This window comes from Amycolatopsis sp. NPDC003865 (genome assembly GCF_053605345.1).
Genome location: NZ_JBSGJA010000009.1, coordinates 1 through 56464 on the forward strand (window position 1 = coordinate 1; position 56464 = coordinate 56464).

General features: G+C 72.1%; 53 protein-coding genes (1 of these 53 cut by a window edge). 26 read left to right on the plus strand and 27 right to left on the minus strand.

The window, feature by feature from the left end; translation table 11 throughout:
• Positions 1-163: 163 nt before the first annotated feature.
• From ACWEVP_RS21615 to ACWEVP_RS21630, 4 genes are read right to left on the minus strand one after another with little or no spacing between them, the layout of a single operon-like run.
• Positions 164-1366, minus strand: coding sequence for an amidohydrolase family protein (locus ACWEVP_RS21615; protein ID WP_452064363.1), 1203 nt, complete (start codon positions 1364-1366; stop codon positions 164-166).
• Positions 1363-2778: a sodium:solute symporter family protein gene (locus ACWEVP_RS21620; protein ID WP_452064364.1), complete on the minus strand. Its 1416-nt coding sequence runs from the start codon at positions 2776-2778 to the stop codon at positions 1363-1365. Before ACWEVP_RS21620 ends, ACWEVP_RS21615 begins: the two co-directional genes overlap by 4 nt.
• Positions 2775-2972 (minus strand): hypothetical protein, encoded by a 198-nt coding sequence (locus tag ACWEVP_RS21625; RefSeq protein ID WP_436388260.1) that lies wholly within the window; start codon positions 2970-2972, stop codon positions 2775-2777. Before ACWEVP_RS21625 ends, ACWEVP_RS21620 begins: the two co-directional genes overlap by 4 nt.
• 5 nt (positions 2973-2977) lie before the next feature.
• Positions 2978-4171, minus strand: a complete 1194-nt coding sequence (locus ACWEVP_RS21630) for a M20 metallopeptidase family protein (RefSeq protein ID WP_452064365.1) — start codon at positions 4169-4171, stop codon at positions 2978-2980.
• 86 nt (positions 4172-4257) lie between these two features.
• On the opposite strand from ACWEVP_RS21630, the gene ACWEVP_RS21635 reads away from it, so the two are divergent.
• Positions 4258-5304 (plus strand): Lrp/AsnC family transcriptional regulator, encoded by a 1047-nt coding sequence (locus ACWEVP_RS21635; protein ID WP_452064366.1) that lies wholly within the window; start codon positions 4258-4260, stop codon positions 5302-5304.
• A gap of 533 nt (positions 5305-5837) precedes the next feature.
• On the opposite strand, the gene ACWEVP_RS21640 is transcribed toward ACWEVP_RS21635, so the two are convergent.
• The 4 genes from ACWEVP_RS21640 to ACWEVP_RS21655 all read right to left on the minus strand — a co-directional run bounded on the left by ACWEVP_RS21640 (position 5838) and on the right by ACWEVP_RS21655 (position 9940).
• Positions 5838-6764, minus strand: a complete 927-nt coding sequence (locus ACWEVP_RS21640) for an SCO0930 family lipoprotein (protein WP_452064367.1) — start codon at positions 6762-6764, stop codon at positions 5838-5840.
• A gap of 43 nt (positions 6765-6807) precedes the next feature.
• Positions 6808-8256 carry a DUF1996 domain-containing protein gene (locus ACWEVP_RS21645; protein WP_452064368.1) on the minus strand — a complete coding sequence of 483 codons (1449 nt, stop codon included), beginning with the start codon at positions 8254-8256 and terminating at the stop codon, positions 6808-6810.
• A 324-nt stretch (positions 8257-8580) separates the two neighbouring features.
• Positions 8581-9372, minus strand: coding sequence for a zf-HC2 domain-containing protein (locus ACWEVP_RS21650; RefSeq protein ID WP_452064369.1), 792 nt, complete (start codon positions 9370-9372; stop codon positions 8581-8583).
• 7 nt (positions 9373-9379) lie between these two features.
• A complete protein-coding gene (locus ACWEVP_RS21655) occupies positions 9380-9940 on the minus strand; it encodes a sigma-70 family RNA polymerase sigma factor (RefSeq protein WP_400880671.1) in 561 nt (186 codons plus the stop codon).
• Positions 9941-10204: 264 nt separating this feature from the next.
• Between ACWEVP_RS21655 and ACWEVP_RS21660 the strand changes: the two genes are divergently transcribed.
• The 5 genes from ACWEVP_RS21660 to ACWEVP_RS21680 are packed head-to-tail and all read left to right on the plus strand — an operon-like array spanning position 10205 to position 13811.
• Positions 10205-10768 carry a COG4315 family predicted lipoprotein gene (locus ACWEVP_RS21660; protein WP_452064370.1) on the plus strand — a complete coding sequence of 188 codons (564 nt, stop codon included), beginning with the start codon at positions 10205-10207 and terminating at the stop codon, positions 10766-10768.
• Positions 10752-11537, plus strand: a complete 786-nt coding sequence (locus ACWEVP_RS21665) for a DUF4142 domain-containing protein (protein WP_452064371.1) — start codon at positions 10752-10754, stop codon at positions 11535-11537. The genes ACWEVP_RS21660 and ACWEVP_RS21665 overlap by 17 nt, the downstream gene beginning before the upstream one ends.
• On the plus strand, positions 11530-12147 hold the full coding sequence (locus ACWEVP_RS21670) for a ferric reductase-like transmembrane domain-containing protein (protein WP_452064372.1): 618 nt from the start codon (positions 11530-11532) through the stop codon (positions 12145-12147). The genes ACWEVP_RS21665 and ACWEVP_RS21670 overlap by 8 nt, the downstream gene beginning before the upstream one ends.
• A gap of 1 nt (position 12148) precedes the next feature.
• Entirely contained in the window at positions 12149-12379 is a 231-nt protein-coding gene (locus ACWEVP_RS21675) for a ferredoxin (RefSeq protein WP_086865695.1), read from the plus strand.
• Complete coding sequence (locus ACWEVP_RS21680) at positions 12372-13811, plus strand: NAD(P)/FAD-dependent oxidoreductase (protein ID WP_452064373.1); 1440 nt, start codon at positions 12372-12374, stop codon at positions 13809-13811. The genes ACWEVP_RS21675 and ACWEVP_RS21680 overlap by 8 nt, the downstream gene beginning before the upstream one ends.
• A 465-nt stretch (positions 13812-14276) precedes the next feature.
• Here ACWEVP_RS21680 and ACWEVP_RS21685 read toward each other — a convergent pair whose 3' ends face one another.
• On the minus strand, positions 14277-15590 hold the full coding sequence (locus ACWEVP_RS21685; protein WP_452064682.1) for an MFS transporter: 1314 nt from the start codon (positions 15588-15590) through the stop codon (positions 14277-14279).
• A gap of 114 nt (positions 15591-15704) precedes the next feature.
• Here ACWEVP_RS21685 and ACWEVP_RS21690 point away from each other — a divergent pair, with 114 nt between their 5' ends.
• The 10 genes from ACWEVP_RS21690 to ACWEVP_RS21735 all read left to right on the plus strand — a co-directional run bounded on the left by ACWEVP_RS21690 (position 15705) and on the right by ACWEVP_RS21735 (position 24955).
• Positions 15705-16589, plus strand: coding sequence for a LysR family transcriptional regulator (locus ACWEVP_RS21690; protein WP_452064374.1), 885 nt, complete (start codon positions 15705-15707; stop codon positions 16587-16589).
• Between the two features lie 72 nt (positions 16590-16661).
• Complete coding sequence (locus tag ACWEVP_RS21695) at positions 16662-17105, plus strand: helix-turn-helix transcriptional regulator (RefSeq protein WP_452064375.1); 444 nt, start codon at positions 16662-16664, stop codon at positions 17103-17105.
• A gap of 10 nt (positions 17106-17115) precedes the next feature.
• Positions 17116-17526 carry a VOC family protein gene (locus ACWEVP_RS21700; protein WP_372668327.1) on the plus strand — a complete coding sequence of 137 codons (411 nt, stop codon included), beginning with the start codon at positions 17116-17118 and terminating at the stop codon, positions 17524-17526.
• A 47-nt stretch (positions 17527-17573) separates the two neighbouring features.
• Positions 17574-18767: an MFS transporter gene (locus ACWEVP_RS21705; RefSeq protein ID WP_452064376.1), complete on the plus strand. Its 1194-nt coding sequence runs from the start codon at positions 17574-17576 to the stop codon at positions 18765-18767.
• A complete protein-coding gene (locus ACWEVP_RS21710) occupies positions 18752-19000 on the plus strand; it encodes an AraC family transcriptional regulator (RefSeq protein WP_452064377.1) in 249 nt (82 codons plus the stop codon). Before ACWEVP_RS21705 ends, ACWEVP_RS21710 begins: the two co-directional genes overlap by 16 nt.
• Entirely contained in the window at positions 18997-21354 is a 2358-nt protein-coding gene (locus ACWEVP_RS21715) for an ATP-binding cassette domain-containing protein (RefSeq protein ID WP_452064378.1), read from the plus strand. The genes ACWEVP_RS21710 and ACWEVP_RS21715 overlap by 4 nt, the downstream gene beginning before the upstream one ends.
• 202 nt (positions 21355-21556) lie before the next feature.
• Positions 21557-22519 carry a pentapeptide repeat-containing protein gene (locus tag ACWEVP_RS21720; protein ID WP_452064379.1) on the plus strand — a complete coding sequence of 321 codons (963 nt, stop codon included), beginning with the start codon at positions 21557-21559 and terminating at the stop codon, positions 22517-22519.
• Positions 22520-22616: 97 nt separating this feature from the next.
• Positions 22617-23633: a fatty acid desaturase family protein gene (locus ACWEVP_RS21725; protein WP_452064380.1), complete on the plus strand. Its 1017-nt coding sequence runs from the start codon at positions 22617-22619 to the stop codon at positions 23631-23633.
• A gap of 9 nt (positions 23634-23642) precedes the next feature.
• A complete protein-coding gene (locus ACWEVP_RS21730; RefSeq protein ID WP_452064381.1) occupies positions 23643-24704 on the plus strand; it encodes an MBL fold metallo-hydrolase in 1062 nt (353 codons plus the stop codon).
• Entirely contained in the window at positions 24701-24955 is a 255-nt protein-coding gene (locus ACWEVP_RS21735) for a Smr/MutS family protein (RefSeq protein ID WP_086675002.1), read from the plus strand. Before ACWEVP_RS21730 ends, ACWEVP_RS21735 begins: the two co-directional genes overlap by 4 nt.
• Here the strand turns inward: ACWEVP_RS21735 and ACWEVP_RS21740 are convergent, their stop codons facing one another.
• From ACWEVP_RS21740 to ACWEVP_RS21775, 8 genes are all read right to left on the minus strand, one after another.
• Positions 24956-27730, minus strand: coding sequence for a transcriptional regulator (locus ACWEVP_RS21740; RefSeq protein ID WP_452064382.1), 2775 nt, complete (start codon positions 27728-27730; stop codon positions 24956-24958).
• 58 nt (positions 27731-27788) lie between these two features.
• The gene (locus ACWEVP_RS21745; protein WP_452064383.1) at positions 27789-28388 is read right to left on the minus strand and encodes an Rv1733c family protein; all 600 of its coding nucleotides are present in this window, start codon (positions 28386-28388) and stop codon (positions 27789-27791) included.
• Between the two features lie 119 nt (positions 28389-28507).
• Positions 28508-29575 (minus strand): hypothetical protein, encoded by a 1068-nt coding sequence (locus ACWEVP_RS21750; RefSeq protein WP_452064384.1) that lies wholly within the window; start codon positions 29573-29575, stop codon positions 28508-28510.
• Positions 29576-29633: 58 nt separating this feature from the next.
• Positions 29634-30173, minus strand: coding sequence for a 3-hydroxy-9,10-secoandrosta-1,3,5(10)-triene-9,17-dione monooxygenase reductase subunit (hsaB, locus tag ACWEVP_RS21755; RefSeq protein WP_452064385.1), 540 nt, complete (start codon positions 30171-30173; stop codon positions 29634-29636).
• On the minus strand, positions 30170-31081 hold the full coding sequence (gene hsaC, locus ACWEVP_RS21760; RefSeq protein ID WP_452064386.1) for an iron-dependent extradiol dioxygenase HsaC: 912 nt from the start codon (positions 31079-31081) through the stop codon (positions 30170-30172). The genes hsaB and hsaC overlap by 4 nt, the downstream gene beginning before the upstream one ends.
• A complete protein-coding gene (hsaD, locus tag ACWEVP_RS21765; RefSeq protein ID WP_452064387.1) occupies positions 31081-31926 on the minus strand; it encodes a 4,5:9,10-diseco-3-hydroxy-5,9,17-trioxoandrosta-1(10),2-diene-4-oate hydrolase in 846 nt (281 codons plus the stop codon). The genes hsaC and hsaD overlap by 1 nt, the downstream gene beginning before the upstream one ends.
• A complete protein-coding gene (gene hsaA, locus ACWEVP_RS21770; RefSeq protein ID WP_452064388.1) occupies positions 31926-33089 on the minus strand; it encodes a 3-hydroxy-9,10-secoandrosta-1,3,5(10)-triene-9,17-dione monooxygenase oxygenase subunit in 1164 nt (387 codons plus the stop codon). The genes hsaD and hsaA overlap by 1 nt, the downstream gene beginning before the upstream one ends.
• A gap of 34 nt (positions 33090-33123) precedes the next feature.
• Positions 33124-34722: an FAD-binding protein gene (locus ACWEVP_RS21775; protein WP_452064389.1), complete on the minus strand. Its 1599-nt coding sequence runs from the start codon at positions 34720-34722 to the stop codon at positions 33124-33126.
• A gap of 100 nt (positions 34723-34822) precedes the next feature.
• On the opposite strand from ACWEVP_RS21775, the gene kstD reads away from it, so the two are divergent.
• The 6 genes from kstD to ACWEVP_RS21805 are packed head-to-tail and all read left to right on the plus strand — an operon-like array spanning position 34823 to position 40243.
• Complete coding sequence (gene kstD / locus ACWEVP_RS21780) at positions 34823-36487, plus strand: 3-oxosteroid 1-dehydrogenase (RefSeq protein ID WP_452064390.1); 1665 nt, start codon at positions 34823-34825, stop codon at positions 36485-36487.
• On the plus strand, positions 36484-37620 hold the full coding sequence (locus ACWEVP_RS21785) for a Rieske 2Fe-2S domain-containing protein (RefSeq protein ID WP_452064391.1): 1137 nt from the start codon (positions 36484-36486) through the stop codon (positions 37618-37620). The genes kstD and ACWEVP_RS21785 overlap by 4 nt, the downstream gene beginning before the upstream one ends.
• Positions 37617-37874: a hypothetical protein gene (locus ACWEVP_RS21790; protein WP_452064392.1), complete on the plus strand. Its 258-nt coding sequence runs from the start codon at positions 37617-37619 to the stop codon at positions 37872-37874. Before ACWEVP_RS21785 ends, ACWEVP_RS21790 begins: the two co-directional genes overlap by 4 nt.
• Positions 37867-38895: a 2Fe-2S iron-sulfur cluster-binding protein gene (locus ACWEVP_RS21795; RefSeq protein ID WP_452064393.1), complete on the plus strand. Its 1029-nt coding sequence runs from the start codon at positions 37867-37869 to the stop codon at positions 38893-38895. The genes ACWEVP_RS21790 and ACWEVP_RS21795 overlap by 8 nt, the downstream gene beginning before the upstream one ends.
• A gap of 9 nt (positions 38896-38904) precedes the next feature.
• Positions 38905-39753, plus strand: coding sequence for a MaoC/PaaZ C-terminal domain-containing protein (locus ACWEVP_RS21800; protein ID WP_452064394.1), 849 nt, complete (start codon positions 38905-38907; stop codon positions 39751-39753).
• Positions 39754-39787: 34 nt separating this feature from the next.
• Complete coding sequence (locus tag ACWEVP_RS21805; protein WP_452064395.1) at positions 39788-40243, plus strand: riboflavin kinase; 456 nt, start codon at positions 39788-39790, stop codon at positions 40241-40243.
• 50 nt (positions 40244-40293) lie between these two features.
• Here the strand turns inward: ACWEVP_RS21805 and ACWEVP_RS21810 are convergent, their stop codons facing one another.
• The 6 genes from ACWEVP_RS21810 to ACWEVP_RS21835 all read right to left on the minus strand — a co-directional run bounded on the left by ACWEVP_RS21810 (position 40294) and on the right by ACWEVP_RS21835 (position 45788).
• Positions 40294-41034: a DUF5134 domain-containing protein gene (locus ACWEVP_RS21810; protein WP_452064396.1), complete on the minus strand. Its 741-nt coding sequence runs from the start codon at positions 41032-41034 to the stop codon at positions 40294-40296.
• An 88-nt stretch (positions 41035-41122) separates the two neighbouring features.
• The gene (locus ACWEVP_RS21815) at positions 41123-42292 is read right to left on the minus strand and encodes a lipid-transfer protein (RefSeq protein ID WP_452064397.1); all 1170 of its coding nucleotides are present in this window, start codon (positions 42290-42292) and stop codon (positions 41123-41125) included.
• A complete protein-coding gene (locus ACWEVP_RS21820) occupies positions 42289-42675 on the minus strand; it encodes a MaoC family dehydratase (RefSeq protein ID WP_452064398.1) in 387 nt (128 codons plus the stop codon). Before ACWEVP_RS21820 ends, ACWEVP_RS21815 begins: the two co-directional genes overlap by 4 nt.
• Positions 42672-43583 (minus strand): bifunctional MaoC family dehydratase N-terminal/OB-fold nucleic acid binding domain-containing protein, encoded by a 912-nt coding sequence (locus tag ACWEVP_RS21825; RefSeq protein WP_452064399.1) that lies wholly within the window; start codon positions 43581-43583, stop codon positions 42672-42674. Before ACWEVP_RS21825 ends, ACWEVP_RS21820 begins: the two co-directional genes overlap by 4 nt.
• Positions 43580-44734: an acyl-CoA dehydrogenase family protein gene (locus ACWEVP_RS21830; RefSeq protein ID WP_452064400.1), complete on the minus strand. Its 1155-nt coding sequence runs from the start codon at positions 44732-44734 to the stop codon at positions 43580-43582. The genes ACWEVP_RS21825 and ACWEVP_RS21830 overlap by 4 nt, the downstream gene beginning before the upstream one ends.
• A gap of 4 nt (positions 44735-44738) precedes the next feature.
• A complete protein-coding gene (locus ACWEVP_RS21835) occupies positions 44739-45788 on the minus strand; it encodes an acyl-CoA dehydrogenase family protein (RefSeq protein WP_452064401.1) in 1050 nt (349 codons plus the stop codon).
• Between the two features lie 90 nt (positions 45789-45878).
• Here ACWEVP_RS21835 and ACWEVP_RS21840 point away from each other — a divergent pair, with 90 nt between their 5' ends.
• Positions 45879-46733 carry an alpha/beta fold hydrolase gene (locus ACWEVP_RS21840; RefSeq protein WP_452064402.1) on the plus strand — a complete coding sequence of 285 codons (855 nt, stop codon included), beginning with the start codon at positions 45879-45881 and terminating at the stop codon, positions 46731-46733.
• Positions 46734-46747: 14 nt separating this feature from the next.
• The gene (locus ACWEVP_RS21845; protein ID WP_452064403.1) at positions 46748-47245 is read left to right on the plus strand and encodes a nitroreductase family deazaflavin-dependent oxidoreductase; all 498 of its coding nucleotides are present in this window, start codon (positions 46748-46750) and stop codon (positions 47243-47245) included.
• On the opposite strand, the gene ACWEVP_RS21850 is transcribed toward ACWEVP_RS21845, so the two are convergent.
• Entirely contained in the window at positions 47229-48614 is a 1386-nt protein-coding gene (locus ACWEVP_RS21850; RefSeq protein ID WP_452064404.1) for a WS/DGAT/MGAT family O-acyltransferase, read from the minus strand. The two genes, ACWEVP_RS21845 and ACWEVP_RS21850, sit on opposite strands and share 17 nt — an antisense overlap.
• 65 nt (positions 48615-48679) lie before the next feature.
• Here ACWEVP_RS21850 and ACWEVP_RS21855 point away from each other — a divergent pair, with 65 nt between their 5' ends.
• Positions 48680-49915, plus strand: coding sequence for an alpha/beta hydrolase (locus ACWEVP_RS21855; protein WP_452064405.1), 1236 nt, complete (start codon positions 48680-48682; stop codon positions 49913-49915).
• A 25-nt stretch (positions 49916-49940) separates the two neighbouring features.
• Here ACWEVP_RS21855 and ACWEVP_RS21860 read toward each other — a convergent pair whose 3' ends face one another.
• The 3 genes from ACWEVP_RS21860 to ACWEVP_RS21870 all read right to left on the minus strand — a co-directional run bounded on the left by ACWEVP_RS21860 (position 49941) and on the right by ACWEVP_RS21870 (position 56053).
• The gene (locus ACWEVP_RS21860; RefSeq protein ID WP_452064406.1) at positions 49941-51101 is read right to left on the minus strand and encodes an SWIM zinc finger family protein; all 1161 of its coding nucleotides are present in this window, start codon (positions 51099-51101) and stop codon (positions 49941-49943) included.
• Complete coding sequence (locus ACWEVP_RS21865; protein WP_452064407.1) at positions 51101-53929, minus strand: DEAD/DEAH box helicase; 2829 nt, start codon at positions 53927-53929, stop codon at positions 51101-51103. Before ACWEVP_RS21865 ends, ACWEVP_RS21860 begins: the two co-directional genes overlap by 1 nt.
• 78 nt (positions 53930-54007) lie before the next feature.
• Positions 54008-56053 (minus strand): acyl-CoA dehydrogenase family protein, encoded by a 2046-nt coding sequence (locus ACWEVP_RS21870; RefSeq protein ID WP_452064408.1) that lies wholly within the window; start codon positions 56051-56053, stop codon positions 54008-54010.
• A gap of 146 nt (positions 56054-56199) precedes the next feature.
• Here ACWEVP_RS21870 and kstR point away from each other — a divergent pair, with 146 nt between their 5' ends.
• Positions 56200-56464: the 5' end (the start) of a cholesterol catabolism transcriptional regulator KstR gene (gene kstR, locus ACWEVP_RS21875; protein ID WP_091389771.1), read on the plus strand. The gene runs 356 nt beyond the window's last position; only the first 265 of its 621 coding nucleotides appear in the window; the start codon lies at positions 56200-56202; its stop codon lies off the right edge, out of view.

Below are 56464 nucleotides of genomic sequence, written 5' to 3' on the forward strand. Positions count from 1 at the left end.
TGCCGGTCGGGGTGAGGGGTGCGTTAGCGTGGGTCACGAGGGCCTCCGTTGCTCGGCGTAGATGTCGCAATCCACACCGAACCCGGAGGCCCTCCTTCACGCCAAGATCATCCGATCACGTGTCGCCACGATCGCAACCTCCCCGGACAGAACAGCTAGCGCGTCAGACCACCCGGACCCCGTCCTTCCAGACCTCCCGGATGTTCGAAGCCAGGCCCGGGAAGTCGTACGGGTCCCCGGACACGACGACCAGATCCGCCCGCAGCCCCGGCTCCAGCCGCCCCAGTTCGCCGTCCAGGCCCATCAGCCGCGCCGCCGAGGACGTCGTCGCCTCCAAGACGTCGCCCGGCGTCATCCCGCACGCCGCCATCAACGCCAGTTCTTCCAGGTTCGTCCCGTGCGGGCCCACCCCGCTGTCGGTCCCCATCGCGATCCGGACCCCCGCCGCGTACGCGCGCCGGACCGAATCCCGGTGCACCTCCACGACCTCACGCGCCTTCGCCACGACCGCGGCGGGCAGATCCACGCCCGCGTCCGCCGCGCGGACCACGTTCACCGGGGCGATCAGCGTCGGGACCAGCCACGTCCCGTGGCCCAGCATCAGCTCGATCGCCTCGTCGTCCAGGTAGATGCCGTGCTCGATCGAGCGCACCCCGGCCCGGACCGCGTTCTTGATCCCCGCCGCGCCCTGGGCGTGGGCCATCACCGGGCGGCCCTGCGCCGCCGCCTCGGCGACCAGGACTTCCAGCTCTTCCGGCGTGTACTGCGAGTGCCGCGGGTCGTCGCGCGGGGACAGCACCCCGCCCGTCGTGCACACCTTCAGCACGTCCGCGCCGGCGCGCAGCAGCGTCCTGGCCACCCGGCGCATTTCGTCGGGGCCGTCGGCCGTCGCGTCCGGGCGCCCGGGGTGCGGCACCAGCAGCGGGACACAGATGCTCGAGGGGTTCCAGCTGTCGCCGTGGCCGCCGGTCTGGCTGATCAGCCCGATCGAGATCTGCAGCCGCGGCCCCGGGATCAGCCCGTCGTCCACCGCCTGCTTGATGCCCAGGTCCGCGCCCGAGGCGTCGCGCACCGTCGTGATGCCCAGGCCGAGCGTCGCCCAGAGGTTCCGCGCGGCTTCGTAGAACTGGTAGGAGAACGGCTTCTGCACGCGCGACAGCAGCCCGATGTCCGACACCGTGACGTGCACGTGGCAGTCGAAGAGCCCCGGCAGCAGCACCGCGCCCGAACAGTCGACGCCCTCGTCGCCGTCGAGGTCCGTGCCGACGTCCACGATCCGGCCGTGCTCGACCACGACGTCGGCCGGCGCCGGGTCCGCGCCCGTGCCGTCGAACACCGAGCCGCCGGTGAAAACCGTGCGCGTCACGCCGCCTCCACGAGTGCAGTCTTCCGCGGCGCCACCACCGCGGCCAGGGCGAGCACGACGACGTTGACGCCGAGGCCGATCAGGCCGACGTTGACCGTGCCCGCGAAGTGGGTGTCCACAAAGGTCAGCCAGATGACGACGAGCTCGCCCGCGATCAGCCCGGCGAACACCGGCCCCTTGCCGACCGGCACCCGCCGCAGGAAACCCAGCAGGTTGGCCGGGGCCAGCTGGACCGACCCCGAGTAGGTGAGCAACAGCAGGTTGGCGAGCAGGTCGGGCCGGAAGATGCCGAGCACGAGGGCAAGAGTACTCGCGAGCACAACCGTGCCGTGGTTGATCCAGAACTGCTTACGGCCACTCGAGACGCGGGCTATGTTGCGCGCCACCAGCGACGAGATGCCGATCAGGATCCCGGCCGCCGGGACCATCGCGGTGGCCGTCGCGGCGACCACGATGATGCCGGTCACCCAGGTCGGCAACGCGTCTTTCGACAGCGTCAGCAATACGCCGTTCGGGTCACTCCCCTTGGGCACCACGATGATCGCGGCGAACCCCACGATCATCGGCAGCAGCAGGCACAGCTCGTAGACCGGCATCCAGGTGTAGTTGCGCCGCAGCACCTTCGGGTCACGCGCGGACATCAGCGCCGGCCAGGAGTGCGGCAGCGTCATCAGCCCGACGCCGATCGCGCTGACCAGCATGCTCGTCACGAACCAGACGTGGTCGTTAGCTCCACTGTGGACGATCAGCTTCTCGGGGTGCAGCTGCTCGATCTTGTGGAACACTCCCCCGATCCCGCCGGCGAAGTGCGTCGGCACGGCGATGATCAGCACCACCAGCGCGACCAGCATGATGCCGTCCTTGAAGTAGGACGTCGCCGCGACGCCGCGCAGCCCGGCCCACAGCACGAACGCGACCACCAGCACGCTGCCGGTGACCATGCTCAGCGTGCCGGACGCGCTGTCGCCGGTGACCAGCCGGACGATCAGGCCCAGCCCGGTGATCTGCAGCTGCAGGTAAGGGAGCACGAAGATCACGCCGAGCACCGCCGACAGCGTCCCGAGCGCCCGGCTGGCGTAGCGGTCCTCGAGGAAGTCGCCCTGGGTGAGGTAGCCGCGCTCCTTGCCCATCGTCCAGAGCCGCTTCGCGAGGAAGAACAGCACGACGTAGGCGATCGGCACGTACGGCAGCGCGTACATCGCCGCGACGCCGCCGGAGAACGCGAGACCGGCCATGCCGAGGAAGGTGAAGGTGGTGAACACCTCGCCCGCCTGCAGGAACCACATGGTGAGCGCGCCGAAGCGGCGGCCGCCGACGGTCCACTCGGCCAGGTCGGCGACGGGCTTGCGGCGGCCGAGGAAGCCGAGGACGCCGATCAGGACGATGCCCGCGAGGGTGAAGGCGAGGATCACGACTCGTCCTCCCGTCCGCGCATCAGGCGTTCGGACAGCAGCAGCGCCGGGGTGAACATGAGGCACCAGAACGCGCCCCAGACGATCATCCGCGGCAGCCCGAGCCACAGCCCGGTGGTGTTGACGAACGGCAGGAACGGCATCAGGACCAGCGCGACGACCGGGAGCACCGGGGGCCAGTGGTAGCTGCGCACCCGCGTCACCCCGCCAGGAGCCCGAGCCGGCGGACCGCGAGCTCGGCCAGCAGCGCGGCGCCGTCGCCGAGGACGCTGTCGTCGAAGCGGGCCCGCGGCGAATGGTTGTCCGGCGCGGTTTCCGGATCCGCCGGGCAGGCGCCGAGGAACAGGTACGCGCCGGGAACGCGTTCGAGCACGCGGGAAAAGTCCTCCGAGCCGGTGATCGGATCGGCCATCTCGGTGAACCGCTCTTCCCCGAAGACGTCGCGGATCGTGTCGGCGACGAAGTCGTACGCCGCGGCGTCGTTGACCGTCGCCGGGTACTCCGGCTCGTAGGTGACTTCGATGTCGAGGCCGTGGGCCTGGGCGATGCCGCGGCAGACCTGGACGGCGCGCTCCCCCACCCGCGCGGCGACCTCCGGCGAGAACGACCGCAGCGTCGCCTCGAACCTCGCGTCGTCCGGGATGATGTTGCGCCGGGTGCCGGCGTGGAACTGGCCGACCGTGATCACGACCGGGTCGAAGACGTCGAAGGTGCGCGTCACCATCGTCTGCAGGGCGGTCACCATCTCACAGGCCGCGGGGATCGGGTCGCGGGCGTCGTGCGGCGACGAGCCGTGGCCGCCGTCGCCGAGGACGCGGACCTCGAGCGCCCCCGAGGCCGCCATGAGCGTGCCGGGCCGGGCGGCGAACTGGCCTTTCGCGTAGCTGGCGGCCGAGACGTGCAGGCCGTACGCGGCGTCGACGTGCTTGCCGGACGCCGTCAGGACGCCCTCCTCGATCATGCGGCCGGCGCCGTCCCAGCCTTCTTCGCCGGGCTGGAACATGAACACGACGTCGCCGGCGAGGTCCTCGCGGCGGGCGGCGAGCAGGCGGGCCGCGCCGACCAGTCCCGCGGTGTGCAGGTCGTGGCCGCAGGCGTGCATGGCGCCGTCCAGGGTCGAGCTGAACTCTTCGCCACTGTTTTCGGTCACCGGCAACGCGTCCATGTCGCCGCGCAGCAGGACGGTCCCGCCCGGTTTGCCGCCGCGGAGGACTCCCGTGATCGACGAGAGGTTCTTGCCGAGGCCGAGTTCGAGTGGCAGGCCGTCCAGGGCGGCGAGTACCCGCTCCTGGGTGCGCGGGAGGTGCAGGCCGATTTCGGGGATGCGGTGCAGGTCGCGGCGCAGGGCGACCAGGTCGGCGAGCAGGTCGGCGGCGTCGGAGCGCAGGGTCATCCGCAGATCATGCAAGTGTCGAGCACAATGGCCGCAGAAATTCCCCGAAACCACCACTGCGAGAACCGATGAGCGAAGAATCCGCCATGTTGACCGAGCAAGATCTCAAACTGGTCGACGCGCTGCAGGCGGCGCCGCGGGCGTCGTGGTCGACCCTCGGCCGCGCGCTCGGGCTGAGCGCGGTGACCGCCGCCCGGCACTGGGACAGCCTGGTCGAGCGCGGCGACGCGTGGCTCACGGCGTACGTGGGCGGCGAGCTGAGCGCGCGGCTGGCGCTGGCGTTCGTCGAGATCGACTGCGTGCCGGGCACCGTGCCGGCCGTGGCGGACGCACTGGCCGCGGACCCGCACGTCGTCACGGTCGAGTACGTGGCCGGTCCGTGCGACCTGCTGGCCCACGTCGTCGCGCCGACCCTGCGCGAGCTGGGCGCGCACGTGCTGGACCGGGTGGCGGCGGTGCCCGGGGTCGCGCGGGTGCGGACGGTGCTGTCGCCGCGGATGTTCACCGAGGGCAGCCGGTGGCGGGTGCGGGCGATTTCACCGGGGCAACGGGAGGCGCTGTCGGCGAAGCCGGCGAAGAACCGCGCGCCGCTGCGGTTCGACGACGCCGACCGCGCGCTGGTCCTGGCGCTGGGGGTGGACGCGCGGGCGTCGGCGGCTTCCCTGGCGGCCGAACTCGGGGTGGGGGCGACGACGGTCCGGCGCCGGCTCGACGCGTTGCTGGCCCGGGGCGCGATCCGCGTCCGGTGCGAGATCGCGCGGTCGGTGTCGCCGGCGCCGGTCACGGTGACGCTGTGGCTGCGGGTGCCGCCGGACAAGCTGGAGACGACCGCGCGCTCGCTGGCGATGCTGCCGGAGGTCCGGATGTGCGCGGCGCTGACCGGGGCGGCGAACCTGATGCTGGTGGTGTGGCTGCCTTCGCAGCACGACACCCTGGCGCTGGAGGCGGTGCTGGCGGCGAAGCTGCCGTGGCTGGAGGTGGTCGCCCGGGCGGTGACGCTGCGAAGCGTCAAGCTGATGGGGCGCCTGCTCGACGCGGCGGGGCGTGGGGTGGGCCGGGTGCCGCTGGACTTCTGGGCCGCGGTCCCCGTGCCGGAGCACGGGGACCGCAGCGTGGGCCGGTCCGGGGGATGAGGGGGGTGAGGTGGAGGGAAGCATCCACCGGACCGGGGTTCTGGGGGCCGGCTTCGAGTGCCGGGCTCCGAGGGCCGCGCTGCGCTCGAGTCCGGTGCCGCCGGGAGCGCCGAGGCTTGTCCCGGGCCCGGTGGCCGGAAAGTCCGGAGCGGATCTCGCGCGATCGGCGGCGGGCTTCACGTGCCCGCGGGCGAAACTCTGGTGACCGGCAGCCGGCTCGAAGGGAGGAGTTCCGGCGCGGTGGACTCGGGGGGTGAGGTGGAGGGAAGAACGTCCACCGGCCGGAACTCGCGGGCGGGAACAGCTCCCGCCTTCTTCCTCCTTCGCTGATCCGGCGCACCGGATCGGTGGGGGGTGAGGAATCCCGGCCCGGGGGGACTTGGGGGGGTGAGGTGGAGGGAAGTGTCCACCCGGGCCGGGGCTCGGGGCGCGGGACGGGGGTCCCGCGGTTCTTTCGGGTGGTGCGACCGGCCCGGCGGACCGGGGGGTGAGGTGGAGGGAAGTGTCCGCCGGGCCGGGGTTCGTGGGGCGAGTCAGTACCCGCCGGTCGCGGCGGCCGTCGAGATCGCCGCTTCCGGACGGCGCGACGGGTCCACCTTGCAGCCGTTGGGTTCCACGGCGTACCAGGTGTTCCCGGCGCCGTGACCGGTCGCCTCGCCGGGCGCGCCGTCCTTGGCGTAGGTGTAGACCGGCCAGCCGCCGACCGTGACCTGCTTGCGCCCGTCGGCTCGGGTGAGCTCGCCGACCAGGCCTTCGTCGATCGCCGGGGAGACGGTGATGCGGCCGTCCACCAGCAGCGGTGGCCACGTCTTCGCGCACGCGCCGTCGCAAGTGGACTGTCCGGCACCCCGGTCGTCCCTGGTGAACAAGTAGAGCGTGCGGCCGGCCTGGTCGGTCAGGACCGGGCCGAGACCGGCGATCTCGGTGGCGCCGAGGGTGGTCGCCGCGCCTGCCTTCTCCCCCGCCGGCGTGATCGCCGCCCAGTCCGCGCCGGCGTTGCGGCCGAGCGCCACCCCGGCGCCGGTATCCTTGGCGTAGGTGTACACGGGCCAGCCGGCGACGGTCACCTGCTTCCGCCCGTCGGGCCGGGTGACCACGCCGACGAGCTGCGCGTCCACGCCGGGCGCCGGCTCCGGGGAGTCCGAAAGCAGCGGTGGCCACTTCTGCGCGCAGGCGTCGACGCAGGCGACCCGGGAGGGGTTCGCGGAGTCCTTGGCGTAGCGGTAAAGCGTGTGGCCTTCGGCGTCGGCCAGTACCGTGCCGAGACCCTCCACTGTGGACGTGACCAGCCGGTCTCCGCCACTTCCGGAGGCGACCTGAACCGTGCTCGCCGAGAGCTGCTGCCGCGCGGCCGGCTGGACGGCACCGGTCGTGGCGTACGGGTTGGTCCCGCAGGCCGCGACCAGCGCGAGACCGGCGACGGCGGCCACGGCGGCGGCACTCGGACGAGCACGGTTCATCGGACGTTCTCCCTCCTGGTGTGGAGTGACCGGACGGGTGGAGCTACTCCGCGCAGGCCTTGCCGGAGTTGATGCAGTTGACCAGCCGGCCCATGATCCTGCGGTTCATCACGTTCGCGAAGTCGTCGTGGTCGGACCGCGGGTTGTGCTTCTCCTGGGCGAAGGCGTCCACTTTGTACTGACCCTTCTGCTGGACGTCCTGCGGGATGTCGTACACCAGCGTCACCTGCAGCTGCGGCACGTTCTTGAAGCCCTGCGGGCACTTGCCCTGCTGGTTCGCGAACACGATGTGCGTGCGGTGGTTGGCGCTGTCGGTGTTCTTGCCGTCCCAGCAGTTCGGGAAGGCGTGGATGCGCTCGACCTTGCTGCCGGCCGGGCAGATCGGGTAAAGGTCGGTCAGCCGGTCTTCGAACCCGGTGCAGGTCCAGCTGGGCCGGGCGTTGGCCGGGCCGTTGGTGCTCTGCTTGGCGTCACCGTAGAGGATCTTCAGGCCGAGCGGCATCGCGACGACGTTCTGCGCGCCACCGCCGATGAACTTCAGCGTCGCGGACTCGGGTTCGACGATCTCGCCGTCGTTGTCGCCGACTTCTTCGTTCGCACCCTGCGGTCCGCCGAGCTCTTCGGCCGGCGGTGCGGCGGCGGAGCTGCTCTGGTTCTGGCCGCCGTTGTTCTTCCCACCGCGACGGCGGTCCTGGCTCTGCTGCTGGTCCTGCTGGTTCTGCCCGTCCTGCTGCTGGGCGTTCTGGTCCTGCCCGTCCTGCTGCTGGGCGTTCTGGTCACCGCCGCGGCCCGCGCCGCCGCCGGTGTTGCGCCGCTTCTGCTGCTGACCGTCCTGGTTCTGCTGGTCCTGCGCGTTCTGGTCCTGGCCGTCCTGCGCGTCCTGGTTCTCCGCGTCCTGCTGGCCCTGCCCGGCGTCTTGCGCGTCCTGGGCGTCCTGGGCGCTCTGGTCCTGCTGGACGTCGCCGGTCTTGCCCTGCTGCTTCTGCTGGGCCTGCTTGTTCTCGTTCTCGTTGGCCGCGTCGTCTTCGCGGTCGATGCGGATCACCGGCCAGAAGTACGCCGACTTGTCACCGTTCTTGCAGGTGGTGCCACCGGCGAGGAGGCTCTTGAGGCTCGAATCGGCGTCGGTGGTCACGTTGCCGACGTAGTCGTGCAGGTGCTGAGCACCGTTCTTGATCCCCGGCTGCGCGATGAAGTTGTCGGGGTTGTGGTGCGCGCCGTCGGCGTTCGTTCCACAGTCGACGGTGAAGGAGCCCTTCGCGCCCTTCTTCTGCAAGGCCGCGTTGACGTTGTTGCCGGCGGGAACCTTGTTGATGTCGATGAAGAACGACGGGTCCGCGGGGTCCGCGCTGGCCTCGCCCGTGCGGCCCGCGGTGACCGCGACGGCGAGTGCGCCGACGGCGATCGCCAGGCCGATCGCACCCATCGCGATCTTGGTTCGGCGGGCGACGCGATGCTTGCCCGTCACGGGGGACCGAGAATTCCGGGCCATAGACTAGTTCACCTCGTTCGTTATTCCGGGCACGCCGAACACCGCGGTGGCCCGGGCAAGAACTCCGTTGGTTTGAGGTCGAGATCGCTCGGAACCCGGGGGATGCTTGCGGTTCCGGCTGTCGGGATGCATCGGGGGATGCATTGGGGGATACGGACGCCGGCGCGGTGAGGTTCAAAAGCGACCAGCCCGTTATCTGTTCGTTATCAAGCGAAACGCAACCGGGAACCATTGACCCAGGTCAAAGCGGTGCACGGGAAAAAAAGAAGGTGGTGAACCGCGGCGCGCACTCGGCCGTGGTTCAGACCAGAAGGAGAAAAAGAGTCAGCGCTGCACGACGACGAGCACCGTGCCGTCGTCCCCGCGGACCTCGAAGCGGCTGATCTGCTCGACCGCGAGCGAGGTGGATCCCTGCAGCCGCAACGGGTCCGGCGAGCCCGGGATGCCGAACCCCTTGGGCGGCACCGACCAGCCGGACACGACGCGGTCGTCGCCGGTCGTCGAGATGGCGACCAGCTGGCACTTGAGCGGTCCGACGATGCCGCGCAGCTCGAGGTCGACGCGGCTGCCCCACTCCACCGGCGACACCGTGACGACGGCGCTCACGGCCGACCCGCCGCTGCCGCGGCCGTAGGTCTGGCCGCCGCCGGGCTGGCTCGGCCCGCCGGTGGACGGTGGCGGCACGGACGTCGCCAGGACGCTCGTCGCGGGCGGGACCTGCTTGCTGGTGGGCGCGGCCAGGGATGCGGGCGGGACGGCGTCGGCCGGGCGCACCGCGAGGGTCACCAGCGGACCCGCGATCACCGCGGCCGCGGCCGCGGCGCCGGCCAGGATGCCGATCCGCTTGCGGCGGCGGCGCTTGACGGCGGCCTCTTCCATCAGGCCGCGCAGGACGCGGGGCCCGGGGGCGAGGGTGCGCGGGCCGGGCGCCGGCATCGGCGGCTCCGGCCAGCTGCGCTTGACCATGTCGAGGACGTCCGGCAGCTGGTAGAGCTCGATCAGGTCGAGCTGGCAGTGCGGGCAGTTCATCAGATGGGCTTCGAACTGGGTGCTCTCGGCCTCGCTGAGGACGCCGAGCACGTACGCGGCGACGTCGGTGTGTGCGGACCCGGCCACCCTCAGTTCACCCCCGCTCCCGCAGAGCCCGGCGCAGGGCGCGGACGGCGTGGTGGATGCGGGACTTGATGGTGCCCGGGGGCACGCCGAGGGTCGCCGCGACCTCGTTCACGGTGCGATCGCGCAGGTAGGTCTGCTGGATGGCTTCCCGCTGCTCGGGGGAAAGGCCCTGCAGCGCCTCGTAGACGATCATCGCGGCGAGCGTCCGGTCCGACTCGTCGGACACCGCGATCGCGTCGGATTCGATCTCTTCGAGCTCCTGGGGCCGGACACTGCGGCTGCGCCACCCGTCGATGACGGTGCGCCGGGCGACGGTGAACAACCACGCGCGCAGCATCTCCGGCTGGCGGTCGAGCTTGTCCGCGTTCCGCCACGCCTTGATCAGGGTCTCCTGCACGACGTCCTCGGCCCACTGCCGGTCGTGGCCGGTCAGGCGCAGCGCGAACGCCATGAGGGACCCGCCGAACTCCTGGTAGAGCGCCTTCGCCAAGTCATCGGAGGCGTCGTTGGGCTCGACAACGACTTCCTGATCTTGAACGGGTCTCAGCGCTCGGGTGTGCCGTCCCACGCGGGACATCCTGGTGGTCCGAAGGGCGTACGTCCAGTACCAAACGGTCCCGAAACTTTTTTGAACCGTTTCCGGACCGTGTCCGTATCCCCTACCGAAGACCCCGACAAGGCGTTGTCCCCCGCAACGCTCCGCATCCACTCCGGACCGAATGTCCACTGTGGATCCTTCGCGCGCATTTTCGCCTCACCCCAGGCTACTGCGCGTAGTCATGCCCTCGGAGGAGCAGTGATACGCATTCCCCGTACGGTGGTCCCCGCCGCCGTGTGCCTCACCGCACTCGCCCTGCTCACCGCCTGTACCGCCGGCGCGGCCACCACCTCGGGCGGCTACGCCGCCGGTGGCGGCGCCGGGATGCAGATGCCCGGTATGCAGCAGCAGGCCCCGATGACGATCGCGATGCCGCAACCGATCACGGCCAACCCGAACGATCCGATGAAGAGCCAGCTCAGGGCCGCGAAGACGTTCGACCTCGGCCTCATGCTCGTCGACGGGACCGGGTACACGATCTACCGCTACGACCGCGACACCACGAACCCGCCCCGCTCGAACTGCAACGACGCGTGCGCGACCAAGTGGATCCCGGTCAAGGCCGGCGGTCCCGCGCCGATCGACGTCGACGACTCGCTGATCGGCCGGATCGACCGCGACGACGGCACCCAGCAGGCCACGCTCGCCGGCTGGCCGCTCTACCACTTCGTCGGCGACAGCGAACCGGCCGACACGTCCGGCCAGGGCGCCGACGAGGCCTGGTACCCGATCGCGCCGAACGGCACCAAGATCACGCTGACCCAGGACCAGTGGAGGCAAAATGCTTTCGGCATCTGAGCTCGTGGGGCTGGAGTCCCCCGCCGAGCGCTCCCGCCCGCTGGTCCGGATCCTGTTCGTGCTGGTCGCGGTGCTGACGCTGCTCGCGTCGGTGTCCCCCGCCTCGATCGCCCAGACCACCGCCGTCTCCCCCGAAGACGCGGTGCTGCTGACCAAGGTCCGCCAGGCGGGCCTGTGGGAGATGCCCTCGGGCATGATGGCGATGCAGAAGGGCAGCCCGAAGGTCCAGGCGGTCGGGTTCGCGATCATGATGGACCACGGCCGGCTCGACGTCGCCACGCGCGCGCTGTCGCAGAAGCTGAACTCGCCGGTCCCCGACCAGCCCTCGGCCGAGCAGATGGGCTGGCTGGCCGAAGAGATGGCCGCCCCCGCCGGGGCGTCGTTCGACAGCGTCTTCGCCAACCGCCTGCGCGCGGCGCACGGCCAGGTCTTCGCGATCCTGGCGCAGCTGCGCGCCGGCACCCGCAATGACGACGTCCGGGCGTTCGCGACCGTCGGCAACCAGGCCGTCATGCGGCACATGACGATGCTCGAGAGCACCGGCATGGTCGACTACACCGCCCTGCCCGCACCGGCCGTCTCCACCACGGCCGCGCCCGTCGGGCAGCCGCTCGGCCTCGACACGTCCCAGATCGCCGTGGTGGGAGCGCTGTTCCTCCTGGTCGGCGGCGGCCTGTTCTACGTGCTGCGCCAGATCAAGGGCAACCGCGGCCGGGCCAAGGCGACGCGCCGGCCGGCCACCGTCAGAACCGGGGGCAGCCATGGTTGAGACCTGGCACGACGCGACGATCTTCCTCACCCAGCAGTTCCAGCCGAAGACCGACCCGGCGGCCCGCGGTCTCGCGGCCTTCGCCGCCCGGGCGTCCTACGCGGCGATGATGCTGACGCTCACCTGGGGGGTGCTCACCGCCACCGGCTGGGTGCGCTCGGTCACCGGCCGCAAGGCACTGCGCAGCTCCCACATGGTGCTGGCCACCGGCACGCTGATCTTCGGCGGCATCCACGCGCTGGGCTTCTTCTACCTGACGGTCCAGCCGTACAGCCTGCAGTACCTGTTCCTCCCCTTCCTGTCGGGCCAGGAGACCCGGCACAGCATCGGCATCGTCGGCTTCGAGGTCATGCTCGCCATCGCGCTCACCGCCGGCCTGCAGCGGTTCACCTCCTACCGCCGCTGGCTGTGGCTGCACCGCTGCGCGTACCCGGCGGTCGCGCTCACCGCGCTGCACGCGTGGTTCGGCTCGATCGCCAACGGCCACCTCGCGGTCGTCTGGCTGGGTGGCATCACGCTGCTCGTCCCGGCGGTCACGGTGTCGCTGCTGCGGTTCATGCCCGCGCGGACCCTGGAACGCATCGGACTCGTGGAAGAGCAGGTGGCCTGAGATGCCTTTCCGTCTGCCCGGTAGCGGGCCCCGGATCAGCGTCGACAACGACCGGTGCGAGCTCTACGGCATCTGCGCCATGGAGGCGCCGGACGTGTTCGACCTCGGCCAGGACGGCCGCCTGCGCTTCCACACGCGGCTGCTGGACGAAACCACCATGGAACAGGCGAAGATGGCCGCTCGCTGCTGCCCGATGCAGGCGGTCGTGATGAGAGGGGACCTCGATGGCTGACGGCGACCGGATCGTCATCGTCGGCGCGGGCGTCGCCGGGCTGCGTGCCGCGGAACGCCTGCGGGAACAGAACTTCGACGGCGAGATCGTCCTGATCGGCGACGAAGCGCGGCGGCCCTACCACCGCCCGATGGTCTCCAAGGCACTCGTGATGGGGACCGAACGGCCCAGCGACGTGGGCCTTTCGCACTACCTGCCCGACCTCGACGTGCACTGGCGCCTCGGCGCGCGCGTGACGCACCTGGACACCACCGAGCGGGTCGTGCACCTGCCCGGCGGCGAATCCCTCTGGTACGACGGCCTGATCGCCGCGACCGGCGTCTACCCGCGGCACCTGCCCGGGGCGCCGCGGCACGACCCGCGCGTGCGGATCCTGCGCACGGTCGAGGATTCGATGGCCGTGCGGCGCTGCCTCAACGCCAGCAAGAAGCCGGCCGTCGTGATCGGCGCCGGCCTGATCGGCAACGAGTTCGCCGCGAGCATGCGGCACATCGGCCGGGACGTCACCCTGGTCGGCCACGCGAAGGCGCCGCTGCACCGCTTCGGCGACCGCGTCTCCAGCGGCATCGTCGAGGCGCACCACGAGCACCGCGCGAAGCTGGCGATGAAGAGCGAAGTGCGGCACTGGATCAGCACGAAGGACACCGTCGGGCTGCACCTGACGAACAACCAGCTGCTGGTCGCCAGCGTCGTCGTGCTCGCCATCGGCAGCGTCCCGTCGGTCGACTGGATGCGCGGCTCCGGCCTCGACATCAGCGACGGCGTGCTCTGCGACGCGAAGCTGTTCGCCGAGGGCGCCTCCGACGTCGTCATCGCCGGCGACATCGCGCGCTGGCCGAACCTGCGCTTCGACGAGACCCCGCGGCGGGTCGAGCACTGGATCAACGCCGTCGAGTCGGCCCGGCACGCGGCGGACAACCTGCTGATGGGCCAGTCGAGCGCGAAGCCGTTCACCCCGCTCCCCCGCGCGTGGTCGACGCTGTACGACACGCGGCTGCAGATGTGCGGGATGCCGTCGCTGGCCGAGGACACCGTGTCACTGGCCGACGGCATCACCGGCTTCATCCGCGACGGGCGGCTCGTCGGCATCTCCGCGTGGGACAAGCCGCGCGCGATGCTCGACTGGATGGCCGAGCTCGACCGCCGGCTGCCCGCGCCCGACTACGTGCCGGAGCCGGAGCCCGCTCCCGCCCCGGAGGTCGCGGAGGTCCCCACGGTCGAACCGGCGGTCGCCGCGCTGGCGGCCGACGTCCCGACGGAGTTCGACAGCGGCTTCGACCACCAGGCTTTCGAGCGCGAGTTCGAAAGCGAGTTCGCCAACGACATTCCCACGACGGCGTTCCCCGCGCTGGCGGCCCCGCCCACCACGGCGTTCGCCGCGCAGCCCGGGGCCGCGGCGCCGCCGACCATGGCCATCCCGATGGGGAGGTAGAGAAAAGCCGGGACGTGGCTGCGCGCGGCGGCCATCGTCCCCTCGCCGGTCACCACGCCCCCTCCGCGGCTGGGCGGTGTGGTGACCGGCCCCCACTGTGACACCCGAGGCTCCGCCTCGGGCCGGGGCTCCGCCACCCGGAGCCCCCGAAAGGAAGCCGTCCCCCTGCCCGCCTCGCGTCTGTAGTGGACAGAGCGCCCGGCGGGCCAGGAGAGGGCCATCCCGAGGGAACCCGACGCCCCCGGGGTGGCCTTCTTCCGGCGCACCGGGCGGGGGCCCGGGGTCGAGCGCCGCGGCGGTCCGCCGCCACGGCGTGCACGTCCGTACCGGCCCTTCCCGGGGGAAGGGTATGCCGCCGGGAAAGGCCGGTACGGGCGAAAGTCGGGTTCGGGGTTGCACCGGCGAAGGCCGTCTCGAGGGAAACGGGAGCCCTCGAGGCGGCCTTCACCTCGTCCGCCGCCGGGACTACGCCACGACCAGCGCGCCGAGCACCAGGACCGCCGCGCCGGCCACGCGCAGCCCGGTGTCCGCGCCCGCGACGAACGCCGTGACGGCGTCGGATCCGCGGCTCGTCGCGGACATGACCGTGCCGATGACGGCGACGCCGAGCGCGCTGCCGAACTCGCGGGTGGTGGCCTGCAGCCCGGTGCCGACGCCGGCCTGCTCGGGCGGCAGCGAACCGGTGATGACGCCCGACAGCGTCGGCAAGGCGAGCGTCACGCCGATGCCGGTCACCACCAGCCACGCCGCGTAGACCGCGTACGGCGTTTGAGCGTCGCTTGTGGACAGTCCGAGCAGGCCGCCGCCGACGAACGCGAAGGCGAGCGCGACCGTGGCGTCCAGGCCGATCCGCCGGGTCAGCCCGCCGGTGTGGCGGCCGCCGAGGATGATCGGAACGGTCAGCGGGACGATGCCGAGCCCGGTGCCCAGCACGCTGAACCCCTTGGCGTACTGCAGGAACGACGCGTTGACGTAGAACAGCGCGAACATGCCGAAGAACACCGTCGTCAGGCCGAGGCAGGCACTGCGCAGGCCCGGGATCCGGAACAGCCGCGGGTCCAGCAGCGGGTGCCCGGCCTTCAGTTCACGGAGCGTCCAGGCCGTGAACAGCACGGCGGCACCGCCGAACCCGGTCACGACGACCGCGCTCCCCCACCCCGCCTCCGGCCCCTGGACGATCCCCACGAGCAGGGCCACCGAGGCGCCGACGAGCAGCAGCGCGGCGACGGGGTCGAGCCGGCGGTCGTGGCGCGACGACACCGGGGCGACCCGCGCCACCAGCGCGGCTCCGGCCAGCGCGATCGGCACGGCGGCGGCGAACAGCCAGCGCCACGACCCGGACGTCAGGACCAGCCCGCCGCCGACGTTGCCGAGGACGCCGCCGATGCCGGTCATCGACGCCCAGGTGGCGACGGTCGCGGCCTTCTTCTCCGGCGGCACGGCGTGCAGGAGGACGGCGAGCGAGTTGGGCAGCACCGCGGCGGCCCCGACGCCGGTGAGCGCGCGGCCGGCGAGCAGGACGACGGCGTCCGGGGCCAGCGCCGACAGCAGCGCGCCGGCGGCGAACAGCCCGAGCCCGGCCAGCAGCACGCCCTTGCGGCCGTAGCGGTCGCCCGCGGCGCCGCCGGGGATGACCAGGCAGGCGAACACGATGACGTAGGTGTCGACGATCCAGACCAGCGTGGCCGCCGACGGGTGCAGCCCGCTCGCGGCGAGCATCGGGACGGCGAGGTTGACCGCCGCGACCATGCCGACGACGAGGGCGACGCAGGCGCACATCAGCGTCAGCAGGCCGCCGGTTCGTTGCTTGAGGTGCATGGGACCGACGGTAGAAATCGGGGGCCGTGTCGTGCCACGCAACTTCGGCAAAGGTGGTTTGCGTACGCTGCAACCATGGCGGACCAGCTGGACCTGAACCTGCTGCGGGTGTTCGACGCCCTGCTGCGGGAAGGGAGCGTGACGGCGGCGGCCGAGCGCCTCCACCTGTCCATCCCGGCGGCGAGCCGCGCGCTGGGCCGGCTGCGGCGGGCGATGGGCGACCCGATCCTGGTGCGCGCCGGGCGCGGGATGGCGCCGACACCGTTCGCGCTCCGCACGGCACCACGGGTGCGGTCGCTGCTGGAGGAGGCGGCGTCCCTGGTCAACGTGGACTTCTCGGTCGCCGGTCTCGAGCGCACGTTCACGATCCGCATCAACGACGGCGTGGCGGCGACCCTGGCGACGGCGGCGGTCGAGGCCACGGCGGCGGCCGCCCCGGGCGTCACGCTGCGGTTCGTCGCGGAGGGCACCGAAAGCACGGAGGCGCTGCGCGACGGCTCGATCGACCTCGACATCGGCGCGGGCGAGGTCCCGGCACCGGACATCAGGACGGCGGTGCTGTACCGCGAGCGGCTGGTCGGCATCGTCCGCGCGGACAGCCCGCTGGGCCGCCGTCCCACACTGGCGCAGCTGTGCCGCCACCCGCACGTGTCGGCCTCCCGCCGCGGCCGGGCCCGCGGGCCACTGGACGAGGTCTTGGCGGCGGCGGGCCTGCAGCGGCACGTGGCGGCGGTGGTCCCGACGTCGGCGCTGGCGTTGCTGCTGGTGGCGTCGAGCGCGCACGTCGGGCTGGTCCCGGAGCGCCTGGCCGAGCAGCACGGCCCGGCGCTGGGACTGCGCCGGTTCCCGATCCCGGCGGAGCTGCCGGAGGTGGAGGTGGGCCTGTTCTGGCACGCCCGCCTCGACGCGGACCCGGCCCAGCGCTGGCTGCGCGACACGCTCCGCGACGCGCTCCGCTGACCCCAGCGCCCCAATGGGGGCGCTCTTGCCGAAGCGTGCCGCGGTGGCCGTCCGGTGTGGCACGATCGGTCCGTGAGCAGCACGTCCCCCGCCGAGCAGTACCTGCGCGACCTCGCGCTGCTGCGCCGCGTCAAGGACCGGATCGACCGGGAGTACGCCCAGCCGCTCGACGTCGAGGCGCTCGCCAAGGGCGCCGGCATGTCCGCCGGGCACCTCAGCCGCCAGTTCCGGAAAGCCTACGGAGAGTCACCGTATTCGTACCTCATGACGCGGCGGATCGAACGCGCGATGGCGCTGCTGCGCAAGGGCGAGCTGAGCGTCACCGAAGTCTGCTTCACCGTCGGCTTCTCGTCGCTGGGCACCTTCAGCACCCGGTTCGCCGAGCTGGTCGGCGTGCCGCCGAGCGTCTACCGCGAAGAGCAGGCCGCGGCCACCGTCGGCATGCCGCCGTGCGTGGCCAAACAGGTCACCAGACCGATCAGGAATCGAGAAGCGCGGCCCTCGGCGGCCACCTAGGGTGACGACCATGGACGTCACCATTCACTCGAGCTTCCTCCCGCACACCGACCCGGAAGCCTCCCTCGCCTTCTACCGCGACCTGCTCGGCTTCGAGGTCCGGATGAACGTCAAGTACGGCGACCTGGCGTGGATCACCGTGGGTCCGCCGAACCAGCCCGACACCGCGATCGTGCTGGCGCCGGCGACCGCGACGCCCGGCCTCACCGACGACGAGCGCCGCACCATCAACGAAATGATGGCCAAGGGCACCTACGCCGGCATCAACCTCGCCACCAAGGACCTCGACGCCCTCTTCGCGAAGCTCGAAGCGGGCAACGCCGAGGTCGTCCAGGAGCCGGTCGAGCAGCCCTATGGCGTCCGCGACTGCTCCTTCCGCGACCCCGCCGGGAACCTCCTGCGCATCCAGGAACTCCGCTGACCGAGGTCGCGGCCCGCTCCTACCGCCAGGTCCTCGCCGACCGGCGCGTGGCCGGGCTGCTGCTGGGGGACCTGCTGGCAGGAGTCGGCACCGGCATGATCATCGTCGCGATGCCCGTGCAGACGCTGTCCCTACACGGGAGCGTCCCGAAGGCGATCGCGATCGGGCTGGTGGAGGCCGCGCCGTTCGTGCTGTCGACCGTCCTCGCGCTGGCCATCGGGCTGGGGCGGGTGCGCGTCCCGCCGCGCGCCCTGCTGGTCGCCGACTGCGTGCTGCGGTCGCTCACCTTCGCCGCGCTCGGCGTCCTGGCCGTCACCGGGCGGCTCACGCTGCCCGTCCTGATCATCGGCCTGCTCTTCGGCGCGACGGGCAAGCTGGCCGGGTCGAGCAGCCGCCGCCTCCTGGCGACGTCGGCGGCGGGCGAAGCCGGGCGGTTCTCCGTCAACGGCCTGCTCGGCCTGAACACCACGTTCGCGCTCTACATCGCCGGGCCGGTGCTGGGCGGGCTGGTCGTGGCGACGGCGGGCGCGGGGTACGCGCTCTTCTTCGACGCGGCCGGCGCGCTGGTCCTGCTGGCGGCCACCCTCCTCTTCGTCCCTCGCGCGGGCGGGGACCGGGACGCCCTGCGCGAGCCGAAGACGTCCGGCTGGCGGATCCTGCGGCGCCGCCCGGTGGCCGCGCGGCTGCTGGTCGTCGAGTTCTTCTTCAACTTCCTCTACATGCCCATCGAGGTGGCGCTCCCGCTGTACGTGAGCGGGACGCTGCACGCCGGCGCGTCCGGCCTGGGGTTGCTGTGGGGCGCGCTCGGGGTCGGCGCGTTCCTCGGTGCCGCGCTGGTCAACCAGCTGCGGAACCTGCCGCAGCGGCCGCTGCTGGTCGCGATCATCGGCCTGTGGGCGCTGTGCCCGATCGGGCTCGCGGTCACCGGCGACCTCACGCTCGCGCTGGTCGTCTTCGGCCTGGGCGGCCTGGTGTACGCGCCGTTCACGCCGGTCGCCTACAGCTTCCTGCAGTCCGGGCTGGCCCCGGGCGAACAACAACAAGTCGTCACGCTGTGGACGACCGGCGCCACCGTGGCCGCGCCCCTGGGCCTGGCCCTCGGCGGCCCGCTCATCGAACTGGCCGGCAACACCGGCGGGCTCGTGCTGTCCGGCGTGCTGACCCTGCTGCTGCTCCCGATCGCGGCCCGGGCGGTGCTCGACCGCACGTCGAAAGGGGAACCGACATGTGTCTCGGCCTGACCGCCGCCGCGCGCGAGCACTTCCGCGAACTGGTGCTGCTGCGCCGCGTCCGCGACCGCATCGGCCGCGAAGCGGCCTTCGACCTCGAAGCGCTCGCCCGCGACACCGGCCTGACCACCGCGCAGTTCGTCGACCGGTTCCGGCGGGCCTACGGCGCGACCCCGCACGACTACCAGCGGTCCGCTCACGCCGTCCGCACCCTCACCTCCGAACGAGCGCTGGAGACCCGATGACCAAGCACGTCGCCGACAGCCACGACCTGATCCGCGTCCACGGCGCGCGCGTGAACAACCTCAAGGACGTCCACGTCGAACTGCCGAAAAGACGGCTGACGGTGTTCACCGGGGTTTCCGGCTCCGGCAAGAGCTCGCTGGTGTTCGCCACGATCGCCGCGGAGTCGCAGCGGCTGATCAACGAGACCTACAGCACGTTCGTGCAGGGGTTCATGCCGACGCTGGCCCGGCCCGACGTCGACGTCCTCGACGGGATCACCACCGCGATCATCGTCGACCAGGAGCGGATGGGCGCCAACCCGCACTCGACGGTCGGCACGGCCACGGACGCGAACGCGATGCTGCGCATCCTCTTCAGCAGGCTCGGGCAGCCGCACATCGGTTCGCCGCAGGCGTTTTCGTTCAACGTCGCCTCGATCAGCGGCGCGGGCGCGGTCACCATCGAGAAGGCCGGGCGGCAGATCAAGGAGCGGCGCAGCTTCAGCATCACCGGCGGCATGTGCCCGCGCTGCGAGGGCCGCGGCAAGGTCAACGACATCGACCTGACCGCCCTGTTCGACGAGAACAAGTCGCTCAACGAGGGCGCGATCACCATCCCCGGCTACAGCATGGAGGGCTGGTACGGCCGCATCTTCCGCGGCTCCGGCTTCTTCGACCCGGACAAGCCGATCAAGAAGTACACCAAGAAGCAGTTCAACGACCTGGTGTACAAGGAACCGACCAAGATCAAGGTCGAGGGCATCAACCTGACCTACTCGGGGCTGGTGCCGGCGATCCAGAAGTCCTTCCTGTCCAAGGACGTCGACTCGATGCAGCCGCACATCCGCGCGTTCGTCGAGCGGGCGGTGACGTTCCAGACCTGCCCGGACTGCGACGGCACGCGCCTGTCGCCCGAAGCCCGGTCGTCGAAGATCGACGGGATCAGCATCGCCGACGCGTGCGCGATGCAGATCAGCGACCTCGCCGCGTGGGTGGGGAAGCTGGCCGAGCCGTCGGTCGCGCCGCTGCTGGACGCGCTGAAGCACACGCTGGACTCGTTCGTCGAGATCGGCCTCGGCTACCTTTCCCTCGACCGTCCATCCGGGACGCTCTCGGGCGGGGAGGCCCAGCGCACCAAGATGATCCGGCACCTGGGCTCGTCGCTCACCGACGTCACCTACGTGTTCGACGAGCCGACGATCGGCCTGCACCCGCACGACATCCGGCGCATGAACGACCTGCTGCTGCAGCTGCGGGACAAGGGCAACACGGTGCTGGTCGTCGAGCACAAGCCGGAGGCGATCGCGATCGCCGACCACGTCGTCGACCTCGGGCCGCGCGCCGGCACCGAAGGCGGCGAAATCGTCTTCGAGGGCACGGTGGCCGGTCTGCGCAAGAGCAGGACGCTGACCGGGCGGCACCTCGACGACCGCGCGTCGCTGAAGTCGTCCGTCCGCTCGCCGTCGGGCTTCCTCGAGGTGCGCGGGGCTTCGACGCACAACCTGCAGGACGTCGACGTCGACATCCCGCTCGGCGTGCTGGTGGTGGTGACCGGGGTGGCGGGGTCGGGCAAGAGCTCGCTGATCCACGGCTCGGTGTCCGGCGGCGAGGGCGTGGTGACGGTGGACCAGACCGGGATCCGCGGTTCGCGCCGCAGCAACCCGGCGACGTACACCGGGTTGCTGGAGCCGATCCGCAAGGCGTTCGCCAAGGCCAACGGCGTCAAGCCGGCGCTGTTCAGCGCGAACTCCGAGGGCGCGTGCCCGAACTGCAACGGCGCCGGCGTGATCTACACCGACCTGGGGATCATGGCCGGCACGGCGACGCCGTGCGAGGTGTGCGAGGGCAAGCGGTTCAACGCGGAGGTCCTGGAGTACACCTTCGGCGGCCGCGACATCAGCGAGGTGCTGGGGATGTCGGTGGCTTCGGCGCTCACGTTCTTCTCGTCCGGTGACGCGGCAGTGCCGGCGGCGCACAAGATCCTGACGCACCTGTCCGACGTCGGCCTGGGCTACCTGACGCTCGGCCAGCCGCTCACGACGCTGTCGGGCGGCGAGCGGCAGCGGATCAAGCTGGCGACGCACATGGCGGAGAAGGGCGGGGTGTACGTCCTCGACGAGCCGACGGCGGGCCTGCACCTGGCCGACGTGGAGCAGCTGCTGGGCCTGCTGGACCGGCTGGTGGAGTCGGGCAAGTCGGTGATCGTGATCGAGCACCACCAGGCGGTGATGGCCCACGCGGACTGGATCATCGACCTGGGCCCGGGAGCGGGCCACGACGGCGGCCGGGTGGTGTTCGAGGGGACACCGGCCCAGCTGGTGAAGGCACGCAAGAAGACGCTGACCGGCGAGCACCTCGCGGAGTACGTCGGGTAGCGGATCGGGGTGCGCCGACGATGGGGTTCACGTGCTGACCTCGATGTGGCAGACGGTACGCCGCGGACTCCGGCCGCTGGCCGCGGCCCTCGTGGCGGCGCTCCTGGGCGTCGCCCTGCTGTCCGGGTGGGCGAACGGCGTCGACTGGCCCGCGTCGGGACGGTGGGTGGGAGCCCACCTCCCGGCGCTGGCGTTTTTCGCCGTGGCCTTCGCCTTCGCGGTCTTGGGCGCCGCCCGGATGGTGCGGACGGGCGGGTGGCGGGCGCGACCCCGCCCGATCGGGCTGAGCTGGTGGGTCGTCGTGCTGGCGGCCGCGATCGTCCTCATCGCCGTGACCGGCGCGACCGGATGGCTGCTCGCGGAGGCCGACCACGCCGTGGACCGCGGAGCCGCCCGGGTCGACGCTATCAAGACCGGCTTGGGCGTCGGCGCCGGAACGGCGGGCATCTTCGCGCTGCTCCTCGCGGTCCGGCGCCAGATCCACCAGGAGCACACGGCGGCGGACACGATCCTCGACGCCACCGAAAAGCGCGTCACGGAGCTCTACACCAAAGCGGCCGACCAGCTCGGTTCCGGCAACGCCGCCGTCCGGCTCGCGGGCCTGTACGCGCTCGCCAGGCTCGCCGACAACCACCCCGACCAGGACGAGACGGTGCTGAACGTGATCTGCGCCTACCTGCGGATGCCGCACGGCGGGCCCGCGCCGGACGAGGCCCCGGAAGCACCGGATCGGCGCGAAAGCGAACTCCAGGAGGCGCAGGTACGACTGACCGCACAACGCATCCTGGGCGATCACATCAACCTCCTGTTGCGCGGGAGGGGGAGGGTCTGGACCGGAATCGTCGACCTGACCGGCGCTCACGTACCCGGAATCGATCTCGACTTCGCAGACCTCAGTGCCGCGCGCTTGGACGGCGCCACCTTGACTCGCGCTTCCTTGGACCACGCCGATCTCGTCGGCGCGTCACTTGTCGAGGCTGACCTTTCCCACGCCGATCTCACCGGCGCCGATCTCGACGGCGCCGACTTGACGGATGCGAACCTCGCGCACGCGAACCTCGATCGTGCCAACCTCACCGACGCGAAACTCGCGCGCGCCGACTTCACGGGCGCCCGGCTCCCGGACGGGATGGAGTTCCGCGACGGCCGCATCGTGTGGATGTGACCCGCCCATACCAGAGTCCGCGGTAGGGCGGGCCCCCGCAAATTCCCTGGTGCCGTCCGGGTTCCGGGCGGGCCCCCTACCGCGAAGACTCGGGTGGGTGACCACCACAGAGATCAGCACCGGCAGCGACTTCGCCCGGCTGAGCCACCGCATCTCCGCCGCCGGCCTGATGGTGCGCCGGCCCGGCTACTACACCGTCCGGTTCGCCGTCGTCGGCGGGCTGTTCGCCGCCGGCTGGGTCGCCTTCGCGCTGCTCGGGAACTCGTGGTGGCAGCTGGCCGTCGCCGCGTTCCAGGCCGTCATGTTCGCGCAGATCGCCCTGCTCTCGCACGACCTCGCGCACAAGCAGGTCTTCCGCCGCCGGCGGCCCACCGAGATCGCCGGGATGCTCGCCGGCAACCTCGGCATCGGGATGAGCTACGGCTGGTGGATGGACAAGCACACCCGCCACCACGCCAACCCGAACCACGAGGAGCTCGACCCGGACGTCGATCCCGACATCCTCGTGTGGTCGAAGGACCAGGCCCGCAATGCGAGCGGCGTCGCCCGGTTCGTCGGGCGGTACCAGGCCTTCCTGTTCTTCCCGCTGCTGACGCTCGAAGGCCTGAACCTGCACTGGTCCGCGATCCGCGCGGTGCGCAAGCCGGGCCTGCGCCGCCGCGGCGTCGAAGCCGCGCTGCTCGCCGTGCACTTCACCGTCTACCTCACGGCGTTGTTCACCCTCCTCTCCCCCGGCCTGGCGTTGCTGTTCTTCGCCGTCCACCAGGGACTCTGGGGTGTCTACATGGGATCGATCTTCGCGCCCAACCACAAGGGCATGCCGACGCTGACCGGGCGCCCCGAGCTCGACTTCCTCCGCAAGCAGGTCCTCACCTCCCGCAACGTGCGCGGCGGCGTCGTCACCGACGTGGCCCTCGGCGGCCTCAACTACCAGATCGAGCACCACCTGTTCCCGAGCATGCCGTCGCCGCACCTGCGGCGGGCGCAGCCGATCGTCCAGGCCTACTGCGCCGAGCTGGGGATCCCCTACCTGCAGACGAGCCTCGTCGAGTCCTACCGGCAGGCCCTCACCCACCTGCATGAAGCTGGGGCACCTCTCAGGAACCGTTCGTAGACTCGGGGCATGAGGAAGACGATCGCGGCCCTGAAGGACTTGCCGGCGGCGTTCGGCGCGAAGGCCACCGGCGCGCGAGCCGAGCGGGTCCGCTCGTCGCCGCAGTTCGACGGCAAGGTGTTCCGCAACGCCGCGCCGCGGCTTCCGATGACCGCGGCGTCGATGCGGACGATCTTCCGGGAGATGTTCTTCGGCGAGCACCGCGAGCTGCGCAAACCCGCCGGGGCGGTGCCGCTGGTCGCGGCGGCGCCGGTCGAGGCGGCCGACGGCCTGCACCTGACCTGGTACGGCCACGCGTCGGCGCTGGTCGAGCTGGACGGCGCCCGCATCCTGCTCGACCCGGTGTGGAGCGACCGCGTGTCCCCCGCGGCGTTCGCCGGCCCCCGGCGGCTGCACGAGCCGCCGGTCCCGTTGTCGGGCGTCGGCCGGGTCGACGCGATCGTGATCTCGCACGACCACTACGACCACCTGGACCTGGCGACGGTCCGCGAGCTGGTGACGTCGTCGGAAGCGCCGTTCCTGGTCCCGCTCGGGGTGGGCGCGCACCTGGAACGCTGGCACGTCCCGGCCGGCCGGATCATCGAGCTCGACTGGCACGAAGAAGCGACGGTCGCGGGTGTCCGGTTCGTGGCGACCCCGGCCCAGCACTTCTCCGGCCGCGGCATCACCAACGACGACACGCTGTGGACGTCGTGGGCGCTGCTGGGCCCGGAGCACCGCGTGTTCTACAGCGGTGACACCGGCTATTTCGACGGGTTCGCCGCGACCGGCGAAGCGCACGGCCCGTTCGACGCGGCCCTGATCCAGATCGGCGCCTACGCCCCGCACTGGCCGGACATCCACATGACGCCGGAGGAAGGCGTCGCGGCGGGGATCGACGTCCGGACGAAGCTGCTGGTCCCGGTCCACTGGGCGACGTTCCAGCTGGCGATGCACCCGTGGGGCGAGCCGGCGGACCGCGTGTGGCGCGAGGCGAAGGCGGCGGACCTGCCGCTGGCCATCCCCCGCCCGGGCGAGCGCATCGACGCGGGCGCTCCCCCGGCGGTCGACGGCTGGTGGCAGGCGCTGTGAAGCTGAAGCTCGACCTCCACGACATCTACAACCGCGGCGGCGAGATCGACCGGGCGCTCAAGGCGATCATCGACGAGGCCGTCGCCAAGAAGGCGCCGCTGGTCGAGATCATCCCCGGCAAGGGGTCGGGTCAGCTGAAGAAGCACGTGCTGCGGTTCCTCGAGCGCAAGGACGTCAAGGCGCTCTACCACCGCGTCGAAAAGGACAAGGACAACTTCGGCCGGGTGTTCGTGCACTTCCGCTGGAAGTGATCAGCCGGGCGGTGGGACGGTCTCGAAGCCCCACGCCTCACGGAAGGCGCTCACGGTCAGCCAGGCGAGCCGGGCGTTGACGGCGAAGAGCTGACGCACCGAGCTGAGAGTGTCGAACGACCCGTCGCCCTCCTCGCGGCCGCGCTCGAAGTCGGCCGGGCTGAAGCCGGCGCCGAAGACTTCGAGGACGGTCGCGAGGTAGTAGAGGTACCCGAGGGTCTCCAGCTGCAGCCGGTACAGCGGGACCAGCTCGGCGCCGACGGTGATCGGTGGCTGCCGCACCGCGCGCAGCAGCACGGCCGGATCGGCGACCGCGTGGGCGTCGACGTGCCGGACCAGGTCGCTCACGATGACGTCGTCGTACGCGCCGTGCGCCACCACTGTGCGCAACGCGCCCAGCTTGTTCCGCAGGTCACCGCCGACCATCCGGCCCGAGACCTCGGGGAGGGAACCGCTTTCGCGGATCATTTCCCTGGCTGTCCGGATCAGTTCCCGGGGCAGGCCGCCCGACAGGCAGTGGGCAAGACAGGTGAAGGGATCCGGGAGGCCGAGGACACGGCTGCTCAGCATCTCCTTCGCTTCCCCGAGGGTCAGGTACTCGAGCCGCAAGATGACGTCGAACGTGCTGTCGAACGCGTTCCGGACCGGGAGTCCCCGTCGTTCGAAGGACGCGAGGGCGTCCTCCGAAACCGACACGAGCAGCAGAAATCCCTGGACGCCGACGTCCACCAGCGACTTGATCTCGTTGACGAAGTCCTGGGCGTCCTCCGGGGAAGCGATCTTGTCGAGCTCGTCCAGGATGATCACCACGGACGGGGTGGCGACATCGGGCTCCTTCCGCACGCACTCGACCGTCGCTTTGAGGAACGCGCCGAATTCGCGGACGATCTCCGGGTAGCTCCGGGGCTGGCGGGTCCGCTCCCGGGAACCGCTGAGGCCGAGCTCCGCGCCGGCGAGCACGCCGAGCTTCCCGGACCAGCCCGAGGTGTGCTTCTGCTGGAACCTGATCTCGTCGAGCTGCTCGGCCGCTTCGCGCCGCAGCTCGGGCAGGGTGCGCGGATCCGCGTCGTGCCGGGATTCCCCGGACGGGCTCGCGGGAGGTCCCGCGGCGACGCCCGGCCGGCCGCGCAAAGCCACGGCGAGTGCCGCGCCCGCCGCGACCAGGGACACCACGGGCCACCAGAGCGACGTGAGCCACGCCCTGACGTCGGCCTTCGGGTCGCGCAACGACAGGGAGCCCGCCAGTCCCAGGACGAGCCAGGCGACGACGATCGCGGCGAACGGCCACCACCGGTGGAACCGGGTGCGCCAGACGTCCCGGGAGCCGGGCGGTTCGGCGGTCGTCACCCCTGCTCGATCGCAGAACTCGATGACCGCTTCGCACAGTCCCGCGTACAGGTGCAGGACGAACTCGCGCATGTCGTAGCGCACCGGCACGCTTTCGAGCAGCGCGATGTGCTTGGAGTTCTCTTCGGCGAGCAGCTTGCCCTGCCGGAAGACCTCGAGCCACGTGGACTTCCCGGAACCCCGGGGGCCGGCCACGCCGATCGCACCCCCGCTGATGCCGGCCAGCGTCATCTCGAGCTTCTTGCCGGCCGCGGTCTTGCGGGCGACCGGCTTTTCCGCGCGCATGTGGCCGAGCGCACCGGGGGCGTAGCTCGGCAACGTCGTGCTGAACGGCGGGTCGTGCACGGCGTTGGTGTGGAAGACGACCCGCTGCAGCACGGGCCCGACGGCTTCCTTCCGCCAGTCCGCGACGAGGTCGTCGCGCCGCTGCTCCAGCTCGCCGAGCCGCCGTTTCCACCCCCGGCTGAACTTGCGGGTGACGTCCCCGGACAACCACCGGGGCACCCGCGGGCCGAGCAGCAGCGGACCGCCGAGGACGAGGACCACCAGGGACAGCAGGTCCGCGGCCAGCCAGGTCACCCAGTCCGGCCCCGATACCGGCACGACCCCGGTCAGCACCAGGGCCGAGAGGGTGATCGCGACGACGGCGACCCCGAGTTCCCGGCCGAACACCGAATCGGGGATGCGGCCACCCCGTGCCTCTTCCGCTTTGGCGGGCCCGATGGCGAGCCCGAAGGCGAGAAAAGCCGCCGCCATGGCCAGGACGGCCGCGACGCCCCAGATCACGGCGGCGAAGACCGGGCCCAACGCTTCGATGGACGGCGTCCAGAGCCGCCAGAGCGACAGCAGGAACACCGCGAGGAAGACGGTGATGAACGGCCAGCTCGCGCCGTATCCGGCCGGTTCCCCGGTGAGCCTGCGGCCCGCCCAGGCCACGGCCACGGGAGCCGGGCGGAAGAGGGTGGCGAGGCCGGCCACCACCACGGCCGCCGACACCCAGAAGTGGCCGGTGGAGCTCAACGGCGTCTGGAGCAGCTGCCAGAAGACCAGCGGGGAGATCACCCCGATCCACAGGGTGGCGCCGAGCGCCGCGTGCGCCCGCTTGTCCCGGACATCCGGCGGACCGGCCGGCGGAACGGGTGACTCCCGGTGCACCGCCAGGGTCTGCTCGGCGTGATCGACCGCATCGCTCTGGGCTCTGGTCTCGTTGCGCAGCGCGGACCGGTCTTCGACCACCCTGGTGACCACGTCGCGGCGAACCTCGCCGAGGTCGGTTCCCGGACGGTCCCGGCGCAGGTCGGGCTCGAGCTTGTCGAACTGCTCGCCCGCCAGGTTCCGCAGTTCTTCCGCGAGCCAATCGGCGACCTCACCAGTCGGCTCCACGAGGGCGCGCCCGGAACCGGGACTGGTCTGCGGCGAAGCGGTCACAGAGCGGAATGCTAGCGAAGCGGACCGTACTGGCCGGGCGAAACGAAGGAATTCGTGGTCAGAACCGGCTGTCGTGCCGGGCTTGGGCCCAGGCGCGGTCCCACGCCGACGCGTGGACGCGGCTCACCGCGAACCGGCCGATGCCGTACATGCCGGCCAATGACCCGGTGATCGCCACCCACAGCAGGATCGCCGCGAAGATGCCGTCGGCCACCGACGTCGACGGCGAGAGCGGCTCGTTCGTCAGCTCGCCGCGCTGGTCCAGCCACACCGATACGCGAGTGCCGGCCGGGCTGCCCGCGTCGGCCAGCACGTCGCCGGTGTGGCGGGCTCCGCGGGCGTCGAACCAGGCCGCCTGGACCGTCGTCTGGTCGGCCGGCGCACCCGCGCCGTCGGTGCTGTAGGCCTGGCTGGGCGCCGCGGCGAGGGACACCGCCGTCGCCGGGTGGCGGGTGGTGCGTTCCTGCGCGGCGCGGGCGGTCTGCGCGGCGTAGGTCTCGGAGCCGAACGCCGCCGCGAACGGCAGCGCCAGCAGCGCCCCGGCGAAGACCAGCACCAGCAGGGCGGCCTCGACGCGGTCGCCGAGCCTGGTCAGCGGGTTGCGGCCGGGGTGCAACCGGCGCCGGAACCGGGCGATCCGTCCGCTGGGCCCTCGCATGCGCGGCACTCCTCCCAGAAAAACTTCAACTGGGTAACAGTGTGCCCGCGAGAGTTCGACTTACTCTCGTGATTGGGACGCGGCCCACCTGTGAAACCCTGCACAACCACCCGGTCGCGTCAACTCGCCGCGATCGCCGACCACAGCGCGTGAGCGATCTCGCGCCCGCAGACGTCGGTGTGGCCGCGGACGAACCGGTCCGCCAGCAAGTTGTGCGGGACTCCCGGCCGCCACCGGTAGGTCCCGCTCACCGGCAACAACTCCGCCGCGACGGCCTCCGCGGTCCGCTGCGCGCCGCTGCGGCCGATCGCGCCGTAGCAGCCGGCCGCGGCGCCGGCGATCCGCGAGGCGATCGCGAACGCGGTCCCGACCTCGAGGTCGTGCGCGGAGTGCGTGACGAGGATCGGCCCGGTCACGACCCCCTCGGCCACGACCCGGCGGAACGATCCGGCGAAGCCGTGGTGCGAGAACGCCGCCTGCAGCAGGGTCAGCGTGGCCAGGGACCCGGCCGGGCGCTCGTTCGCGGCCGCCGTGACGAGCCGGGCGCCGAAGCTGTGGCCGACGAGGTGGACCTTCGGCCCGGCCAAGCCGGCCAGCAGCGGCGCGAGACCGCGGACACCGACTTCGCCCGCGCGGGCCTTCAGCTCGTAGTAGGCGAGGAAATCCAGCAGCTGCCCGGCCGCGTCGGCGCCGAGCCGGTCCATCACCGTGCCGCCGGGGAGCGTGAACAGCTGCGTCGACGCGTCTTCGGGGTCGTCCGCGCCGCGGGCGGCCGCCGAGAGCAGCGCGGCGGCGAACGCCGTGCGCGCGGTCGCGCGGGCGGTCAGCGCCGGCACGAGGTCGGCCGCGGCGTCGATGGTGAGCCGGTGCTCGGGCACCAGCTCCCGCAGCAGGTCCAGCCGCTCGGTCAGGCCGGCCTCGGCGAGCTTGCGCGAGGGCCACAGCACGCAGGCGAACGCGATCCGCCGGCCCGGCAGGTCGCCCGAAACCGCGCGCAGCGACCCCGCCAGCGCCGAATAGAGCAGCCGCGCGACCAGGGGATCGTCGTTCCAGCCGTGCGTCAGGACGACGAGGTCGGTGACCGCCGGATCGGCCGCGAGCGCCCGCACGGCCGCGCCGCGGTCGCCGGCGAGCTCGCCGGCCCGGTCGAACTCCACCTCGGCGGCCGGGAAACCGGACAGCTGCACGGAGGTCCTCCTCGGGCGACGACTCCCGGTGAGTCGCCCCCCGCCCCGCGCTTGTTACTCAGAGCCAGTCGTCGGGACGCGGCCACGGCATCAGCGCCGACAACGCGTCCTTCGCCGGTTCGGTGACCGCGTACCGGCCCCGGTGGAACAGCAGCGGCCGGGCGTCCGACGGCGCGCCCAGCGCGGTCACGCGCCCGATCACGACGTAGTGGTCGCCGGCCTCGTGGACGGCTTCCAGCGCGCAGTCGATCCACGTCAACGCGCCGTCGAGCAGCGGCGCCCCGGACGGCGCGGGTGTCCAGCCGACCCGGGCGAACTTGTCCTCGCCGCGGGCGCCGAACACCGCGCTGACCTCCTGCTGGTCCTCGGCCAGCACGTTGACCGCGAACCGGCCCGCCGCGGCCAGCACCGGCCACGTCCGCGAGGTTCGGGCCGGGCAGAACAGCACCAGCGGCGGGTCCAGCGACAGCGCGGCGAACGACTGGCAGGCGAACCCGGCGAGGGTGTCGCCGTGCCGGCCGGTGACCACCGTGACGCCGGTGCAGAAGTGCCCGAGGACGCTGCGGAAGCCGGCCTGGTCGACCGCCGGCGCGGTCATGCGCCCGGGGGCCGCGCGCCGACCGAGAAGTCGTGGCCCCACAGCGAAACCGCGGTGCTCTCGCGGGCGATCCAGTGGTCGTCGTCGACCTGGCGGCCCTCGCAGCCGAACTCGACGTCGAAGCCGCCGGGGGTCTTCATGTAGAACGACAGCATCAGGTCGTTGACGTGCCGGCCGAGCGTGGCCGACATCGGCACCTTCCGCCGGATCGCGCGGTCGAGGCACAGGCCGACGTCGTCGGTGTTCTCGACCTCGACCATCAGGTGCACGATCCCGGACGGCGTCGGCATCGGCAGGAACGCCAGGCTGTGGTGGCGCGGGTTGCAGCCGAAGAACCGCAGCCACGCCGGTGGCCCGTCGGCGGGCCGGCCGACCAGCTGCGGCGGCAGGCGCATCGAGTCGCGCAGCCGGAAGCCGAGGACGTCGCGGTAGAACCGCAGCGAGGCTTCGTCGTCCTTTGTGGACAAGACGACGTGGCCGAGGCCCTGCTCGCCGGTGACGAACTTGTGGCCGTACGGGCTCACCACCCGCCGGTGCTGCAGCGCGACGCCGTGGAACACCTCCTGGGTGTTGCCGGACGGGTCGTCGAAGCTGATCAGCTCGTCGACGCGGCGGTCGGCCAGCTCGTCGGGCGTGCCTTCCTTGTACGGCACCGACGCACTGTCCAACCGCGACCGCAGCTCGGCCAGCTCACCCGCGTGAGCCACCTCCCAGCCGGTGACCGCCAGGCGATCCGCCGAACCGGGCGAGATCACCAGGCGCGCCGGGAAGTCGTCCATGCGCAGATAGAGCGCGTCCGGGTTGGTGCCGCTGCCTTCGACCATGCCGAGCACCTTGAGCCCGTACTCGCGCCAGGCCGCCATGTCGGTGGCTTCGATGCGGAGGTAGCCCAGTGACCGGATGCCCATCAGGAACTCCCGAGGAAGTCGAGGGCCAGCCGGTTGAACTCGTCGAACTTCTCCAGCTGGGCCCAGTGCCCGCAGCCGCCGAAGACGTGCAGCTGCGCGCGCGGGATGGTCTTCAGCGCCACGAGTGCGCCGTCCAGGGGGTTGACGCGGTCTTCGCGACCCCAGATCAAGAGCACGCGCTGGCGCAGCCGGTGGGCTTCGCGCCAGAGCATGCCCTCTTCGTAGGTTTCGGGGTGGGCGAACGACTTCCCCATCGCCCGCATCGCGGCCAGGGACTCCGGCGTGTTCGCCGCGGCGAAGCGTTCGTCGATCAGCTCGTCGGTGATCAGCGCCTGGTCGTGGACCATGATCCGCAGGAACGCTTCCATCCGCTCCCGGCTGGGGTGGGCGCCGAACTTCCCGAGGTTCTTGACGCCCTCGGTCGGGTCGGGCGCGAACAGGTTGACGCTCAGCCCGCCCGGTCCCATCAGCACGAGCCGTCCCGCGCGCTTCCCGTGGTTCAGCGCGAACCTCACCGCGGCCCCGCCACCCAGGGAGTTGCCGACGAAGTGGGCGCGTTCGATGCCCAAAGCGTCCATCAGGCCGGCGACGGCGTCCGCGCTGTGCCGGAAGTACTGCGGGTGCTCGGTCGGCTTGGCGGACCGCCCGAAGCCGGGCTGGTCGACGGCGATCGTCCGGTAGTGCTTGGCGAACTCCGGCAGGTTGCGCCCGAAGTTGCTCCACGCCGACGCGCCGGGCCCGCCGCCGTGCAGCAGGATGACCGTCTCGGCGTGCTCGGCGCCCGACTCGTGGTAGTGCAGCTTCAGCGAGCCGGCCTGGACGTACTTGCCTTCCGGTGCGGCCATCAGTACATCGCGTTCTCGACGGGGAGCCCGAAGGCTCCGGTGCCGAACATGACGTACGCGCGCTCGGCGTCGTTGGCCGCGTGGACCCGGCCGGCGTGCGCGTCGCGCCAGAAGCGCTGGATCGGCGTGCCGCGCTGGATCGCGCGGCCGCCGGAGTTCTCGAAGAGCCGGTCGATCGCCGCGATCGCGCGTTCGGTGCCGCGCACCTGGTCGCGCCGGACGCGCAGCCGCAGGTCCGCGGGCAGCCGCTCCTCGCGCTTCGCGAGTTCGTACAGCTCCTCGATGTTGCGGGTCAGCTGCAGCCAGGCCGCGTCGATCTCGCTGGCCGCTTCGGCGATCCGCACCTTGGCGAACGGGTCCTCTTTGGACTGTTCACCGGCGTACGCGGCCCGCACGCGCTTGCGCTGGTGCTCCACGTGCGCGTCGTAGGCGCCCTGCGCCATGCCGATGATCGGCGCGGTGATCGTGGACGGGTGCACCGAGCCGTAGGGCAGCCGGTACAGCGGGCCGGGGTTGACCGCCTGGCCCGGCACCTTGCACTTCGACGTCGCGATGAAGCTCAGCGCGCGGTGCTGCGGGATGAAGACGTCTTCGACGACGATGTCGTTCGAGCCGGTGCCGCGCAGGCCGACGGTGTCCCAGACGTCCACGATGGTGTAGTCCGCGATGGGCAGCAGGTAGGTGCAGAAGTCGACCGGTTTCCCGTCCTTGAACGCGGGTCCCCCGAGCAGCACCCACGTGCAGTGGCCGGAGCCGGAGGAGAAGCTCCAGCGGCCCGACAGCCGGTAGCCACCGTCGACGACCTCCGCCTTGCCCATCGGCGCGTACGACGAGGAAATCCGCACGTCTTCGTCTTCGCCCCAGACCTCTTGCTGCGCCTGCGCGTCGAACAGCGCCACGTGCCACGGGTGGACGCCGAGGATGGAGGCGACCCAGCCGGTGGATCCGCAGGCGCTCGCGATCAGCTTGACCGCGGTGTAGAAGCTCACCGGGTCGGATTCGAGCCCGCCGAACGGTTTCGGCTGCAGCATCTTGAAGAACCCGGTCTCCTGCAGGGCCTTGACGGACTCCTCGGGCACGTTCCGCGCGTCCTCGGTGTCCTGGGCCCGTTCCCGCAGGACCGGCAGGAGGTCCCGGACCCCGGCGATCACCTGCTCGCTCATGCGCAGTCCTCTCTCGTTTCGCTTCCCCCAAAGACTAGAACACGTTCTCGTTTTTGTCGAGAACGCCCTGCGCCAGGGCACTGTTGATCCCCGCCCTGCGGCCGGAAAACACGCAGTCGGCCAGCGACAACCCGCTCACGTACGACCTGGAACAGATTCCCACCGCGGTGCGCCCGGCCGCGTACAGCCCGGGTATCGGCTCCCCCGCCCCGCTCCGCACCGCGCCGGTGTCCTCGTCGACGACCAGGCCGCCGAGGGTCAGCATCGGCGTCGGGTACCCCAGGTTGGGCCGGACCGAGATGTCGATGAGCGAGAACGGCGGGTGCTCGAGCCGCCGGCGGAACTCGTCGGGCTTGCCGGCGGGGTCCGCGGTGCCGTGGTAGGCCTCCACGCTCGCGCGCAGCCCCTGTGGGTCGACGCCGGCCTTGCGCGCGACCTCCTCGACCGTCGCGCCGAGGACCCGGCCGCGGCGCAGCAGGTAGCGCAGCTGGAGCCATTGGAACCACTGGCTTTGCTTCCGGCCGTCGCGCCGCGCCTCGGCGACGATCGGCGCGTCGACGAGCAGCCAGCCCGTGCTCTCGTGCTCTTCGATGAGCTTCTCGCCGACGGCGGCGCCGTACCGGGACTCGTCGATGACCCGACGCCCGTCCGCGTCGACGATGATCCCGCCGAGGAACGCGCTGGGCGGCGTGACGAACCGCCAGGCCGAGATCCGGTCCAGTTCACCGGTCGCGCCACCGGCCTCGACGCCGAGCCGGATGCCCGACCCGTTGTCGGCGGACGTGCCGAGCGCGAGCCCGCCGCGGTACTTCGGGGCGTGCTCGCGCACCATCTCGCGGTTCGCGATGAACCCGCCGGCGGCGAGCACGACCCCGCGCCGGGCGGTGATCCGCAGCTCACGGCCGTGCGCGCGTTCGAAGCGCTCGACGCGCCGGTGCAGCGACTTGCGCAGCGACGGCACGTAGATCCCGGGCTTGGCGGCGTACCGCGCGAATCGCTGGTGCCGCGCCCGTATCCGCGCGGGCGCGTCGTTCAGCGAGTCGGCGACGAGTCCGGTGACGCGCCCGTCTTCGCACACCAGGCTCCGGACGTGCGTCTGGGTCAGCACCCGGATCCCGCGTTCGCGCACCGCCGCCGCGAGCCGGGTCATCAGCGTCTTCCCCGACGTCCCGGGCCCCTTGACCCGGTGACCGCGGGGAGCGGGCTTCGCCGCGTCGCGGAACCCGCCGGCGGCCTCGCTGCCGGAGTAGTAGAGGTAGTGGGCGTCGCTGGGGTAGGACGTCTTGTACGGGCAGAGGCTGCCTTCGAACGGCACGCCGTTGCCCTCCAGCCAGGTGATCATCTCGCGGCTGCCCTCGCAGAAGCGCCGCAGCGTCGCCTCGGAGACGACGTCCCCGGCCTCGAGCCGCAGGTAGGCGTACATCGCGTCGACGGAGTCGTCGACGCCCGCGTCGAGCTGCTGGGCGGTGCCGCCGCCCGCGTAGACCACGCCGCCGCTGACCGCGCTCGCACCGCCGCCGGCGAACCGTTCGACGATGACGACCTCGGCGCCCGCGTCGGCCGCTTCGAGGGCGGCGCAGGCGCCGGCCGCCCCGAACCCCACGATGACCACGTCCGCGAAGAGCTCGTCCATGGTCGGTACCCTAGAACTGAAACACGTTCTCGTCTATGGTGAGCGAAAGCGGCCTCTAACTCGGTAGTTGTTGAGTGGAACACGTTACAGGCGAGGTGCAATGACGGAGCAGTTCGACGTCGTCGTCGTCGGCAGCGGTGCCGCCGGGATGACCGCCGCGCTGGCCGCGGCCCACCACGGCCTCAGCGTCGTCGTCCTGGAAAAGGCGGCCTGCTTCGGCGGCTCGACCGCTCGCTCCGGCGGCGGGGTCTGGCTGCCGGGCAACCACGCGCTGCGCGCCGCCGGGATCGACGAACCGCCCGAGCGGGCCCACGAGTACCTGGCCTCGATCGTCGGCGACGTCGTCCCGGCCGTCCGGCGGGACACGTTCCTCGACCACGGGCCCGAGGTGCTGAAGTTCGTCTGCGACCACACCCCGCTGAAGTTCCGGTGGGTCCGCGACTACAGCGACTACCACCCCGAAGCACCCGGCGGACGCCCCGGCGGCCGCTCGGTCGAGCCGATGGCCTTCGACGGCAAGCTGCTCGGCGCCGAGCTGGCCCACCTCGAACCGCCGTACAGCGCTCCCCCGCTCGGCGTCCCGATCACCCAGGCGGACTACCGCTGGCTGAGCCTGCTGGCCCGGCACCCGCGCGGAGTCGTCCGGATGCTTTCCCTCGGCCTCCAGTGGCTCGTCGGGAAGGTCCGCGGGCAGCGGCTGCTCAGCATGGGGCAAGCGCTTGCGGCCGGCCTCCGGGTGGGGCTGGCCCGGGCAGGGGTCGACGTCCGGCTGAACACGCCCCTGGTCGACCTCCGGGTCGAGGACGACCGCGTCACCGGGGTCGTCACCGCGGACGGCGTCGTCGGGGCCCGGCGCGGCGTCATCCTGGCCAGCGGCGGCTTCGAACAGAACCTCGAGATGCGCGAGAAGTACCAGCGCGCGCCGATCGGCGTCGACTGGACCGTCGGCGCGGCCGCCAACACCGGCGACGGCATCACCGCGGGCCTCAAGCTCGGCGCCGCCCTCGACCTGATGGACGACGCCTGGTGGGGGCCGTCGCTGCCGCTCACCGGCGGACCGTGGTTCGCCCTGGCCGAGCGGTCGCGGCCGCGCTGCATCATGGTCGACGCGCGCGGGCAGCGGTTCGTCAACGAGTCTGCGCCGTACGTCGAGGCCGTGCACGCGATGTACGGCGACGGCGACGGCCCGGGCGAGCACATCCCGACCTGGCTCGTGTTCGACCAGCGCTACAAGGACCGGTACATGTTCACCGGCGTCGGGCCGCGCCAGCCGCTGCCCGGCCGGTGGTTCAAGGCCGGAATCGCGGTGAAGTCCGGCTCCCTCGAAGGGCTGGCCGCGAAGATGGACGTTCCCCCGGAGGGCCTCGCCGCGACCGTCGAGCGCTTCAACGGCTTCGCCCGCAACGGCGTCGACGAGGACTTCCGGCGCGGGGTCAGCAAGTACGACCACTACTACGGCGACCCGCGCAACAAACCCAACCCCAGCCTCGGCCCGTTGGACAAGGCGCCGTACTACGCGGTGAAGATCGTGCCGGGCGACCTCGGCACCAAGGGCGGGCTGCGCACCGACGAACAGGCACGGGTCCTGCGGGAAGACGGCTCGGTCGTGCCGGGCCTGTCCGCCGCGGGCAACGTCAGCGCGGCCGTGATGGGCCGGACGTACGCCGGGCCGGGCGCGACCATCGGCCCGGCCATGGTGTTCGGCTACCTTGCGGCGACGCGGCTGGCGCACGAAGATCAAGGGACCACGGGAGGGCAGCGATGACGCAGGAGTCAGTACGCACGATCTACGCCGGTGAGCCGCCGACCCGGTTCGCGCGCGGCTGGCACTGCCTCGGCCTGGCCGAGCGGTTCCGCGACGGGAAACCCCACGCCGTCACGGCGTTCGGCACCAAGCTCGTCGTGTTCGCCGACTCGAAGGGCGGGCTGAACGTCCTCGACGGCTACTGCCGGCACATGGGCGGGGACCTGACCCAGGGCAGCGTCAAGGGCGACGAGGTCGCCTGCCCGTTCCACGACTGGCGTTGGAACGGCAAGGGCAAGTGCGTCTCGATCCCCTACGCCAAGCGGGTTCCGCTGCGCGCGCGGACGCGGTCGTGGACTGCGACCGAGCAGAACGGCCAGCTCATGGTCTGGCACGACCCCGAGGGCAACCCGCCGCCGGAGGAAGTGGCCATCCCACGGATCGAAGCGGCCTACAGCGACGAGTGGAGCAACTGGACCTGGGACGAGATCTTCATCGACGGCTCGAACTGCCGGGAGATCATCGACAACGTCGTCGACATGGCCCACTTCTTCTACATCCACTACGCCTACCCGACGTACTTCAAGAACGTCTTCGAAGGCCACATCGCCACGCAGTACCTCAACACCAAGGGCCGCCCGGACATGGGCATGGCGTCCAACTACGGCGGCGAGGACAACCTGCTGCGCTCCGAGGCGTCGTACTTCGGGCCGTCCTACATGATCAACAAGCTGGTGAACTCGTTCCAGGGCTACGAGATCGAAAGCGTGCTCATCAACTGCCACTACCCCGTGACGCCGACGTCGTTCGTGCTGCAGTACGGGATGAAGGTCAAGAAGCAGCACGGCCTCACCGACGAGCACGCCGACAAGATCGCCGCGAAGCTGGCCCGCGGCATCGGCGCCGGGTTCCTGCAGGACGTCGAGATCTGGAAGCACAAGACCCAGATCGACAACCCGCTGCTGTGCGAAGAGGACGGCCCGGTCTACCAGCTCCGCCGGTGGTACCAGCAGTTCTACGTCGACGCGGCCGACGTCACCGACGACATGACGCAGCGGTTCGAGTTCGAAGTGGACACTTCGAAGGCGAACGAGGCGTGGGCGGCCGAGGTGGCGGAGAACCTGGCCCGCCAGAAGACCGAGGCGGAAGTGTGACCACCGCCGAGCAGACCGAGTTCCTCTCGGGCGGGCTGCGGCCGCACGAGTGCCGCAGCTGCGGGACGTGCGTGCTGGTGAAGAAGAACAGCATCCAGCACACGAGCATCCAGTGGACGTCCCGGCCCGCCGACACCTGCCCGGTCTTCGCCGGCGCGGACGGCCCCTCGGCGCTGCTCGACACGTGCCCGAAGCTGGCGGACAGCATCGGCGACGCGGTGCGCGAAGGCTCGCTGGCGGTGGCCGATGGGTGAGCGGTTCTACACGCTGACGGTCGCCGACGTCGTCGTCGAAACGCCGGACGCGCGGTCGGTGGTCTTCGAGGTCCCGCCCGAGCACTCCGCGGCTTTTTCCTACACGGCAGGCCAGTTCCTGACGCTGCGGATCCCCAGCGACCGGACGGGTTCGGTGGCGCGGTGCTACTCGCTGTCGAGCGCGCCGCACGAAAACCGCGTGCAGGTCACGGTCAAGCGCACCGACGGCGGGTACGGGTCGAGCTGGGTCTGTTCCTCGCTGAAGCCGGGCATGCGGGTCGACGTGCTGGCGCCGGCGGGGGTGTTCTGCCCGACGTCGGTGGACGAGGACTTCCTGCTCTTCGCCGGCGGCAGCGGCATCACGCCGGTGATGGCGATCCTCAAGACGGCGCTGGAAACGGGGTCCGGCCGGGTCGTGCTGGTCTACGCGAACCGCGACGAGCGTTCGGTGATCTTCGCGGGCGAGCTGGCGTCGCTGGCCAAGAGGTACGGCGACCGCCTGGTCGTCGTGCACTGGCTCGAGAGCGTCCAGGGGCTCCCGGACGTCCCGCAGCTGCGCGGGATCGCGTCGGCCTACACTTCCCACGAAGCTTTCCTGTGCGGCCCGGCGCCGTTCATGGCCGCCGCGCGCGAGGCGCTCGGGCAGCTCGGCGTGCCGCGCGAGCGGGTGCACGTCGAGAAGTTCACGTCGCTGACGGGGAACCCGTTCGAGGACGTCGTCACCGAGGAAGAGCCTTCGGACGAGGCGCCCGCGTCGCTGACGGTCGAACTGGACGGCGAGACCCGGTCCCTGGCGTGGCCGCGGCAGCGGAAGCTCCTGGACCACCTGCTGGACGCGGGTCTCGACGCGCCTTACTCGTGCCGCGAGGGACAGTGCAGTGCGTGCGCGTGCCGTCTGGTGTCCGGCGAGGTGAAGATGCTGCACAACGAGGTCCTGGACGCCGAGGACATCGCGGACGGCATCGTGCTGGCCTGCCAGTCGCTGCCGGTCACCGACGACGTCTCGATCAGCTACGAATAGGAGCCCCGCGTGCCCATCGACCCCGACGTCGCGATCGGTGCCGAGATCGGCGAGGTGAGCTTCGCCTGGACGTCGTCGGACGTGCTGCTCTACCACCTGGCGCTGGGCGCCGGCCCGGAGGAGCTGCGCTACACCTACGAGCGGGACCTGGTGGTGCTGCCGACGTTCGCGACGGTGGCGGCGAACCTGCGCGTGTTCGACCCGCCGGCGGTGTCGTTCCCCGGCGTCGAGATCGACCTGGCGAAGGTGCTGCACGGCAAGCAGGAGATCACCCTGCACCGGCCGATCCCGGCTTCGGGCAAGGCGGTGGCCCGCTCGCGGATCGCGGACGTGTTCGACAAGGGCAAGGCCGCGGTGGTGGTCCAGGAGGTGGCGGTCACGTCGTCCTCGGGGGATCCACTGTGGACGGCCCGGTCGAGCATCTTCGCCCGCGGCGAGGGCGGTTTCGGCGGCTCGCGGGGTCCGTCCGACCGGATCGAGTGGCCTTCGCGGGAGCCGGACTTCGTCTTCGAGACGCCGACGTTGCCGCAGCAGGCGCTGCTGTACCGGTTGTGCGGCGACCGGAACCCGCTGCACGCGGACCCGGAGTTCGCGCGGGCGGCGGGGTTCGACCGGCCGATCCTGCACGGGCTCTGCACGTACGGGATCGTGGCGCGGGTGCTGGTGAACGAGTTCCTGGACGGCGATCCGGCGCGGGTGGCGTCGTTCTCGACGAAGTTCGCCGGAGTGGTGTTCCCGGGCGAGACGCTCCGCACGCGGGTGTGGCGGTCGTCCGATCGGGTGCTCGTGACGACGTCGGCGGTCGAGCGCGACGACGCGCCGGTCCTGGCGGACACGGTGCTGGTGCCCACTTCGTGAGAAGGTCCCCGCGATCGCCCGCTACCGTGGAGGGGTGACTTCGGAATACTTCGTGGTGCGGGGAACGGTCGAACACGGCGACGAGCGAGGCCGCGAGCTGGGCTTTCCCACGGCGAACATCGCCCTGCGCGACCAGGCGGGCTCGATCGGCGACGGAGTGTGGGCGGGCTGGGTCCGCAGGGCGGACGGAACGCACCTCCCGGCGGCGATCTCGGTCGGCCGCCGCCCGACGTACTACGGAGCGGACGGGTACCGGCTGCTGGAGGCCCACGTCCTGGACTTCACGGGCGACCTGTACGACGAGACGCTCGTGGTGTGGCTGGGCTCCCACCTGCGGGAGCAGCAGAAGTACGCGTCGGCGGAGGACTTGGTCACGGCGCTGAAGAACGACATCGCGGCGGCGGCCCAGTGGACGGCGGACCACCCGGCGGCTTCGCTGCCGCCGGTGGTCGAAAGCCCGCTGGGCGAGGTCCGCCGGGTCGAGGGCTGAGGCTCAGCGGCCTTCGCCCCGGCGCCCGGGCACCGAAGCCCGCCCGTCCGTCACAAAGCCGAGGCGAGCAGCATGTAGCCCATCCCGGCGCCCATGATCGCCCGGCAGATCGCGCGCGAGGTCTGCCCGGCCACCGCCCCCTCACCAGCCGCCCCCACGCCGGCCGCCCCGGCACCAGCCGCCACGGCACCTGCGGCCGTCGCCCCGGCACCAACCGCCCCGGCACCTGCACCAGCCGCCCCCGCACCTGCACCAGCCGCCTCCGCACCTGCGGCCGCCGCCCCGGCACCTGCGGCCGCCGTGCCCGCACCGGCGATCCCGCCTCCCCCGCCGACCACCGCCGAGCCGCGGACCACACGCACCCCCGTGCGGGCCGCGTCGATCACGAAATAGCCGGCCGCCGCCACCGCGACCAGCGGCAGCGCCAACCGTGCGTCCATTGTGGACATCGTCAGCCACGGGCCGTGCGCCGCCGCCTGGTGGGGCATCGCCGTCACCATGTACCCCATCGCCGCCGCCGAGAGGGCGTGGTGGGCGCACGCCCGCCGCCGCCACCAGGCCACCGCGAACCAGCCCGCCGCCAGCGCCAGCACCGCCTGCCAGCCCGCCGCCGGGATCGGGCCGCCGACCGGGGAGAACATCGCCACCATCGCCACCACCAGCAGCAGCTCGGCCAGGTCGCCGTGGCGGACCCCGTGGCCCAGCCGCGCGTAGTCGAGGCGGACCAGCCGCACCACGCACGGCAGCGCCAGCGCCGCGAACACCGCCGTGAGCGCCCAGTCGACCACCATCGCCAGTCGGCCTCACTCTCCGTCGTGGGTGGTGCATCCACCGTGACACCCACGACGGCCGCGCACCAGCCGTCAATGAGGTGACGCCTCAGTCACCCGTCAGGATGAGTCCGCTGGTCGGCACCCCGGTACCCGCCGTGACCAGCACCCGCGACGCGCCGCCGACCTGGTTGGCCGCCGTGCCGCGCAGCTGCCGCACCCCTTCGGCGATCCCGTTCATGCCGTGGATGTACGCCTCGCCGAGCTGCCCGCCGTGCGGGTTGAGCGGCAGGTCGCCGTCGAGCTCCAGCGTGCCGCCGTCGATGAAGTCCTTCGCCTCGCCGCGCCCGCAGAAACCCAGTTCCTCCAGCTGCATCAGCACGTACGGCGTGAAGTGGTCGTACAGCACCGCCACGTCCACATCGGACGGACCGAGCCCGGACTGGGCCCACAGCTGCCGCCCGACGACGCCCATCTCCGGCAGCGCGGCCAGGTCGTCGCGGTAGTAGCTGGTCATCACGTACTGGTCGGGCCCGCTCCCCTGCGCCGCCGCGGCGACCACCGCCGGCGGCCGGGGCAGATCGCGGGCGCGGGACAGGCTCGTCACGACCAGCGCGACCCCGCCGTCGCTCTCCTGGCAGCAGTCGAGCAGGTGCAGGGGCTCGGCCACCCAGCGCGACGCCTGGTGCTCCTCGAGGGTGATCGGCCGTTCGTGGAACCACGCGTTCGGGTTGGTCGCCGCGTGCTTGCGGTCGAGCACCGCGATCCGGCCGAAGTCCGCACTCGTCGCGCCGTAGTCGTGCAGGTACCGCCGGGCCACCATGGCCACGGTGGCCGCCGGGGTCGCGATCCCCATCGGGTAGTGGAACGCGTTGTCCACCCCGGACGAGTTCACCTGCCCGGCCGCGGCCGGGGACACCTGCCCGAACCGCATCCCGGAGCGCTCGTTGAACGCCCGGTACGCGACGACGACGTCCGCGACGCCGGTCGCCACCGCCATCGCGGCCTGCTGCACGGTCGCCGCCGCGGCGCCGCCGCCGTAGTGGACGCGGCTGAAGAACTTCAGCTCGGGGATCCCCAGTTCGCGCGCCACCGCGATCTCGGCGTTGCCGTCCATGGTGAACGACACCAGGCCGTCCACATCGGACGGTGCGAGCCCGGCGTCGGCCAGTGCGTGCGAGATGCATTCGGCCGCCAGCCGCAGTTCGCTGCGCCCGGAGTCCTTCGAGAACTCCGTCGCGCCGATCCCGACGATGGCCGCCTTGCCCGAGAGCGTCACGGCAGGGTCACCTCCACGGTGCCGGCGACGTGCTCGCCGAGCGAGTCTGCTCCGGACACCGAGACGACGACGTCGTTGCCGTCGCGGGAGACCACGCGGCCGGTGAACGTCAGCGTGTCGTAGGCGTAGCAGGGGACGCCGAGCCGGATCTTGATCGACCGGATCAGCGCCTCCGGCCCGGCCCAGTCCGACACGAACCGCTGCACCAGGCCGGTGTCGGTGAGGATGTTGAGGAAGATGTCCTTCGACCCGCGCTCGACGGCCGCGTCGCGGTCGTGGTGCACGTCCTGGAAGTCGCGGGTCGCCAGTGCCGTGCTGACCACGAACGTCGGCGTCGCCTCGATGGTCAGCGGCGGCAGCTCGGTCCCCTCGGTGACGGTCATCGGGCCACCTTCCACGCGGGCAGCGTCAGGTCGTCGTCGACCCGGACGAACGCGGCCACCACCGGAAGCCCGATGTGGACCTCCTCGGGCGAGGCGTCGAGCAGCTCCGCCAGCACGCGGACCCCTTCCTCCAGCTCCACCAGGGCCACGACGAACGGCAGCTCCTTGCCCGGCACGGGCGGGTGGTGGTGCACGACGTAGGAGAACACGGTCCCGCGGCCGCTCGCGACGACGTAGTCCGCCTTCGCGTCGAGCGCCCCGTCGGGCGGCATCGGCCCCGGCGGGTGCCGCAGCGTCTCACCCCAGCGCTGGATGCGCAGTTCGCCCTGGCGAAGACCTTCCCAGAAGAACTCCGTGTCCTTGCTGATCACCGGCCGCAGCACCGGCGCGGGTGGCGGCTTCGGAGCGGGCGGGCGGAACTTCAGCACCCGGAACATCATCTCCGCGACGGCTTCCTCGCCGACGTACCAGGTCATCCGCGTGGTGACGAACCAGCCCTCGCCGAGCGCCGTCCTCTTCGGACCGACGACGCCCTCCAGCCGGGTCCGCGCTTCGACCTGCTCGCCCGGACGCAGGTAGCGGTGGTAGGTCTGCTCCGAATTCGTCGCGACAACCGAGGTGAACCCGGCGCCGTCGAGCAGCTCCATCATCAAACCCAGGGGGTCGTCGCTGCCCCGCGGGACGTTCAGCCCGCCCATCGTCCACACCTGCGCCATCGCCGGTGGCGCGACCAGTCCCTTGTGGACACTGCGCGCGGCGAACTCCGGGTCGGTGTAGACGGGGTTGGTGTCCCCGATCGCCTCGACCCAGTTGTTCACCATGGCCTGGTTGACGGGGTCTCGCGCGAGCCGTGGCGCGCACTCCCCGCGCGCGGCGATCTCTTCGGCGGTCGTCAAGATGTCGGTCATCGCGGCACCCTCGGCAGGCCCAGGCCGATCGAAGCGATCAGCTCCCGTTGGATTTCGCTGACGCCGCCGCCGAACGTCAGCACGATGTTGCGCTTGGCGGAGACGTCGAGCCACTCCGCCAGCTCGGCGGTGTCCGGATCGGACAGGTCGCCGTGGCGCGCGAGGAGTTCTTCGAGGTTCCGGCCGATCCGCTGGATGACCTCGGAGCTGAACACCTTGGTCGCCGAGGCGTCCGCGACGGCCACCGGCGCGCTCGCCGACGACACCGCGACCTGCCAGTTCAGCAGCTCGTTCACCCGGGTCACCGCCATGGCGTCGGCCAGCACGGCCCGGACGTCGGCGAGGTCGAGCAGGCCGTGGGCGGCGGCCCAGGCGTGCACGCGGTCGTACAGCCCGCCGATCCGCCCGGCCGGGCCGAGCATGACGCGTTCGTGGTTGAGCTGCGTCGTGATCAGCCGCCAGCCCTCGTTCTCCGTGCCCACCAGGCGGTTCGCCGGCACGCGGACGTCCGCATAGTACGTCGCGTTGACGTGGTGGGCGCCGTCGCAGGTGATGATCGGCGTCCACGAGTAGCCGGGGTCGCTCGTGTCCACGATGAGGATCGAGATGCCCTTGTGCCGGGGCGCGTCGGGCGCGGTCCGGACGGCGAGCCAGACGTAGTCGGCGTCGTGGCCGCCGGTGGTGAAGATCTTCTGGCCGTTGACGACGTACTCGTCGCCGTCGCGCACGGCGGTCGTCCGCAGCGCCGCGAGGTCGGTGCCCGCTTCCGGCTCGGTGTAGCCGATCGCGAAGTGGATTTCCCCGGCCAGGATCTTCGGGAGGAAGAACGCTTTCTGCTCGTCGGTGCCGAACTGCTGCAGCGTCGGCCCGACGGTCTGCAGCGTCACCGACGGCAGCTGGACGTCGGCGCGGACGGCCTCGTCGACGAACAGATGCTGTTCGATCTCGCCGAAGCCCTGCCCGCCGTACTCGACCGGCCAGCCGACGCCGAGCCGGCCGTCGCGGCCCATCCGGCGGACGATCTCGCGGAACACGGGCCCGTGCCGTTCCCGCCGCATCGCCTGGCGTTCTTCGGGGCTGATCAACCCGGCGAAGTACGCGCGCAGTTCCGCGCGCATGTCCTTCTGCGCCGCGGTCAGTTCGACGTGCATCTCCTCACCCCGCCACTCGGTCGCCGAGCCTGCCGAGCCGGTGCGCGGCGCCGCCGAGCGCCCGGCCGAGATCCTTCACCTGGGACGAATACCGGTGCAGCGGATAGGTTTCGTCGACGCCGACCCCGCCGTGCAGGTGGTGGCAGGTGGCCAGCGCCACCGGCGCCTGCGTCGCGAGCCAGTACGCGGCGACGTCGAGTTCGGCGTCCGCGTCGAGGCCGGAAGCGAGCCGCCACACCGCGGACGTGACGGCCAGGTGGACGGTCCGCGCGGCCACGTAGACGTCGGCGATCTGGCCCGCCACCGCCTGGAAGGTCGCCAGCGGCCGCCCGAACTGGGTGCGCTCGCCGATGTGCTTGACCGTCAGGGCCAGCGCGCCGGCGAGCAGGCCGTCCCCGACCGCGAGCGCGCCGGCGAGGGCGAACCGGTGCAGTGCCGCGAGGGCGCCGCGGTCGAACAGGAGGTCGGTCTCCTCGACGGCCACGTCGGCCAGGCGCACGGTGCACTCCGGCGTCCCCGCCGAAGTGGGCGTCGGGACGAGCGTGACGCCGTCGGCGTGCGGGTCGACGAGGTAGACGGCGGTGCCGTGCGGCGTCGACACGGGGGTGAGGATCCGGGTGGCCTCGGCGGCGTACGGGACGGCGGTCTTGACGCCGTTGAGCAGCCACTTCCCTCCCGAGGCCCGCGCGGTCGCGGCGGGTGCGGCCGCGAGTGGCGCGGACGGTTCGTGGCACGCCGCGGTGAGCAGCGCCTCCCCCGCCGCGACCGGCGGCAGGAACTCCGCGCGCTGCTGGGGCGTGCCGAGCGTCTCGACCGGCAGGACACCCAGCGCGAGCGCGGCGTAGGCGGGGACCGGCGCGGCGGCCCGGCCGGCCTCGGTGAGCACCTGCGCGACCTCGGCGACGCCCAGGCCGTCGCCTTCGAGGTCCGGCGGCAGCGCGAGCGCCAGGAGGCCCGACGACGCCAGGGCCCGCCAGGGATCGTCTTCCGCGCCGAGCACTTTCGCGGCGAGGGCGGCGATCTCCGTCTGCGTATCGTCCAGGGTGAAGTCCACGCCCGTCCCTCCGGGTTCGGCGCAATATTGAAACCTGTTCTAGTCTTAACCGGAAAGGGTCGGTACGGCAACCCCCGGCGGAGGGCTCCGATGGCGGTGACCGAACGCGGCGGCGCGCGCCGCCGGCTGATCACCGTGCCGCCGACCGCCGGCGTGCCCGACCCGGTCCCGCTCGACCTGCCGGGGCGCGGCCGGACCGTCGTCACCGACGTCGGGCCGCGGGAGGCGCCGGCGCTCGTCCTGCTGCATTCGGTCGCCTGCACGGGCCTGCTGACCTGGTATCCCGCCCTCGGCAGGCTGGCGCGCGACCACCGGGTCGTCGTGTTCGACCAGCGCTGGCACGGGCGCGGCATCCGGTCGCCGGAGTTCCGGCTCGCCGACTGCGCCGAAGACGTCACCGCCGTCGCGGACGCGCTCGGCATCGACCGGTTCGCGCTCGCCGGGTACTCGATGGGCGGGATGGTGGCCCAGCTCGTCGCCCGCGCGGAACCAGAACGTGTTACCGGTCTGGTCCTCTGCTCGACCGCCAGCAACTTCCGCCGCGGGCTGCGCCAGCGCGTCGCGCTCGACGTGTTCGGCCGGACGCTGCGGCAGCTGCGTGAACGCGTGAAGCTGCCACCTGTGCCCGTCGCCGTCCCGCGCGAGCGCGTCGAGGACTACCGGTGGGGGCTGCGGGAGTTCCGGTCGACCACGCCGTGGGAGATCGCGGTCGCCGTCGACGAGATCGGCCGCTTCGACTCGACCCCGTGGCTGCCGGCGCTCCGGCTGCCCGCCGCCGTCGTCGTGACCACGAAGGACCGGTTCATCTCCCCCGGCCACCAGCGGTCCCTGGCCCGCCGGATCCCGGGCGCGGCGACCTACGAGGTCGCGGCCGGGCACGCCGCCTGCGTCCTGGCCGCCGACCGCTGGGTGCCCGCCCTGCTCGCCGCCGTCCACTCCCTGTGAGGAAGGAACCGAAGATGGGACGCTTCAGCCTGCCCGACGAGAAGCCCGGCGGTCTCGACTCGCCCGTGACCGCGAAGGTCATGAAGTACGGCGCGAAAGCCCAGGTCGCGGTGTTCCGGCTGACCGGCGGGCGCGTCGGCAGCACGTGGCGGATCGGCGCCGGCTTCCGCAAGCCGGTGCCGACGCTGCTGCTGGAGCACCGTGGGCGCAAGTCCGGCCGGCTGTTCACCACACCGCTGCTGTACCTGCGCTCCGGCGAGGACGTCGTCATCGTCGGTTCCCAGGGCGGGCTGCCGAAGCACCCGCAGTGGTACCGCAACCTCCTGGCCTGCCCCGAAACCCGCATCCACCTCAAAGGACGGCGGTCCGTGCCCGTCACCGCGCGGGTGGCCGGGTCCGCGGAACGCGCCGAACTGTGGCCGCGGCTGGTCGAGCTCTACGCCGACTTCGCGAAGTACCAGGCCTGGACCGACCGGGAGATCCCGGTGGTCGTCCTCAGCCCGCGGCCTTGAGCAGGTCTGCGAGGGCTTCCGGGAGCGCGTCGGCCAGCGGCCACAGGTCCTTCACGAGCTCCCGCGCGCCGAGCAGGCCGACGTGCACCTTGCCGGCGTTGGACAGCACCGTGACGTTCAGCCCGGCGCCGTGGAAGACCGGGCCGAGCGGGTAGAAGCCGGTGATCCGCGCGCCGAGCAGGTAGAGCGGCATCGGCGGGCCGGGCACGTTGGAGACGACCAGGTTGTGCACCACCGGGTGCTTTTCGGCCAGGCGCAGCGCCGAGTACGCGCGCACGGCGAGGCCGAACATCGTGGCCGCGGAGAACTGCGCCCAGTCCTGGAGCATGTCGGCGTCGATGTCGTAGTGGTGGTCCTTGGACAGCCGGTTGGCCTCGGCGAGGAAGAACACGCGCGCGGCCGGGTCGTCGAGGTGCGTCGGCAGCGAGGCGAAGAACGCGGACACCTTGTTGCTGCCCTGCTCGCGTTCGGTCCGGTCGTGCACCGAGACCGGGACGGTCGCGACCAGCGGGTCTTCGGGCAGTTCGCCGCGCGCTTCCAGGAAGTTCCGCAGCGCGCCCGCGACGAGGGCGAGCACGACGTCGTTCACCGTGACGCCGAACGCGTTCTTGACCGCCTTGACCTCGTCGAGGTCGAGCTGGGCGAAGGCGACGCTGCGGTGGCCGGTGATCGTGCCGTTGAGCGACGTCCGGGGCGCGGTGAACGGGACCGGCATCCCTTTGCCGCGCAACGCTTTGCCTAGCCACCGCGGGACGAGCCCGAGCAGGTCGGGCAGCAGCCGGGCGAGCTCGGCGGGGCGTCGGGCGATGCTCTCGACACCGGTGCGGAGCAGCTGCACCGGCGACGGCAGCGCGGGGTTGCGGGGCGCCTCGGCTTCCGGCATCGGCGCGTCCGGCTCGAGCCCGGCCAGGTAGGTGATCAGGCTGGCGCCGCTCACGCCGTCGACGCTCGCGTGGTGCATCTTGAGCAGCACCGCGAGCTGGCCGTCGGCCAGGCCTTCGATGACGTAGAGCTGCCAGAGCGGGTGCGCGCGGTCGAGCTGCTGGCCGGCGATGTGCGCGCAGAGCTCGGCCAGTTCGGTGCGGTCGCCGGGCGCCGGGACGCCGATGCGGTGCACGTGGTGGTCGAGGTCGAAGTCCTCGTCCTCGATCCACACGGGATGCCCGATGTTCCAGACCGGGTTGTGCAGTTTGCGGCGGAACGCCGGGATTCTCCGGACCCGCTGGTCCAGTTCGTCCTTGAGCTTGGCGAAGCTGTAGCCGCCGGGGACGGTCGAGCCGTCGAGGACGAGCAGCCCGCAGACGTGCAGGACCTGGGACGACGTCTCGAGGTACAGGAAGCTCGCGTCGAGGCCGCTCAGTCTCTGCATGGCGATCAGCGTAAGCCACTTCCGGTGAGCGGCGCGTCACCCTACTCGCCGGTATCATCGCGGTGGTGCAGCCGAATTTCCTGATCCGTCGCGCGGTCCAGCTCGGTCTCACGGCGAACGCGCTCCGGCCTTTGCGAGCCCGGTCCACGACGATCCCGGCGTTCTTCGCGGGGTGGCTCACCAGCGAGCTGGCGCCCCAGTTCCTGGCGCTCACGGCGGCGGACTCCCTGGCCCACGTGGCGCGCCACGGCGTCCGCGACCGGTCGACGCAGGCGGGGCTCGCGATGGCCGCGGCGTCGGCCGCCGGGCTCGCCGCGCTGATCCGGACGGGTCACGGCGCCCGCGAGGAGATCGAGCACGCGCTGACGGAGGCGCTGGGCGAGGACTACGCGGCCGAGCTGGGCCGCTCCGACCTCGGGCTGCCGTGGGGCGAGCTGGCGCTGCCGTTCCGGATGGGGGCGCCGGACGTGCGCGTCGACCGCAACATCGCCTACGCCCCGGGCGGGAAGCGGTTCCTGCTCGACGTGTACCGCCCTTCCGAGCCGGTGACCGGTGCCCCGGTGCTGCTGCAGGTCCACGGCGGCGCGTGGGTGATCGGCAACAAGGAGGAGCAGGGCCGGCCGCTGATGCGTTACCTGGCCCGCCGCGGCTGGGTGTGCGTGGCGATCAACTACCCCTTGTCGCCGGCGCACCGCTGGCCGGCGCACATCGTGGCGGCGAAGCAGTCGCTGGCGTGGATCCGCTCGTCGATTTCGGAATACGGTGGCGACCCGGATTTCGTGGCGGTGACGGGCGGTTCGGCGGGCGGTCACCTGTCGGCGCTGCTGGCGTTGTCGCAGAACGACCCGGCGCTGCAGCCGTCGTTCGAGGACGTGGACACGAGCGTCCAGGCGTGCGTCCCGCACTACGGGGTGTACGACTTCGCGGCGACGTCGGGCTCGCGGGCGAGCCAGTACCGGTTGGAGAGCTTGATCGCGCGCCGGGTGTTCGCGGCGGACCGGGACCCGGTGCGCCACCTCGACGACTACATCGCGGCGTCCCCGCTGGACCGGATTTCCTCGGAGGCACCGCCGTTCTTCGTGATCCACGGCCGGGACGACTCGCTGGTGCCGGTGCGCGAAGCCCGCGAGTTCGTGCGGCGGCTGCGGGAGAAGTCGCGCCAGCCGGTGGCTTACGCGGAGCTGGCGGGGGCGCAGCACGCGTTCGACGTGTTCACGTCGGTGCGTTCGGCTCACGTGGTGCGCGGGGTGGCGCGGTTCCTGGACTTCACCTACAACGCTTGGAAGGCCGAACACCGGTAGCTCGCGGCCGGGTCGTGCGCCGTCGTCAGTAGGCCAGGTCGACCGGGCTGGCCGACGGCGGACCGTCCAAGCGCCACTCCGTTCCCTCGCGGACGAAGCGGTACCAGCGGGCGTCTCGGCCGTAGCGCAGCTGCAAGTCCCCTTGGGTCAGGCGGTTGCGCCAGACCTTCGGTTCGCCCGGCAGTCCTGCCTCGGCCAGGATCGCCTGGGCCTCGGCCAGCGGGCCCGGGCCCGGCTGCCACGTCTCCCGCACCGCCGCCAAGCCGGTGCGGCCCGCTTCGCGCCAAGCCTCCGCCCACCTCGCCAAGTCGCGCGGTGGCACTCCCGCCGCCGTCGCCAGGGCCGCCGCTTCCGCGGGCGGTCGGGTCGATGCGCGGCGGGCCAAGTCCTCTTCGAACGTCAGCTGGGTTGCCGTCGGGCCGCTGGTCAGGAGGTCACGAGCCAGCGCTGCCGCGTCCGCCGCCAGGCCGGACAGCGCCGCCGCCGTCCAGCCCGTGCCCGGGGGTGGGTCCAGGTCCAGGACCGCCGGGGGTCCCGCGACTCGCGGGGGCGGGGGCAGCGCCGGGATCGGGGCCGGGCGGCGGGCGTAGGCCGCGCGGGGAGTCAGCCCCTCGTCGACGCGCTTCGGCAGTTTCGGCTTCTCGCCGCGCGCCGGGCTTCGGCGGGCCCGCAGCTCGGCCAGGACGTCGGCCCGGGGGCGCCCGCGCAGCAGGAACAGCGTGAACGGGTCGCGGTCCACCTCGTCGGCGACCAGGTAGTACACCGCCGCGACGTGCTTGCACGGGTTCGCCGAGTCCGGGCACGAGCACCGCGGCCGCAGGTCGCCCGGGCCGGGCAGCAGGTCGGCGCCCGCCTCGCGGGCCTGCTCGGCCAGCGCGCCCGGCAGCTCGCCGTCGAGCAGCGCGGCCGCGTGGCCGAGCTGTGTGCCGACCACGCCGAGCAGGGTGTCCCACTCGCCGTCGGTGAAGGTGCGCATCGCGATGGTCACCTTGTAGGGCTGCGGCCGGCTGCCGCGCACCCGCGCCGTCATCTCCCCGGCGCCGAAGTGCAGCTCGCTGACGGTGCCCTTGCGCGCGTACGTCCGCCCGCGCGGCAGCCGGTTCGGGTCGAGCTTGGCGCGCCGCTCCAGGGCGTCGACCCAGGCGCGGCCCCACCACGTCGTGCCGAAATTGCGCCTCGGGGGCATCACCCGCTCCCGAGGCGGACCAGGTCGGCGAGCTCGTCGTCGGAGAGTTCGGTGATCCAGTCCTCCCCCGCGCCGACGATCGACTCCGCCAGCCCGCGCTTCTTTTCCAGCACCTGCGCGATCCGCTCTTCCAGGGTGCCCTCGGCGATCAGCCGGTGGACCTGGACCGGCCGGTCCTGGCCGATGCGGTAGGCGCGGTCGGTGGCCTGGTCCTCGACCGCCGGGTTCCACCAGCGGTCGTAGTGGATGACGTGGGTGGCGCGGGTCAGGTTGAGCCCGACGCCGCCCGCCTTGAGCGAGAGCAGGAAGACGGGGATCTCGCCGGCCTGGAACCGGTCGACCATGTCCTGGCGCTTCGCCGGCGAGCTTTCGCCCGAGAGCAGCTCGGTCGGCAGGCCGCGCTCGGTGAGGCGTCGCTCGAGGAGCCGGCAGAGCTGGACGTACTGGCTGAAGACGAGCACGCTCTCGCCCTCGTCGAGGATGACGTCCACCAGTTCCTCGAACGCGGCGAGCTTGCCGGACCGGCCGGTGAGCGCGCCGTGCGGCTCCTTGAGGAACTGGGCCGGGTGGTTGCAGATCTGCTTGAGCTCGGTGAGCAGCCGCAGGACCTGCCCACGCCGTTCGACGCCCTGCTTCTCGCGGATCTCGGCCAGGTTCTCGCGCACGACGGCTTCGTAGAGCGTGGTCTGCTCGGCGGTGAGCGGGACGAACCGGTCGGTCTCGGTCTTGGGCGGCAGTTCGGGAGCGATGTCCGGATCGGACTTGCGCCGGCGCAGCAGGAACGGCCGGACGGTGGCGGCGAGCCGTTCGGTGACGGCCTTGTCACGGTCCCGCTCGATCGGGCGCGCCACGGTGCGGCGGAAGCGGTCGAGCGGGCCGAGGAGGCCGGGGGTGGTCCAGTCCACAATGGACCACAGTTCGGTGAGCCGGTTCTCGACCGGGGTGCCGGTGAGGGCGACCTTGGCGCGGGCGGGAATCCTGCGGAGCTCCTTGGCGGTGGCGGAGAGCGGGTTCTTGACGTGCTGCGCCTCGTCGGCGGCGACGAGCCCCCAGTCCACTTCGGACAGCGTCTCGCGGTCGCGCCGGAGGACGCCGTAGGTGGCGAGGACGACCTCGTCGGGGGCGAGGTCGCCGAGGTGGCGGCGGCCGCCGTGGAACCGGCGGACGGGGATTTCGGGGGCGAACCGGGCGAACTCGCGTTCCCAGTTGCCGAGCAGCGACGTCGGGCAGAGGACGAGGGTGGGGCCGGCGGTCGCCGGGCCGGCAGCAGGCGCCTCGCCGGAGCCGGGCTCAGCCGAGCCGAGGTGGCGTCCCGGCCCCGGCCCGGCCAGGTGCGCCAAGGCCGCCGCGCGGCGGTGCAGGTGCAGCGCGATCAGCTGGATCGTCTTGCCCAGCCCCATGTCGTCCGCCAGGCACGCACCCAACCCGAGCCCCGTCATCGTGGCCAGCCAGGCCACCCCCGCCTGCTGGTACGGCCGCAGTGTCGCCTGCAGCCCCGGCGGCGCCGCCACCTCACCGGAAGCCCGGTCGCGGATTCGCGACACCAGATCACCCAGCACCGGCGGGGCCGTGAACTCCACCCGCTCGCCGTCGAGTTCCAGCTCGCCCGTCAACGCCGCCGCCAGCGCCTCGCCCGCCTCCAGCTTCCGGGCGCGACCTCGCACCCGGGCGAGCAGCTGCGGGTCCACCCGCACCCACTGCCCCCGCAGCCGGACCAGCGGCCGCTTCGCTTCGGCCAGCGCCGCGACCTCGGCCGGGGTCAGCTGCTCGCCGCCCAGGCTGAGCTGCCAGCGGAACTCCAGCAGGCTCCGCAGCGCGAACTCCGCCTCCGTCACGCTCGCCGGCGCCTGGGTCGCGCTCGCCTTCGCCTTCACCTCGCCCGCGAACAACCCCTTCGACCACAGCACCTCGATGCCGGCGCCGCCCAGCTCGCGCGCGCCGTCGGTGAGCAGGTCGACGACCTCGTCGTCGGACAGCTCCAGTGACGCGGGTGCCGGCTGGGCCAGCACCCGCTCCAGGGGCGCCCACGCCCGCGCGCCGCGGCGGAGACCGAGCAGCAGCTGGGTCTCCACCTGGTCGCCGAGGCGGTTCAGCACCGCGTCCGGTGCGTCCCACAGCGTCGACGCCTCCACCACCAGGCTCGGCTCCGCCATGCTCCGCACCGCCAGCACCCCGGCGAACGAGTCGTCGTCCAGCCCCTCGACCCGCAGCAGCACCTGGACACCCCGTGGCTCCCGGGCCTCCAGCTCGGCCAGCCAGGCCGCGCCGTCCGGGCCCAGCAGCGCCGGTTCGCGCGCGGCGAACGCCGGGTCGCCCGCTCCGACCGGGGCCGCCGGGCTGCGCGCCAGCAGGTCGGCCGTCGCGTCCCAGAGCGCGCGGACCAGGGAGTCCGGCGAGTGCAGGCGGATGCGCTTCAGCCCGGTCAACGGCAGTGCGTACGCCTCCGGCGGCAACGCACCGGCCAGGCCGCGCAACAGCTCTTCGTCGGCCGCGTCCAGCGGCCCGATCCGCCACGCCGCCGCCCCCGCCGGGGAGGCGGCCGGCCGCAGCCTGCCGCGCGCGACGAGGTTCACCCCCGCGTTGACCGCCGCCGACCACGCCGCGACCGCCGGGCTCGCCTCCTCCCCCACCGACAGCAGCCGCGGCAAAGCGCGTTCCAGCGGCACCAGCTCCGCCTCGACCTTCGTCCGCGCGAACCGGGCGCCCCGGGGCAGCACGAGCTCGATCGTGGTCCCGCCGGCCAGGTCGTCACCCCACAACGCCAGCACGCCTTCCCGCGGGGGATCCGCGGGAAGGTAGGTGGCCTGGGTGTCTGCGCTGAACTCCACGACGGCAACGCTAGAACACGCCCCCGACAGTTTCGGGACCGACGGCGCGAACGGTCCGTTCGCGCCCTCCGGAGAAGGTCACCGCGGCAGGCCCAGCAGCCGTTCCGCCGTCAGCGACCGCAGCACCTGCGTCGTCCCGCCCGCGATGGACAGGCAGCGCGTCAGCAGGAACTCGTGCTGCGCCGGACCGCCGGCCACCAGCGCCCCCGCCCCCGCCAGCTCCACCGCGAACTCCGCGACGTCCTGCCGGTGCGCGACCCCGAGCAGCTTGCGCACGCTCGATTCCGCGCCCGGGTCCTGTCCCTCCAGCCGGCGCAGGGCCGCTCGCAGGTCGAGCACCGATCCGGCGACCCCGTCGGCCACCAGCGCCCCGAGCCGGTCCAGCGCGACGCCGTCCAGCGCCGAGGCGTCCACTGTGGACACCAGCGCCTGGACGCTCTCCCCCACCGCCGACCCGCTCCCGATGGCGACCCGCTCGTTGGCCAGGGTCGTGCGCGCCAGCCGCCAGCCGCCACCCGGGACACCGACCACGTCCGCGTCGGGGACGAACACGTCGTCGAGGAACACCTCGTTGAACACGGCATCGCCGGTGATCTCGCGCAGCGGCCGCGTCGTGATCCCCGGCGCGCGCATGTCGACCAGGAAGTACGTGATCCCCTGGTGCTTGGGCGCGTCCGGGTCGGTGCGCGCCAGGCAGATGCCCCAGTCGGCTTCGCGGGCGAGCGACGTCCACACCTTCTGCCCGGTCAGCCGCCAGCCGCCGTCGACGCGCCGCGCCGCCGTCCGCAGCGACGCCAGGTCCGACCCCGCGCCGGGCTCGCTGAACAGCTGGCACCAGGTGAGCTCGCCCCGCAGCGTCGGCCGGGCGAACCGTTCGCGCTGCTCGTCGCTGCCGTGCTCGAGGATCGTCGGCACCGCCCACGCCCCGATCACCAGGTCCGGCCGGCGGACCCCGGCCGCGGCGAGCACGCCGTCGATCCGCAACTGCTCCGCGGCGCCGGCACCCCGGCCGTAGGGCGGCGGCCAGTGCGGCGTCAGCAGCCCGGCGTCCGCCAGGGCGACCCGCTGCGACGACACGGGCAACGCCGCGATCCGCGCCACTTCCTCCACCAGCGAAGGGTCTTCGCCGACGTCGACACCCAAGGTGCGCTCGGTGCCGGCGAGAGCGAGCGAAGCAGCTTGACGGCGCCAGGGACCCGAGCCCCCGAGCCACTGCCGCAGCGCGACGGCCCGGCGCAGGTAGAGGTGCGCGTCGTGCTCCCAGGTGAAGCCGATCCCGCCGAGCACCTGGACGCAGTCCTTGGCGTTCGCGACCGCCGCGTCGAGGGCGACGGCGGCCGCGCTCGCCACCGAAAGCGGGTGCCGTCCCGAAGCCGCGTCCCAGGCCAGCGCTTCGGCCGCTTCGGCGCGGCAGAGCATCTCCGCGCACAGGTGCTTGACCGCCTGGAACGCGCCGATCGCCTGGCCGAACTGCTCGCGCACCTTGGCGTACTCGACGGCGACGGTCAGGCACCGCCGCGCCACCCCGGCCGCCTCGGCGGCGGCCAGCACGGCTGCGAGCGGACGCACCGGCGGCAGGGTCAGGACCTCGGACCCGGCCCCGGAGAACCGGATCCGCGCCAGCGGACGCGAGAAGTCGAACGGGGAGACGGGCTCGACCGTCACCCCGGGCGTCCCGGGCGCGAGCAGCACGTGCCCGCCGTCGACCGGCACCAGCAGCCAGGACTCCGGGGTGGCGCCGGGTACGGGCCCGCTGACGCCGTCTTCGAGCGGGTCCAGCAGCACGGCGATCGACGCGTCGCCCTCGGCGACCGCTTCGAGGAGCTCCTTCGCCGGCGGGACCTCCGCCAGCAGGAGGCCGCCCAGCGCGGTGCCGAGCACCGGACCGGGAACGAGTTCTTCGGCCGCCGCGGCCAGGCCGGCGGCCAGATCGGCGGTACTCCCCTCGGCACCGCCCACCGCGGCCGGCAGGGCGACCCCGAACAGGCCGAGCCCGGCGAAGCCCGCCGGCAGACCAGCCCCGCTTTCCGCCGCGCGCACCGCCTCTCGCGGGTGGTGCGCGCTCGCCCAGGCGTGGATCGCCTCGGCCAGCGCGGCCTGTTCCTCGGTGAGCGCGACCGGCATGGGGCCTCCTCGCGGTACTGGACACTACTCGCAAGTGTAGAACGTGTTACAGTTTTTCGGCCAGTGGGTCGATTGTTGAACGTTTCGCCAGGCGAGGTACGCTACGTCGTGAACTGGAACAAGTTCCGGAGGACGGGGGAACACCGATGCCCGGCAAGACCAAGGCGCGCGGCAACGGCATGAGCGCGATCGGGGCCGACGAACTCGGCTCCGCCGCCCAGCGCGACCGCCGTCGCCGGATCATCGACGCCACCCTGGCCCTGGCCTCGAAGGGCGGCTACGACGCCGTCCAGATGCGCGCCGTCGCCGAGAAGGCCGACGTCGCGCTCGGCACGCTCTACCGGTACTTCCCGTCGAAGATCCACCTGCTCGTCTCCGGCCTCGCCCGCGAGTTCGAGCGCGCGCAGGAGA

Coding starts and splice junctions, on each gene's coding strand:
- ACWEVP_RS21630 (WP_452064365.1), bottom strand. CDS start 4,171: ATGACCCTGCGCTCCGACGCCGCCGACCTGCTCGCCGACCTGGTCGCC.
- ACWEVP_RS21635 (WP_452064366.1), top strand. CDS start 4,258: ATGTTGACCGAGCAAGATCTCAAACTGGTCGACGCGCTGCAGGCGGCG.
- ACWEVP_RS21640 (WP_452064367.1), bottom strand. CDS start 6,764: ATGAACCGTGCTCGTCCGAGTGCCGCCGCCGTGGCCGCCGTCGCCGGT.
- ACWEVP_RS21645 (WP_452064368.1), bottom strand. CDS start 8,256: ATGGCCCGGAATTCTCGGTCCCCCGTGACGGGCAAGCATCGCGTCGCC.
- ACWEVP_RS21665 (WP_452064371.1), top strand. CDS start 10,752: ATGCTTTCGGCATCTGAGCTCGTGGGGCTGGAGTCCCCCGCCGAGCGC.
- ACWEVP_RS21670 (WP_452064372.1), top strand. CDS start 11,530: ATGGTTGAGACCTGGCACGACGCGACGATCTTCCTCACCCAGCAGTTC.
- ACWEVP_RS21675 (WP_086865695.1), top strand. CDS start 12,149: ATGCCTTTCCGTCTGCCCGGTAGCGGGCCCCGGATCAGCGTCGACAAC.
- ACWEVP_RS21680 (WP_452064373.1), top strand. CDS start 12,372: ATGGCTGACGGCGACCGGATCGTCATCGTCGGCGCGGGCGTCGCCGGG.
- ACWEVP_RS21685 (WP_452064682.1), bottom strand. CDS start 15,590: ATGTGCGCCTGCGTCGCCCTCGTCGTCGGCATGGTCGCGGCGGTCAAC.
- ACWEVP_RS21690 (WP_452064374.1), top strand. CDS start 15,705: ATGGCGGACCAGCTGGACCTGAACCTGCTGCGGGTGTTCGACGCCCTG.
- ACWEVP_RS21700 (WP_372668327.1), top strand. CDS start 17,116: ATGGACGTCACCATTCACTCGAGCTTCCTCCCGCACACCGACCCGGAA.
- ACWEVP_RS21710 (WP_452064377.1), top strand. CDS start 18,752: ATGTGTCTCGGCCTGACCGCCGCCGCGCGCGAGCACTTCCGCGAACTG.
- ACWEVP_RS21715 (WP_452064378.1), top strand. CDS start 18,997: ATGACCAAGCACGTCGCCGACAGCCACGACCTGATCCGCGTCCACGGC.
- ACWEVP_RS21730 (WP_452064381.1), top strand. CDS start 23,643: ATGAGGAAGACGATCGCGGCCCTGAAGGACTTGCCGGCGGCGTTCGGC.
- ACWEVP_RS21745 (WP_452064383.1), bottom strand. CDS start 28,388: ATGCGAGGGCCCAGCGGACGGATCGCCCGGTTCCGGCGCCGGTTGCAC.
- hsaB (WP_452064385.1), bottom strand. CDS start 30,173: ATGACCGCGCCGGCGGTCGACCAGGCCGGCTTCCGCAGCGTCCTCGGG.
- hsaC (WP_452064386.1), bottom strand. CDS start 31,081: ATGGGCATCCGGTCACTGGGCTACCTCCGCATCGAAGCCACCGACATG.
- hsaD (WP_452064387.1), bottom strand. CDS start 31,926: ATGGCCGCACCGGAAGGCAAGTACGTCCAGGCCGGCTCGCTGAAGCTG.
- hsaA (WP_452064388.1), bottom strand. CDS start 33,089: ATGAGCGAGCAGGTGATCGCCGGGGTCCGGGACCTCCTGCCGGTCCTG.
- ACWEVP_RS21775 (WP_452064389.1), bottom strand. CDS start 34,722: ATGGACGAGCTCTTCGCGGACGTGGTCATCGTGGGGTTCGGGGCGGCC.
- kstD (WP_452064390.1), top strand. CDS start 34,823: ATGACGGAGCAGTTCGACGTCGTCGTCGTCGGCAGCGGTGCCGCCGGG.
- ACWEVP_RS21785 (WP_452064391.1), top strand. CDS start 36,484: ATGACGCAGGAGTCAGTACGCACGATCTACGCCGGTGAGCCGCCGACC.
- ACWEVP_RS21795 (WP_452064393.1), top strand. CDS start 37,867: ATGGGTGAGCGGTTCTACACGCTGACGGTCGCCGACGTCGTCGTCGAA.
- ACWEVP_RS21810 (WP_452064396.1), bottom strand. CDS start 41,034: ATGGTGGTCGACTGGGCGCTCACGGCGGTGTTCGCGGCGCTGGCGCTG.
- ACWEVP_RS21820 (WP_452064398.1), bottom strand. CDS start 42,675: ATGACCGTCACCGAGGGGACCGAGCTGCCGCCGCTGACCATCGAGGCG.
- ACWEVP_RS21825 (WP_452064399.1), bottom strand. CDS start 43,583: ATGACCGACATCTTGACGACCGCCGAAGAGATCGCCGCGCGCGGGGAG.
- ACWEVP_RS21830 (WP_452064400.1), bottom strand. CDS start 44,734: ATGCACGTCGAACTGACCGCGGCGCAGAAGGACATGCGCGCGGAACTG.
- ACWEVP_RS21840 (WP_452064402.1), top strand. CDS start 45,879: ATGGCGGTGACCGAACGCGGCGGCGCGCGCCGCCGGCTGATCACCGTG.
- ACWEVP_RS21845 (WP_452064403.1), top strand. CDS start 46,748: ATGGGACGCTTCAGCCTGCCCGACGAGAAGCCCGGCGGTCTCGACTCG.
- ACWEVP_RS21850 (WP_452064404.1), bottom strand. CDS start 48,614: ATGCAGAGACTGAGCGGCCTCGACGCGAGCTTCCTGTACCTCGAGACG.
- ACWEVP_RS21860 (WP_452064406.1), bottom strand. CDS start 51,101: ATGCCCCCGAGGCGCAATTTCGGCACGACGTGGTGGGGCCGCGCCTGG.
- ACWEVP_RS21870 (WP_452064408.1), bottom strand. CDS start 56,053: ATGCCGGTCGCGCTCACCGAGGAACAGGCCGCGCTGGCCGAGGCGATC.